The sequence below is a fragment of the Pseudonocardia humida genome (genome assembly GCF_023898865.1).
GTDB classification, from domain to species: domain Bacteria; phylum Actinomycetota; class Actinomycetes; order Mycobacteriales; family Pseudonocardiaceae; genus Pseudonocardia; species Pseudonocardia humida.
Genome location: NZ_JAGSOV010000067.1, coordinates 1 through 55,973 on the forward strand (window position 1 = coordinate 1; position 55,973 = coordinate 55,973).

The window sequence follows — 55,973 nt, forward strand, 5'->3', positions numbered from 1 at the left end:
TCCCGACCGGGATACGCGCTCACGACGTGCTCAGCGGTGCTGGACCGCCTGCTCGGCGGTGGCCAGCCACTCCCGCCAGGTGGCGGCCTGCGCCTCGGCCTGCTCGGCGCGCCTGCGGTCGCCCGCCGTGCGGGCCTTCTCGGCCTGCGCCTCGAACTGGGCGACCCGCTCGCGGAACTGGGCCACCCGGGCCTCGGCCTCCGGGTCGGTGCGCCGCCACTGGCGGTCGGCGGCCTCGCGCACCCGCTCCTCGACGGCGCGCAGCCGGGACTCCAGCGGGCGGATGTCGTCGCGCGGGACCTTGCCGATCTCCTCCCAGCGCTCCTGGACCATCCGCAGTGCCGCCCGGGCGGCCGTCGGGTCGGACACGTCGATCCTCTCCGCCTCGACCAGCAGCGCCTTCTTGGCCTCGGCGTTGGCCGCGAACTCGGCGTCGCGCTCGGCGAACACCTCGGAACGGCGGTGGAAGAACGTGTCCTGCGCGGTGCGGAACCGCTGCCACAGCGCGTCGTCGGCGTCCTTCTGGGCCCGCCCCGCCGCCTTCCACTCGGCCATCAGGTCGCGGAAGCGGGCCGCGGTGGGGCCCCAGTCGTCGGAGGAGACCAGCTTCTCGGCCTCGTCCACCAGCTCCTGCTTGTAGGCCTTGGCCCCGGCGCGCTGGCGGTCGAGGTCGGCGAAGTGCGAGCCGCGGCGGCGGTTGAACGCCTCGCGGGCCCGGGAGAACCGCTTCCACAGCTGCTCGTCGACCTTGCGGTCGATGCCGCGGATGGTGCGCCACTCCTCCAGGATCGCCTTGAACCGGTCGCCCGCCTGCTTCCACTGGGTGGCCTCGCCCGCCAGCTCCTCGGCCTCGGCGGCCAGCGCCTCCTTGCGGGCGACCGCGGCCGCGCGCTGGGCGTCGCGGGCGGAGCGGGCGGCCTCGACGGCCGCCTCCGCACCGGCCACGATCTCGTCGAGTCGGGCGCGCAGACCGGCGACGTCGCCGACGACGGCGGCCTCGTCCAGCCCGTCGCGCAGGGCCTTGGCGCTGCTCAGCGTCTGCTTCGGGTCGCCGCCGCCGGCGACGCGCGCGGCCAGCAGCTCGGCCTCGGCGCGCAGGTCGTCGAAGCGGCGGGCGAAGTGCGCCAACCCCTCGGCGGGCTCGCCGGCCTGCCAGGAGCCGACGGCCCGGTCGCCGTCGGGCGTGACCAGGTGGACGGTGCCGTCCTCGTCGACCCGGCCCCAGCGGCTCGGGTCGGACTCCGCCGCGGGCACGGGCGAGGGCAGCGGGGCGAGCGGCTCCGCCGCAGCGGCGGGCGCCGCGGCCGGGCGCGGGGGCCGACCCGGGCCACCCGGCCGGGGCGGCACACGGGGCCGGGCCGCGGGCCACCGCCCGGGCGGGAACCCGCCGGGGGCGGACCGGGCCGCGGCGGCGCGGGTCGGGGCGGGGCCGGGAGGGGCGCCCGGGCGGGCGCGGACGGCTGCTCGGCCGGGGTGGGGGCGCCGCTCGCGGCGGGCGACCCCATCGGCGAGCCGGGAGCGGCCGGGCCGGTCGGCTCGGCGGCCGCGGCGAGGTCCACCGGGTCGACGGCCGTGTCACCAGCCGTGTCACCAGCCGTGTCACCAGCCGTGTCACCAGCCGTGTCACCAGCCGTGTCGGCGGCTGTGTCCGCGGCCGTGGGGGCGGCTGTGTCCGCGGCCGCGTCGCCGGCTGTGTCCGCGGCTGTGTCGGCGGGCGTGTCGGCGGGCGTGTCGGCGGGCGTGTCGGTGGCCGGCTCAGCGGCCGGGTCGCCGGCTGTGTCCGCGGCATCGGTCGTGGCGGCCGTGGGGGTGGCCGGGTCGTCGGCCGGGTCGTCGGTCGGGTCGTCGGTCGGGGTGTCCGCGGCGCCGGTCGCGGCGACCGCGGCCGGCTCCTCGCGGGGGGTGACGTCCGCGTCGGCCCGCGGGATCGCGGGCGGCTCCGCGGCGGCGACGGCGGCGGGCGAACCCGCGACCGAGCCGGCGGCGGCCGGTGCCTCGGCGCCCGTCGGCGCGTCCTCGACGGCGGGGGCCCCGTCGCCGGCGCCCGCGCCGTCCGGCGGGGTGCTGCTGTCGGCGTTCCCGCCCGCCGCGGTGGTGTCCTGGCTGGCGTCCTGCCCCGTTGCGGGTTGCTCGGTGAGCCGCTGATCCGACACCGTTCGGTCCTTTCCGTTCGGCCCACCTGGGTGGGCGCCCCGGTCGGGAGGCCGGGGCCGTGCACGTCGGCTCCGCCGGTCGTCCGCGCCGGTGGCCGTGCAGGCGATTCAAGCAGGTGACACGGCCTCCGGGCACCCGCCTGACGGGGTCGACGCAGCCCAACGGCCGGTCCCGATCGGCGAGTCGCGGTGCGGGGTGCCCCACGGACGGCCACGCGGCGTCGAGGCGGCGGCACCCCGTTCCGGTGGCGGTGGGTGAGGGTGCTGTCACGATCGGGCGGTGGGTGATCACCGGGAGCGTCCGGACGGCCGTCGGGACGTGCCCAGCCGTGGATCGGGTGAAGGTCGGCGCCGGGCGGCCCGTCCCCGATCCGCTCGTCTAGCCTGCGGCGGTGCTGTCGATGGTCGCGGTGCTCCCGGAGCCGCCGCTGCTGGTGCCGGAGCTGGCCACCGGCGCCGCCGCGGAGACGGCCGAGCTGCGGGCGTCCTGCCTCGCGGCGGGCGCCCGGCTGGCCGCGGCCGCGCCGCGCTGGATCGCGGTCGGCGCCGATCCCGGCGGGCGCCGGACCGTGCCGCCGTCGGCGTGGGGCAGCTTCATCGGGTACGGCGTGGACGTCGTCGCCGGGTTGGACACCACCGGGGCGGGGCGGGACGGCCCGGTCGACCCGCGGCTGCCGCTGCCGCTGCTGGTGGCCGGCTGGGTGGCCGAGCGGGCCGGGGCGCGGGTGTCGATCCGGGGGGAGCTGGTCGCCCCCGACGAGCCGCGGGCGGCCTGCGCCGCGCTGGGCGCCGACCTGGCCCGGGAGTGCACCGCCGACCCGGGACCGGTCGGGCTGCTGGTGCTCGGCGACGGCGCCGCCGCGCACACCGAGCGCGCCCCCGGCCACTTCGACGCGCGGGCCGCGCCGTTCGACACCGCCGTGTCGGTCGCGCTGCGCGACGCGGACGGCCCGGCCCTCGCCGCGCTCGACGCGGACCTCGCCGCGGCGCTCGTGGTCGCTGGGCGGGCGCCCTGGCGCGTGCTGGCCGCGGCGGCCGCCGGCCGGGAGTGGCGCGGCGAGCTGCTGCACTCCTCGGCGCCGTTCGGGGTGGCCTACCACGTGGCCGTGTGGACGCCGCGATGACCGGGGCGGGGCCCGGCCTGGTGGCCGTCGTGGGCCCGACCGCCACCGGCAAGTCCGACCTGGCCGTGGCGCTGGCCCGCGAGCTGGGCGGCGAGGTCGTCAACGCCGACGCGATGCAGCTCTACCGCGGGCTCGACGTCGGCACGGCCAAGCTCACCGCCACCGAGCGGGCCGGGGTGCCCCACCACCTCCTCGACGTCCTCGACGTCACCGACACCGCCTCGGTGGCCGCCTACCAGCGCGACGCGCGCGCGATCGTCGAGGAGCTGATCGCCGCGGGGCGCACCCCGGTGCTGGCCGGCGGCTCGGGCCTGTACGTGCAGGCGGTGCTGGACGAGCTGGAGTTCCCCGGCACCGACCCGGGATTGCGCGCCGAGCTGGAGGCCGAGCTCGATCGGCTGGGCCCGCAGGCCCTGCACGCCCGCCTCGCCGAGGTCGACCCGGCCGCGGCCCGGGTCGTGCTGGCCTCGAACGGCCGCCGGATCGTCCGCGCGCTGGAGGTCGTGGCGCTGACCGGGCGGCCGTTCCCGGCCCGGCTGCGCACCGACGGCGTGCCGCGCTACGGCGCCGTGCTGCTGGGCGTCGACCGCGACACCGCCGAGCTGGACGCGCGGATCGGCAGGCGGGTGGCCCGGATGTTCGCCGCCGGGCTCGTCGACGAGACGAGAACGCTGCTGCCCGGGCTGCGCGCGGGCCCGACCGCCTCCCGCGCGCTGGGCTACCAGCAGGTGCTCGCCGCCCTCGGCGCCGGTACCGGGGCCGATGCGGGGACCGACCTGTGCGGGGCCGCCGCGGCGACGGTGCTGGCCACCCGCCGGTTCGTCCGCCGCCAGCGCTCGTGGTTCCGCCGCGACAAGCGCATCCACTGGCTCGACGGCGCGGCCCCCGACCTGGCGGAGCGGGCGCTGCGCCACCTGGGCGCCGCGGCGGGCCGCGAGCCGGTCCGTGCCGCCCCGTAGGCTCGTTGACGTGCGGTTCAGCAAGGGACACGGCACCGAGAACGACTTCGTGGTGCTCCCCGACCCCGATGGTGAGCTCGACCTGACCCCGGCCAGGGTGGTCGCCCTGTGCGATCGCCGACGTGGGCTGGGCGCCGACGGCGTGCTGCGGGTGGTGCGCTGGGCGAAGCTCGGCGACGGCCCCGCCGCCGACCCGGGCGTCGAGTGGTTCATGGACTACCGCAACGCCGACGGCAGCGCGGCGGAGATGTGCGGCAACGGCATGCGGGTGTTCGCCCGCTACCTCGCCCACGAGGGCTGGCTCGGCGGCGGCGCGGTGCCCATCGGCACCCGCGGCGGGGTGCGCAGCGTCGTGCTCGACGGCGCCGAGGTCTCGGTCGACATGGGGCCGGCCGTGGTCGGCGAGGCCGGCACGGCCAGCGTCGAGGGGGAGGCCTTCCCGGGCATCGCCGTCGACGTCGGCAACCCCCACCTGGCCTGCGTCACGGAGGCGGCCATCGACGCGCTCGACCTGAGCCGCCCGCCCGGCCACGACCCGTCGCTGTTCCCGCACGGGGTGAACGTCGAGTTCGTCTCCCCGGTCGAGGGGGGCGAGGTGGCCATGCGGGTGCACGAGCGCGGGGTGGGGGAGACGCGCTCGTGCGGGACCGGCACGGTGGCGGCGGTGGTGGCCGCGCTGCGCCACGCCGGCCGCGAGACCGGGACGCTGGCTGTGCGGACCCCCGGCGGACGGCTGCGGGTGACCGTCGAGGGGGGCACCACCGTCCTGCACGGCCCCGCGGTGCTGGTGGCGCACGGCGAGCTGGCCCCGGACTGGTGGGCGGCCGCCGGCTGAGGCGCCCGCTCAGGACGGGGTGGCGGCCCGGTCCGCGGTCGGCAGGTCGCGCAGCCGCCGCAGCGGCGAGAGCAGCAGCCACAGCGGGGCGAGCATGGTGCCGACGGCCGCGACCAGCAGCGTCGCCCGCAGCCCGAGCAGCTCACCCAGTGCGCCGCCGAGCAGCCCGCCCAGCGGGATGGTGCCCCAGACCAGGAACCGGATGCTGGCGTTCATCCGGCCCAGCAGCCGGTCGGGGCAGATCGACTGGCGGAAGCTGACCTGGGCGACGTTGTAGAGCACGGCGCCGTAGGACTCCGCGGCGAGCCCGACCGCGAACCACACCGGCGACCCGGTCGTCACCAGCAGCAGGAACGGCCCGGTGACCAGCAGCGCACCGACCACCACCCGGCCCTGCCCGAACCGGCGGATCCACCAGCCCGCGGTGACCGCCCCGGCCGCCCCGGCCACGCCCGCCGCGGACAGCACCAGCCCCACCGCCGCGGCCGGCAGCTCGAGCTCGATCGCCAGGTAGAGCACCTGCACGGACATCAGCGTGGCGGCGAAGAGGTTCGCCGTGCCGGTGCAGGCGGTGATGGCCCGTAGCAGCCGGTGGCCCAGCACGTAGCGCAGGCCCTCGCCGATCTCGGCGCGCAGCGACCGGCCCGAGCGCTCCGGCACCTCCTCGCGCCCGCGCATCCGGGCCAGCGCGGCCGCCGAGACCAGGAAGCTCACCGCGTCCAGCAGGACGGCGCCCGCCGCGCCCACCAGCTGGACCAGCCCGCCGCCCATCGCGGGCCCGGCCGCGGCGGCCGCGGCGCGCGTCGACTCCAGCTTGGTGTTGCCCTCCACGAGTCCCTCGCGCCCGACGACCGAGGGCAGCACCGACTGGTAGGCCACGTCGAAGAACACCGTGGCCACCCCGGCCAGCAGGCTGACCACCAGCAGCTGCCCGAAGCTGAGCAGGCCGAGCCACCAGGCCAGTGGGACCGATCCGAACAGCGCGAACCGGACCAGGTCGGCGGCGATCATCACCGGGCGCCTGCGCACTCGGTCGAGCAGCGCCCCGGCGTGCAGCCCGACCAGCAGGAACGCCGCCGTGCTGGCCGCGGTGAGCAGGCCCATCTCCCAGGGCGTCGCGCCCAGGGCCGTCGCGGCCAGTAGCGGCACGGCGAGCTGGCCGACCATCGTGCCGACGTGGCTGACCGTCTCCCCGGCCCACAGCTTGAGGAAGTCGTGGTGCCGCCACAGCGTCGTCCGCCCGGGTGCCATCGACCCATGGTGGGGGAAGTGATTGGAAACTGTCAATCACTTCGCCGTGGGCGAACAGCGCTGCACATCTACGCTGTCGCCATGTCCGCCGCACCGGGGCGCCGTCCCGCCACCGAGGCCGAGATCGCCGCGCTGGCCTCGTCGGTCCGGCTGCGGATCATCCGGATGACCCGGGCCGAGCCGCTGACCAACGCCCGCATCGCCGAGCTGCTCGGCCGCGACCCCGCGACCACCCTGCACCACGTGCGCAAGCTCGTCCGGCACGGCTTCCTCGAGCCGCTGCCCGCCCGCCGCGGCACCCGCGGGGCCAAGGAGATCCCCTATCGGTCCACCGGCCTGTCCTGGCGGCTCGAAGGTGCCGGGGCCGACCCGGTCCTGGCCGAGGCCGTGCTCCGGGCCTACCTGGACGAGGTCACCGAGGTCGGCGTCACCGCACTGGAGCAGACCCGGCTGGTCGTGCAGCTGCGCCCGACCGAGGTCCAGTCGCTGCGGGCCGAGCTCGACGCGGTGGTGCAGCGCTACGCCGCCCTGCCGGTCGACGCCGGGGCGGAGCCCGTCGCGATATACCTTTCGGTGTACCCCGGCGGAAACAGAACGGACAGCGACGGCGTTGACATGGGAGCATGACTTCCACGATGACTGAACCCGCCCTGTCCACCCCGAACCCGGCCTCCCGCGCGACGTCCCGCGAGACCCGGGGCGACTACGAGCTCGAGGAGCGCAGCTCGCTGCGCCGCGTGGCCGGACTGTCCACCGAGCTCACCGACGTCACCGAGGTCGAGTACCGGCAGCTGCGCCTGGAGCGCGTGGTCCTGGTCGGCGTCTGGACCGAGGGCAGCGCCGAGCAGGCCCGCGCCTCGCTGGCCGAGCTGGCCCGCCTCGCCGAGACGGCGGGCTCCCAGGTGCTCGACGGCCTGATCCAGCGCCGCCCGCGCCCCGACCCGGCCACCTACATCGGCACCGGCAAGGTCGACGAGCTGCGCGACGCCGTGCAGGATGCCGGCGCCGACACCGTCATCTGCGACGGCGAGCTCTCGCCCGGCCAGCTGCGCCAGCTGGAGGACAAGCTCAAGGTCAAGGTGATCGACCGGACCGCGCTGATCCTGGACATCTTCGCCCAGCACGCCCGCTCGCGGGACGGCAAGGCGCAGGTCGAGCTGGCCCAGCTGTCCTACCTGCTGCCCCGCCTGCGCGGCTGGGGCGAAGCGCTCTCGCGCCAGGTCGGTGGCCGGGCCGCGGGCGGCGTCGGCATCGGTGGTCGCGGCCCCGGTGAGACCAAGATCGAGCTCGACCGGCGGCGCATCCGCAGCCGGATGTCCAAGCTGCGCCGCGAGATCGCCGCCATGCGCCAGGTCCGCGAGACCCAGCGCGGCGAGCGGCGCCGCCACGACGTGCCGTCGGTGGCCATCGTCGGCTACACCAACGCCGGCAAGTCGAGCCTGCTCAACGCGCTGACCGGCGCCGGGGTCCTGGTCGAGGACGCGCTCTTCGCCACCCTCGATCCGACGACCCGCCGGGCCAACACCGTCGACGGGCGCACCTACACCCTCACCGACACCGTCGGCTTCGTCCGGCACCTGCCCCACCAGCTCGTCGAGGCGTTCCGCTCCACCCTGGAGGAGACCGCCGACGCCGACCTGCTGGTGCACGTGGTCGACGCCTCCGACGCGCTGCCCGAGGAGCAGATCAAGGCGGTCCGCCAGGTCCTGGTGGAGATCGGCGAGAACCGCGACGGCACCATGCCCCGCGAGCTGCTGGTGGTCAACAAGACCGACGCAGCGGGCGACCTGCAGCTCGCCCGGCTGCGCCACCTGCTGCCCGACGCGGTGTTCGTCTCCGCGCGGGGCGGCGAGGGCATCGACAAGCTCCGCGCCCGCATCGCCGAGCTGCTGCCGCGGCCCGAGGTCGACGTCGAGCTGCTGGTGCCCTACGCCGAGGGGTCGCTCGTGGCCCGCGTGCACTCCGAGGGCGAGGTGGTCTCCGAGGAGCACACCCCGGAAGGCACCCGCATGCACGTGCGCGTGGGCGCCGAGCTGGCCTCGGTCGTGCTGCCCTACGCGCTGGCCGGGGGGCCCGGGACCACCGGCCCGCGCTGACCGGGGCCGGAACTGATCGAACTCCTGCTGGCCGGTGCGGTGGCGCTCGCCACCCCACCGGTCGCGGTGGCCGCACCGGCTCCGCGGGCGCACTGCGCCGTGACCGACGACGACCTCGGCGAGCTGTCCGGGATGGTCGTCGACGGGGCCGGCGTCGTCGCCGTGGCCGACAGCGGTCGCCGGGTGGAGCTGCACCTCCTCGGTGACGCCCTCGCCGGCGACGACTGCGCCATCACCGACACGCGCACGGTCGACGTCGACCCCTACGACGCCGAGGACCTGGCCCGCGGTCCCGACGGCGCCGTCTGGGTGGCCGACACCGGCGACAACGCCCGCCGCCGCGACACCGTGGCGGTGATCGTCGTGCCGGCCGACGGCGAGGCGCGGCTGCACCGGCTCAGCTACCCCGACGGCCCGCACGACGCCGAGGCGCTGCTGGTCGACCCGCAGGGCCGACCGGTCGTGGTGACCAAGCAGGTCGGCTCGGCGGGCGTCTACCGCACCGCGGCGCCGCCCGACGGCGTCGGCCCGACCCCGCTGGAGCTGGTGGGGACCATCGCGCTGCCGCCGTCGTCGACGCAGGGCGGTCCGATCGGCGGCTTGGGCTCGCGCACCGTGACCGGGGCCGCCGCCAGCGCCGACGGCCGCGTGGTCGCGCTGCGCAGCTACACCGACGCCTGGCTCTACCCCGCCCCCGACGGCGACCCGGTGGCCGCACTGCTCGGGACCGGGGCGCCGGTGCAGGTCCCGCTGCCGGGCGAGCCGCAGGGCGAGGCCATCGCCTTCACCCCGGCGGGTGACCTCGTCTCCGGATCCGAGACCCGCGACGGGGAGCCCGGCGAGATCCGGGTGGTCGTGGGAGCGGCCGGGCTGGCGGCGGCCGTGCCGCCCCCACGCGGAACTGCGCCCGCGCCTGCGCCCACCCCCGACCCCGCTCCGGACGTCGTCGCGGAGGAGGACGACGGGGTGCCCTCGCCGGGCCTGCCGGCCGCGCTCGGGGGCGCCGTCGTGGTGGGCGTGCTGCTCGCGGGGATCGTCGCGATGAGCCTGCCCCGGCGCCGTCGCTGACGGGACCGGGGCAGGTCGAGCGCTGGGGTCGTGACCCGCCGGAACCGATCAGAGCCGGCGCAGCACCGCCACGACCCGCCCGAGGATGGTGGCGTCGTCGCCGGGGATCGGGTCGTAGGCGGGGTTGGCCGGCATCAGCCAGTTGTGCCCGTCGCGGCGCTTGAACGTCTTCACCGTGGCCTCGCCGTCGATCATCGCGGCCACGATCTCGCCGTTCTCGGCGACCGGCTGCTGGCGGACCACGACCCAGTCGCCGTCGGTGATCGCGGCCTCGACCATCGAGTCGCCGCGGACGTTGAGCAGGAACAGCTCGCCCTCGCCGACGATCTCCCTGGGCAGCGGGAAGACGTCCTGCACGGCCTGCTCGGCCAGGATCGGACCACCGGCGGCGATGTCGCCCAGCAGCGGCACGAACGCCGGGGCCGGACGGCCGTCGAGCGCGTCGGGCGCAGCGGCGGGGGCGCTGTCGTCCTCGGGGGCGCGCACGTCGACCGCACGGGTGCGGTTCGGGTCGCGGCGCAGGTAGCCCTTGCGCTCGAGGGTCCGCAGCTGGTGGTGCACCGATGAGGTGGAGGTCAGCCCGACGGCGTCGCCGATCTCGCGGACGCTCGGCGGGTAGCCGAAGCGGTCCACCCAGTCGCGGATGACGTCGAGCACCTTGCGCTGCCGCGGCGTCAGCCCGGCCGGTCCGACCTGCGGGTCGGGGAACGCGCTGACCTGCGCGGTGCGGGCGGGGGCCGGCTTCGCCGCCGGTGTGGGACCGGCGTCGTCGCCGGGACCCGGGCCGGGCTCGTCCCGTGCCATGTGTTCTGGCCTCCTCGTGTCGACCGGGACGGCTGTCCCGGAGGGGTCGTGCTGTCGTGCCGTGCTGTCCTGCTGTCCTGCTGTGCTGTGGCTGCGTCGCTGTCCTGCGGTGCTGTCGGTTGGGCTCCCGTCGTCACGGCGGGTGCCGGGACGTCGCCCCGACGGCGGCAGACGTGACCGTGTCGTGACCGTGTCGCTGCGCCGGCGTGGTCGTTGTCCCGGTGTGGCAGGTGTCGTCGGAGCCCGATGCGCGGCCGGGGAGTTCGGTCCACGGTGGACTCCGTGGCCGTCACCGCCGGTGTGCGGGTGCTACCGCCGTCGGTACGACGGTAGCCCCGATCGGCGCTGTCGCCAAACGCATGTTCGAACGACACGCCCGCGATTCTCGATTCTGTCGGTGCGCGGTGGTAGACATCGTCCGACGTTCATTCGAACACCTGTTTGGATCGCACGGTGAACGGGAGAGGCGGAGGCGGCCAGATGCGCGGTCACGACATCACCGAACAGCCATCGCGGATACGACGGTCCGGCCTGGGCGGGCGGCGGGTGCCCAGGGGGCCCTGGCCGGCGCGCCCCGGGGTCGTGCCCGTCGGGGTGCGCCCCGTGCAGCCGGCCCGACCCTCCTCGCCCCCGGTCGTGCGGAAGTCCTCGGCGCTGGCCCTGCTGGGCTCGTCGCTGCTGGGCGCGCCCCGTCGGGCCGAGCAGCGGGTCCTCGCCCGCCGGGCCCTCCCGCTGTCCCCGATCGTCCCGCGGGCACAGCGGCTCCTGGCCGCGCTCGCACTGGCCACCGCCACCGCCACCGTCGTGGTGCTGTTCGGGCTGCTGGCGGGCGCGGTCGCCGAGTCAAGGGGCGGGGCGCCCGCTCCGGCCACCGCCGCGCAGCAGTTCGCCGCCACCCCGCGGTCCGGGGCCCCGGCGGACATCACGGTCACCGTCGGCCCGGAGAAGACCGTCTGGGAGGTCGCGCAGGCCGTCCTCCCGTCGGCCACCGGCCCCGAGCTGGGCGCGCTCGCCGAGCGGATCATCGTCGACAACGAGCTGTCCTCGGTGCGGGTGCAGCCGGGTCAGGTGCTGCGCGTGACCGTCGGCTGACGGTCCGCGCGCGGCGCGCCGTTCGGCGCTGCACATCGCACAGATGGGGGCTCCGGCTTTCCCCACCCCTACATGTTGTGGTTAGACTCGCCTTGTTCGTCAGGCGCGGGTCCCCGTGGTCCACGCCCTGCTCCGGGGAGGGGTCGCTCGTGCGTTGCCCGTTCTGCCGCCACTCCGACTGCCGGGTCATCGACTCCCGCGAGGTCGAGGACGGCAAGGCCACCCGCCGTCGGCGCTCCTGCGCGGAGTGCGGGCGCCGGTTCACCACCGTCGAGGAGGCGGTCCTGGCCGTCCTCAAGCGCAGCGGGGTGACTGAGCCGTTCAGCCGCGACAAGGTCGTCAGCGGGGTGCGCCGGGCCTGCCAGGGGCGCCCGGTCGACGAGGACGCGCTGCAGAAGCTGGCGCACCGCGTGGAGGAGGCGGTGCGCACCAACGGCACGGCCGAGATCCCCAGCCACGAGGTCGGGCTGGCCATCCTCGGCCCGTTGCGCGAGCTCGACGAGGTGGCGTACCTGCGCTTCGCGAGCGTCTACCGGTCGTTCTCCTCGATAGAGGACTTCGAGAAGGAGATCGCCGACCTGCGCACCGCCGCCGCCCGCGGCTCCACCTGACGAACCTCGGCTCCACCGCACCACGCCACCCACCAGATCCGACCGCGGCCGCACCCCAGAGCGGCGGCGGTACCGGCGGGGCCCCAGCCCGCCGAGCAGGAAAAGAGGAACGTCCATGACCGAGACCGTCGAGCCCGCATCAGCAGCGACGGGACGCCGCAAAGCCGCCAAGGCCGCCAAGGCCGCGTCGGCGCCCGGCCTGACCGTCGAGCGGATCCACACCACGCCCGGCGTGCACCCCTACGACGAGGTCACCTGGGAACGGCGCGACGTCGTCATGACCAACTGGCGCGACGGCACGGTCAACTTCGAGCAGCGGGGCGTGGAGTTCCCGAGCTCCTGGTCGGTCAACGCCACCAACATCGTCACCAGCAAGTACTTCCGCGGGGCCGTCGGCTCCTCGACGCGCGAGTCCAGCCTGCGCCAGCTGATCGACCGGGTGGTGCGGGTCTACCGCCGCTCCGGGCAGGAGAACGGCTACTTCGCCACCGAGGCCGACGCCGAGGTGTTCGAGCACGAGCTCACCTGGATGCTGCTGCACCAGGTGTTCAGCTTCAACTCGCCCGTCTGGTTCAACGTCGGCACCTCTTCGCCGCAGCAGGTGAGCGCGTGCTTCATCCTTTCGGTGGATGACACGATGGAGTCGATCCTCAACTGGTACCGCGAGGAAGGGCTGATCTTCAAGGGCGGCTCCGGCGCCGGCCTGAACCTGTCGCGCATCCGCTCGTCGAAGGAGCTGCTGTCCTCCGGCGGCACGGCCTCCGGCCCGGTGTCGTTCATGCGCGGCGCCGACGCCAGCGCCGGGACCATCAAGTCCGGCGGGGCGACGCGGCGGGCGGCCAAGATGGTCGTGCTCGACGTCGACCACCCCGACATCGAGGAGTTCGTGGTCACCAAGGCCAAGGAGGAGGCCAAGGTCCGCGTGCTGCGCGACGCCGGGTTCGACATGGACCTGGGCGGCTCGGACATCACCTCCGTGCAGTACCAGAACGCCAACAACTCGGTCCGGGTCACCGACGATTTCATGCACGCGGTCGAGGAGGACACCGACTTCGGGCTGCGCGCCCGCATGACCGGCGAGGTCATCGAGAGGATCTCGGCCAGGAAGCTGTTCCGCACCATCGCGCAGGCCGCGTGGGAGTGCGCCGACCCCGGCATCCAGTACGACGGCACCATCAACGACTGGCACACCTGCCCGGAGTCCGGCCGCATCTCCGCGTCCAACCCGTGCTCGGAGTACATGCACCTGGACAACTCCAGCTGCAACCTGGCCTCGCTCAACCTGCTGACCTTCCTGGGCGCCGACGGCGCGTTCGACGGCGTGCGGTTCCAGAAGTCCGTCGAGCTGATCATCACCGCGATGGACATCTCGATCTGCTTCGCCGACTTCCCGACCGAGCCGATCGGCGACACCACCCGCAGGTTCCGCCAGCTCGGCATCGGCTACGCCAACCTGGGCGCCCTGCTGATGGCCAGCGGCCACGCCTACGACTCCGAGGGCGGGCGCGCGCTGGCCGCGGCGATCACCTCGCTGATGACCGGCGCGGCCTACAAGCGCTCCGCCGAGCTCGCCGGCGTGGTGGGCCCCTACGAGGGCTACGCCCGCAACGCCGAGTCCCACCAGCGGGTCATGCGCAAGCACGCCGCCGCCAACGACGCCATGCGCACCCTGCCGGCCAGCACCCCCATCAACCGGCTGGCCACCGCGGCCTGGCAGGAGGGCCTGGCCACCGGCACCCGCAACGGCTGGCGCAACGCGCAGGCCTCGGTGCTGGCCCCCACCGGCACCATCGGCCTGATGATGGACTGCGACACCACCGGCATCGAGCCCGACCTGGCCCTGGTCAAGTTCAAGAAGCTGGTCGGCGGCGGCTCCATGCAGATCGTCAACCAGACCGTGCCGCGCGCACTGGCCAAGCTGGGCTACCAGGCCGAGCAGATCGAGGCGATCGTCGAGTTCATCGGCGAGCACGGCCACGTGATCGACGCGCCCGGCCTGCGCCCCGAGCACTACGAGGTGTTCGACTGCGCCATGGGGGAGCGGTCCATCGCGCCGATGGGCCACGTCCGGATGATGGGCGCGGTGCAGCCGTTCCTGTCCGGGGCGATCTCCAAGACGGTCAACATGCCGGAGTCGGCCACCGTCGAGGACGTCGAGAAGGTCTACCTCGACGGCTGGCGGATGGGCCTCAAGGCGTTGGCGATCTACCGCGACAACTGCAAGGTCGGCCAGCCGCTGTCGGTGGGCAAGTCCGCCAAGCCCGCCGCGGAGACGGAGGCCGCGCCGGTCGTGGAGGCCCGTCCGGTGCGTCGCCGGCTGCCGAAGAAGCGCCCGAGCGAGACCGTCTCGTTCACCGTGGGCGGTGCCGAGGGCTACCTGACCGCGGGCTCCTACCCCGACGACGGCCTCGGCGAGATCTTCGTCAAGCTCGGCAAGCAGGGCTCCACGCTGGCCGGCGTGATGGACGCCTTCTCGATGTCGATCTCGGTGGGCCTGCAGTACGGCATCCCGCTGGAGTTCTACGTCTCGAAGTTCTCCAACCTGCGCTTCGAGCCGGCCGGCATGACCGACGACCCGGACGTGCGGATCGCCACCAGCGTGCTGGACTACCTGTTCCGCCGCCTCGCGCTCGACCACCTGCCCTACGACAAGCGCGTCCAGCTCGGCATCTTCTCCGCCGACGAGCGCACCGCGCAGGTCGCCGAGAACTACGGCGAGGTCGACATGGAGGCGCTGCGCGGCGGCGTCGACGCGGCGGTCCCGGCGGCGTCGAAGGCGGCCACGCCCGCCCCGGTGGAGGTGGGCAGCTCCACGGAACTGCTGGAGCTGCACCTGGGCAAGGTGGCCGATGCGCCGCTGTGCATGACCTGCGGCACCAAGATGCGGCCCGCAGGCTCCTGCTACGTCTGCGAGGGCTGCGGCTCCACCAGCGGCTGCAGCTGATACCGGGCCGTGTTGCACGCGATGCAACGTTGAGCACTGCATGCACAAGTGAGTGACCTGCACGTCGAGGTGGGCGTCGACCCTTGGTCGGCGCCCACCTCGTGTTCTCGACCAGGGACATCAAGACCCAGGCGAACGAAGCTCAACGATGTTGTTAGATGCAACGCACGGAGCGAGCGGTCGATCTTCCTGGTGCGGCGCAACTCGTGCTGGCCGAAGGGGTGGTTCACCTCGATCCAGCGCCGGCGGTGTTCGAGGTGACGGCGGCGAGGGCGCCAAGCACTGGCTGCACGTGCTCACCGAACTCAAGAACCGCGGCGTCAACGACGTGCTCATGCTCGTCTGCGACGGCCTGAGCGGGCTCCCGGACGCGGTCGAGGCGGTGTGGCCGCAGACCATCACCCAAACCTGTGTGGTGCACCTGCTGCGCAACAGCTTCCGCTACGCAGGCCGCCAGCACTGGGACCCCATCGCCAAGGCGCTGCGCCCGGTCTACACCGCGCCGACCGAGGCCGCGGCGATGGAGCGCTTCCCGGAGTTCGTCGAGGCCTGGGGCGCCGCTACCCGGCGATCGTGCGGTTGTGGGAGAACGCCTGGGCCGAGTTCGTGCCCTTCCTGGCCTTCGACCCCGAGATCCGCAAGGTGGTCTGCTCGACCAACGCCGTCGAGTCGGTCAACGCCCGGATCCGCCGCGCGGTCAAGGCCCGCGGGCACTTCCCCAACGAGCACGCCGCGCTGAAGTGCATCTACATGGCGATCATGAGCCTGGACCCCACCGGCCAAGGCCGCCGGCGCTGGATGATGCGCTGGAAACCCGCCCTGAACGCCTTCGACATCGCCTTCGACGGCCGCCTCAGCGCCGGCCGCAAGTAACCCTGTCAGCTGCCGTTACACCGTTCAGTCGACAGTCCCGTGGACCCCGCGCGAGCTCTCTTCAGACTGGTGGTTGTTGGTTGAGCAGCCCGACGGGGTCGGAGCTGTAGGCGACCATCCAGCTGGGGGTGATGCGATACCAGACGCTCTCGTCCCAGGACGGGTCGTCGCCGTCGCCGCCGTAGTGGTTGACGAGGTAGTCGCGGACAGTCGGCCAAGCCGGGTCGCTGCTGGACCCCTCGGGGTTCAGCGGAACAGCGTGTCCGTGCGTGAAGATGCCGAGCTGCTCGCCTCGCATATAGGTCGCGCTGATGCCGGGCCGCGCTGCGAGATGCTGGGCTTTCGCGGCCTGGCGGTGGGTGCCGATGATCCAACGGCCGTGTAGGAGGTGCCCGTCGGCGCCGCTGATGCGTGGCTCGCCGCGCCGGGTGACTGTGGCGATGGCCAGAGTGCACATGCCTCGGCAGACTCGGACGACCTGCTCGGCGTCCAGGGTCCTCTCACCGGGTAGGACGATCGACTTGAGGTGGCTGCTGGAGCGGGCCAAGGAGGTGTCGAGGAGGACTTGGAGCTCGTGGAGCTCTACGGCAGTCTCGAACATTCGGTCAGGTAATCAGGTCCCACCGACAGCGCTGGCTCAGTGCGCAGTCGCGGATCAGACCGTCACGGTGGGGCCAGCGCAGGTTGACATCTTCAAGCGGGTCGAGGACGGCCGGAACGGACATCGCGAAGACGAACAGAGCACCGTCGGAACAAGTCCGCTGCGCCAGCACGGTCCCCGGCGCGGGCCCCGCCCCCCCCCCCCCCGGGGGGGGGGGGGGGGGGGCCGCCCTGTCCGCCGACGATCAGTCGAACCAGTCGAACAGCAGGTCGCCCACCCGGTCCGGCCGGTGGTGGGCGACGTCGCGCCGTTCGTCGTCGCCGAGGGAGCGCAGGTGCTCGGCCACGAGCGGGCGGTCCAGGTCCGCGGGCGAGGCGACCCGTAACCGGGTCGAGGTGGGGCTGGGTCACCCCGGTGCGCGGGAGGTCCCCGACGTCCACGCCGCGATCATCCCGTACCCGGCCCGCGCGACCGGGGTCACAGCGCCGGACCCGTCACGTCCCCGGCCACCGCCCCGTCCCCACTGTGCGGCCACGGGGGTCGCGCGGGAGGGAGGTCGGCGATGAGCACGACGACGGTGGGGATGGGCACGGAGCGCGCGGTCCGGGTGCTGCTGTGGGCCGCGGTGGCGGTGGAGGCCGTGATCGGGGTGTGGGCGCAGTTCTTCCCGGTCGGCTTCTACGAGGACTTCCCGCTCGGGTGGGGGTGGGTGCAGCTGCTGCCGCCCTACAACGAGCACCTCGTGCGCGACGTGGGCGGGCTCAGCCTCGCGCTGGTCGTGGTGCTCGCGGCGGCGGCTCTGCGGCCCGACCGGTGGAGCGCGCGGGTGGCGGCGCTGGCGGGCGCGGTGTTCGTGGTGCCGCACACGATCTTCCACGCGACGCACATGGCGCACTTCCCGGCGTTCGACGCCGTCGCGCAGACCGTGGGCAACGTGGGACTGTGCGTGCTGGTCGCGGCGATCTGGGTGCTGGCGGGACGGCTGCCCGCGCGGACCGGGGGGAGCGGGCGGTGAGCGGCACGATCCTGGTGACGGGCGGGACGGGCACGTTGGGCCGCGCGGTCGTGGCCCGGTTGCGCGAGGCGGGAGCCGAGACGCGGGTGCTGAGCCGCAAGCCCGGCCCCGATCGCGTGGTCGGCGACCTGGACACCGGCGCGGGCCTGGACGAGGCCGTGCGCGGGGTCGCGGTCGTGGTGCACGCGGCCACCCGCCACGGCCACGACGTCGCCGGCACCGAGCGGCTGGTGGCCGCCCTGCGGCGGACCGCGCCGCGGGCGCACCTGCTCTACGTCTCGATCGTCGGGGTCGACCGGGTGCCGCTGCCGTACTACCGGGAGAAGCTCGCGGTCGAGGAGGTGGTGCGGGGCTCGGCGGCGCCGTGGACCATCCAGCGGATCACCCAGTTCCACACCCTGCTCGACGCGGTGTTCGCGGCGCTGGCCCGGCTGCCGCTGATGCCGGTGCTGGCCGGCACCGACGTGCAGCCGATCGACGTCGGCGACGCGGCCGCCCGGGTCGCGGCCCTGGCCCTGGACCCGCCCGGCGGCCGGGCACCCGACCTGGCCGGACCGCAGGTGCGCCCGATGGCCGACTTCGCCGCGGCTTGGCTGGCCGCGCGCGGGAAGCGCAGGCGGCTGCTGCCGGTGCGGCTGCCGGGCCGGATCGCCCGGGGCTACCGCGACGGCGGGCACCTCGCGCCCGAGCACGCGGACGGGACCGTCACGTTCGAGGACTTCCTGGCCGCGCGCCCCGATCGGACGCGACCCCGCTGACGCGCGCCGCCGCCACCGCCCCGAGGTGTCAGTGCGACGCGCAGCAGTCCGCTCCGGGCGGGGTCGCCGGCTTCGGGGAGGTGCCGCCCATCCGCTCGATGCCGCCTTCGACCTTGGCCAGCCACCGCTCGTCCGGCTCGGTGCCGGCGTCGGCGTACTCGTCGTGCCAGTTCCACCAGGCGTAGGGCGGCGACTGCGGGTAGCCCTGCGGCGAGTCCTCCCACTGCTCCTGCCGACCCAGCGCGGTGATGTCGAGGTAGTCCCAGGTGCCGCCCATGGCCTCGTCGCCGCGGTTGTCGACGAAGTAGGTGCGGAACACGCGCTCGCCGTCGCGGATGAACGCGTTCGTCCCGTGCCACTCGTCGACGCCGAAGTCGGCGTCGAAGCCGTCGGTGATCGTGTACCAGGGCATCGACCAGCCCATCCGCTCCTTGACCCGGGCGATGTCGGGCTGCCCGGCGCGTGAGGCGAAGACCAGCGTGGTGTCTCGCGCGTTCAGGTGCGCGACGTGGGCCACCTGGTCGGCCACCATGGAGCAGCCGCGGCACGCGTGCTCGGGCCAGCCGAACACCCCGGGCTCGAAGAAGGCCCGGTAGACGATCAGCTGGCGGCGGCCGTGGAACAGGTCGAGCAGGCGCACCCGACCCCGCGGCCCGTCGAACGCGTAGTCCCGCTCGACCTCCAGCCACGGCATCCGACGGCGGTTCGCGGCCAGCGCGTCCCGGGCCCGGGTGAGCTCCTTCTCCTGCACCAGCAGCGCCGCCCGCGCGGCGTCCCACTCGGCCGCGGAGACGATCGGGGGCGTTGTCGTCGGGAGTTCGGTGTTCGGGAGTGCGGTCATCGTCGTGCGTCCTTCCGGATCGGATCTGTCCGTACATCCCGCGCTCAGCCGTCGAGGTGGTCGCGCAGGGCGGCCAGGACGGTGCGTCGGGTCGGGTCGGGTCGGTCGGCGAGATCGTCGGTCCGTTCGAGGCGGTCGGGGAAACCCACGTGCATCTCCAAGTAGCAACCATCTGATTGCGACCTTATGGCAACCATGGAGTTGCGTCAACGTCGGACCCTGCGCCGGCGATGACGACCTGCGGCCCCGCGGGTCCTCGGCAGCACGCCGCGACGGAGCAGCTACGCCCGGCAGACCTCGTCGTCAGGAGAGGCGCCGCCCGGATGAGCGAGATGGACCTGGTGGACCTGATGCTGGAGGAGCGCGTCCCGGTCGGCTGCCGTGACGGCGGACCGGCCGGTGCCGGCTGGATGATGCATTGCTCACGACCTAGTCTCGGGGGGTGATCGAGGACGACGCACCGGACCGCGACTGGACCGAACCGGGGGTCTACCGGTGCGCGCCCGGGGTCCACCGCATCCCGCTGCCGCTCCCGCAGGACGGCCTGCGGGCGGTCAACGTGTACGCGATCGCCGACGAGTCCGGCTGGACGCTGGTCGACGCGGGCTGGGCGATCGCCGAGGCGCGCGAGCTGCTGGGGAAGGCGCTGGCCCGGCTGGACGCGGGGTTCGCCGACATCCGCCGCTTCCTGGTCACCCACATCCACCGCGACCACTACACCCAGGCCGTCGCCCTGCGCCGGGAGTTCGGCATGAAGGTGGCGCTCGGCCGCGGCGAGCAGCCGGGGCTGGAGGCCATCCACAGCCCGGCCAACGCCGGCCTCGTGCGCGACGACGTGCTGCACCGGGCGGGCGCCGCCGAGCTGGTCGCCCGGCGGACGGGGCCGCCGCCGCGGCACAGCCGCGACGAGTGGGAGTTCCCCGACGAGTGGATCGAGGACGGCGCCGAGATCCTGGTCGGCGACCCGGACGCCCCGCGCAGGCTGCGCGCCGTGCAGACCCCCGGCCACACCCAGGGCCACGTGGTGTTCGCCGACGAGGCGGGCGAGCTGCTGTTCGCCGGCGACCACGTGCTGCCCACGATCACCCCGTCGATCGGCCTGCAGCCGGTGCGCGCGGCCAGCCCGCTCGCCGACTTCCTGGCCTCCCTGGAGCTGGTGCGCTCCCGCCCGGACGCCCTGCTGCTCCCGGCCCACGGGGCCACCGGGATGCGGGTGCACCAGCGGGTCGACGAGCTGCTGGCCCACCACGCCAAGCGCCTGGACGCCACCCTGGCCGCCGTGCGGTCGGGCTGCTCGACCGCGTACGAGGTGGCCGCCGTGCTGCCCTGGACGCGCCGCGAGCGCCGCCTCGCCGACCTGGACGCGTTCAACACGATGCTGGCCACCACGGAGACCCTCGCGCACCTCGACGTGCTCGCCGAGCGCGGCCTGCTGACCGTCGCCGACGACGATCACGGCGTCGCCCGCTACACCGTCTGACCTCCGCCGCCGCGGCGCCGCTCCGATCGGTCGGCGACACCGTTGGAGGGGTGCTGCCCCACCGTTCGTCGATCCGCACCCGCGACCCGCCGCAGCGACACGCCCGGACGGCGATCCCGATTGGTGCTGCTCCGCGGCCCGGGGCAAACTGATCACCAGCACAGCACCAGCACAAGTGAGCCGGGCACCGGGCCCGGATGAACGCAGCAGTCCGCCACGGCATGAGGACGTAGGGGAAGACGATCCTCGTCGACGTTGGAGGTCTGCAGTGAACGCACGCGGCGTGGTCTTCGTCCACTCGTCGCCGACTGCGGTCTGCCCGCACGTCGAGTGGGCGATCTCGGGTGTCCTGGGGACCAAGGTGTCCCTGCAGTGGACGCCCCAACCTGCCGTGCACGGAGCGCTGCGCGCCGAGTGCACCTGGTCCGCGCCGGTGGGCACGGGCGGCGCGATCGCGGGTGCCCTGCGCGCCTGGACGATGCTGCGCTTCGAGGTGACCGAGGACCCCACGCCCGGGGCCGACGGCGAGCGCTTCTGCTACGTGCCCACCCTCGGGCTGTGGCGCGGGCAGACCGGCGCGAACGGCGACGTCGTGGTGGGGGAGAACCGGCTGCGCGCGGTGCTGGCCGAGACGCCGGCCGCGCAGGTGCCGGCCAAGATGCACGAGCTGCTGGGCACGGCGTGGGACGACGTCCTGGAGGACTTCCGCTACGCGGGCGACGGCGCCCCGGTCACCTGGCTGCACCAGGTCGGCTGAGCGGCCCGGGACGGCCCGGTCGCGGCGGCGCGGCCGGGAGCCGAGGTGCTCACCGGTCCTGCAGCAGCGCCTCGCCCTTGACCAGCCACGACAACCCGAACGCGAGCACCGCGGCCACTTCCAGCCAGAACACCGGCAGCACGGCGCCGCTGACCGCCTCGGGCAGGACGTTGTCGAGCAGGACGGCCAGGGCGATGGCCACCACCATGACGATCCCGCACACCCGGTAGAGGACGTTGCGCCGGAGCTTCTGCGCGGTCGGGGCCCCCGCGGTCCGGGTGAACCGGAAGTACGACAGGTAGGCCAGCGCCAGGAAGAAGGCGCCGGCCCCGACGTAGTGCACGACCCCGGCGACGGCTTCGGCGGTCGTGGGCGCCCTCGCCGGTGGCGTCGTGGGGCTCAGCGCGAGGGTGATCGCGCCCAGCCCGGCGACCGCGCTGGTCAGGTTGTCGCCCCGGTCGTACCCGGGGTAGTAGAGGAGGTAGACGCCGACCGCGCACATCGCGCCGACGAGCACGTTGCGCATGTCGGTGTAGTAGAACCCGCTGATCGTCGCGGGCAGCCCCGCCCGGAAGAACAGCACCTCGCCCAGCGGCAGCACGACCGGCAGGCCGACACCGATGACGCCGATCGCCCGCCGCAGTGCGGCCTGGCGGGTGCGCCGGTCGTCCGGCGCCGGTGCGGTTCCCATGCGCGCATCATTCCCCGGCGCACGGCCCGACGGTCCGGCGGTCGGGGTCGCCGGACGTGCCCGCGCACCCGCCGGCCTCCACGCCCACGTCAGGACGTGCGCGTGGAGGCGGACCGGGTGCGCGTCGCGCCTGGGCGCCGGTGGGTCGGAGCCGGGTCAGGCCCGGGTGAAGGCGACCGCCGCGTTGTGCCCGCCGAAGCCGAAGGAGTCGCAGACCGCGGCCTCCAGGTCGACCTTGCGGGGTTCTCCGGCCACCACGTCGAGCTCGACACCCGGGTCCATCTCGTCCAGGTTGAGCGTGGCCGGGATGACGCCCTCCTTGATGGAGAGCAGCGTGATGATGCTCTCCACCGCCCCGGCCGCCCCGACCATGTGGCCCAGCGCCGACTTCGGCGCGGTCAGGATCGGGTGCGTGCCCAGCGCCTTGACCACCGCCCGGCTCTCCCCGACGTCGCCGACGACGGTGGAGGTGGCATGGCAGTTGACGTGCCCGATGTCGGAGGGCTGCAGCCCGGCGCTGCTCACCGCCTTGAGGATGGCCCGGGACTGCCCGGTGCCCTCCGGCTCCGGGCCGGTGATGTGGTGGGCGTCGGAGGTGATCCCGGCGCCGGCCAGCCTGCCGTGCACGGTGGCCCCGCGCGCGGCGGCGAACTCGGCCCGCTCCAGGACCATGATCCCGGAGCCCTCGCCGAGCACGAAGCCGTCGCGACCGACGTCGAAGGGCCGCGAGGCCCGCTCCGGCTCGTCGTTGCGCTGCGATAGCGTCCGCGCCTGCACGAAGCCGGCCACCGTGATGCCGGTGATGCAGGCCTCCGCGCCGCCGGCGATGACGACGTCGACCTCGCCGCTGCGGATCAGCCGCAGCGCCCAGGCCAGCGCCTCGGCCCCGGACGCGCACGCCGAGACGGGCGCGTGCACGCCGCCGGTGGCGCCGAACTCGATGCCCACCCAGGCCGCGGGCCCGTTGGGCATGAGCATCGGCACGGTCAGCGGCGAGACCTTGCGCAGCCCGCCGCTCTCGAGCAGGTCGTCCTGGTCGAGCAGGGTGACCGCGCCGCCGATGCCGGTGCCGATGACCACGGCCAGCCGGTCCGGCTCGACCTCCGGCCGGCCGGCGTGCTCCCACGCCTCCTGGGCGGCGACCAGCGCCACCTGCTCGCAGCGGTCCATCCGGCGGGCCTTGACCCGCGGCAGGACCTCGGTCGGGGAGACCGCGAGCGGAGCGGCGATCTTGACCGGGAGCTGGTGGCGCTCCACCCACTCGTGGTCGGCGTCGTCGATGCGCCGGACGCCGGAGCGCCCGGCGAGCAGCGCTTCCCACGTCGCCGCGACGGTCCCGCCGAGGGGGGTGGTCGCGCCGAGGCCGGTGACGACGACGTCGGTGCTCTGGCGGCTCATCTCGTCCTTCCGAGGAGGTGCGGGGGGAGGGTGGCGCGCGGCCGGGCCCTTACTGGTGGCTGGAGATGTAGGAGACGGCGTCGCCGACGGTCTTGAGCTCGGCGAGCTGGTCGTCGGGGATCTTGACGCCGAACTTGTCCTCGGCCTGCACGGCGATCTCGACCATGGACAGCGAGTCGATGTCCAGGTCGTCGACGAAGGACTTCTCCGGGGTCACCTCGGCGGTGTCGATGCCGGCGACCTCCTCGACGATCTCGGCGAGGCCGCTGAGGATCTCCGCGTTGTCAGCCATGGTGCTTCTCCTTCAGGGGTGGGGGGTGGTGGAGCTCGTGGTGTAGCTCACGGACAGGTGACGACCTGGGCGGCGTAGGACAGGCCCGCGCCGAAGCCTACGAGCAGCACGGTGTCGCCGGAACGCACCCGCCCGTCCGTGCGCATGTGGTCGAGCGCCAGGGGGATCGACGCCGACGAGGTGTTGCCGGAGTGGACGATGTCGTCGGCGACGACCATGTCCTCCCGCGCGCCCTTGGCGCGCAGCTTGCGCGCCACGGCGTCGACGATGCGCAGGTTGGCCTGGTGGGGGATGAAGACGTCGATGTCGGCGGGGGTGAGACCGGCCAGCTCGACCGCGCGCAGCGCCACCGGGGCGATCTTCGTGGTGGCCCACCGGAACACCGCCTGGCCCTCCTGGGCCAGCGCGTTGTTCTCCAGCTTGATGTGGATGGTCTGGGCCATGTCGCCGGCGCTGCCCCAGGCCAGCGGCCCCACGCCGACCGACTCCGCGTCGGGGGCCGGGCCGAGCACCGCCGCGCCCGCGCCGTCGGCGAAGATGATCGCGGTGGACCGGTCGGTCCAGTCCAGCCAGTCCGACAGCTTCTCCGCGCCGATCACCAGCACGTGCCGCGAGCTGCCCGCGCGCACCAGGTCGGCCCCGGCGCCCACGCCGAAGCAGAAGCCCGCGCACGCGGCGTTGAGGTCGAACGCGCCCGGCGCCGGGATGCCGATCCGCTCGGCGGTCTGGGCCGCGGCGTTCGGGATCGGGGTGGGCATCGTGCAGGTGGCCACGATGACGGTGTCGATCTCGGCGGGGTCGAGCCCGGAGTCCTTGACCGCGCGGGCACCGGCGTCGGTGGCCATGTCGACCAGCAGCGTGCCCTCCTCGGCGATGCGCCGGCTCTGGATGCCGACCCGCTCCCGGATCCACTGGTCGTTGGTGTCCATGCGCTCGGCCAGGTCGTCGTTGGTGACGACGTTGTCCGGCTGGGCGCTGCCCAGGCCGAGCAGCCGGGCGCCCGGCGCCGTGGCGGCCAGGCGCAGGGGCGTGCGGGGTCGCGTGGTCATGAGTCCTCCCCCGAGTGCTGCGTGATCAGGTCGATCGCGGCGTCCAGGTCGTCCGGTGTCTTGAGGGCCAGGCGCTCGACGCCCTTCATCTCGCGCTTGGCGATGCCCACCAGCGTGCCGGCGGGCGGCAGTTCGATCACCGCGGTGATCCCGCGCTCGAGCAGGGTGGCGGTGCAGGAGTCCCAGCGGACCGGGCGGGTGACCTGGGCGACCAGCCTGCGCACCGCGTCGGCGCCGTCGGTGACGACGGCCCCGTCGGCGTTGGACAGCAGCGGGCGGACCGGGTCGCCCGGCGCGAGCTGCGCGGCCCGGTCGCGCAGGGCCTGCTCGGCGGGCGCCATGAACCGGGTGTGGAACGCGCCGGCCACCGGCAGCCGCTTGACCCGGGCGCGGTTCGGCGGGTCCTTCTCCAGCGCCTCCAGGGCGGAGATCTGGCCGGCCGCGACCACCTGACCGGTGGCGTTGCGGTTGGCCGGGTCCAGCCCCAGCGCGGCCAGCGCGGCCAGCACCTCGTCGGCGTCGCCGCCGAGCACGGCCGACATCCCGGTCGGCTCCAGGTCGCAGGCGGCGGCCATCTCCCGCCCGCGGACGGCGGCGAGCTCGACGGCGGCGTCCGCGTCGAGCACCCCGGCCAGGGCGGCCGCGGCCAGCTCGCCCACCGAGTGGCCGGCGACGGGCGCCGCGGCCGGCAGCGCCGCCGCGGCGGTGAGCCGGGCGGCGGCCAGCAGCGCCGTCGCCACGACCAGCGGCTGGGTCACCGCAGTGTCCACGATCTCGTCGGCCCCGGCGTCGACGCCGAGGCGGCGCAGGTCGAGGCCGGTGGCGGCGGACCAGCGGGCGATGGTCTCGGCGGCTGCGGGCTCGTCGAGCCAGGGGGCCAGCATGCCGGGGGTCTGGGACCCCTGGCCGGGCGCGAGCAGGGCGATCACGGGCACAACACAACACCTCCGGGGCGCAGCGGCGGGATGCCGCCGGGCACCAACTCCGGGGCCGGCATTTGGAGGTTCCCGCCAACGACGCGTGGCGTGCCGGTACCGCGGCCCACGTCACGAGGATCGGTCATTGTAGGAACTCCGCAGCTCATGCCGGTCGGTCCGGCCGGCGCGTGGCGTCCATCCTGGCCGCCATCAGCGCGATCCGCAGGACGAGGGCGTCCCGCGGGTCGGTCGGGGCGCGGCCGGTGAGTTCGCTCACCCGGCGCAGCCGGTAGCGGACCGTGTTCGGGTGCACGAACAGCGCCCGGGCGCACGCCTCCAGCGCCCCACCGCCTTCCAGGTACACCTCGGCGGTGCGCAGCAGGTCGCCGCCCGCCGCCGCCAGCGGGGCGACCAGCAGGTCGACCATCCGGCGGTGGGCGACGGGGTCCCCGGCCACCGCGCGCTCGGGCAGCAGCTCGTCGGCGTCGACCGGGCGCGGCGCGTCGGGCCACCCGGGGGCCGCGCGCAGCCCGCTGAGCGCCTCCCGGGCGCTGAAGTGGGCCCGGCCCAGGTCGGGGGCGGGGGCGCCGATCACCACCGGCCCCGGGGCGAACGCGGCGGTCAGCGTGTCGTGCAGGGCGTCGCCGTCGGCGCGGGGCGCCGGCTCGTCGGCGCGGCCGTTGGCGCGCGGCGCCTCGGACACCAGCATGACCAGCCGGGCGCCCTGCAGCCCGACCAGCAGCGAGCGCCCGGCCCGGGCGGCCTCGTTGCGCAGGTCGAGCAGCTGGCGCCGCGGCGGGTCGGGCAGCGGGCTGCCCACCATCACCCGCACCGCGGCGCCCGCGTCCCAGCCCAGCGCGGCGGCCCGGGACACCAGCGCGTCGTCGTCGCCGCCCGCGCCGGCCCCGTCGCCGTCGAGGTCCGGGCCGCGCACCACGGCGTCGACGATCAGCGCCTCCAGCCGGGCGTCCCACGCGCCGCGGGTCTCCGCGGCGGCGGCGTAGGCGGTGGCCGCGGCGAAGGCGATCTCGCGACCGAACCGCAGCACGCTCTCGACCAGGGCGTGGCGCTCGGCCTCGTCGGCGGCCAGCGGGGGCAGGTGGCGCTCGAACACGTCGGTGGCGATGCGGACCAGGTCGACGGTCTGGCTGAGGGTGAGCCTGCGGGTCAGGTCGCGCGGGGCGATCCGGAAGGCCTCGGCGGTGAGCCGGATCGTCTCGCCGCGCTCGCCGAGCCAGGCCACGAAGTTGGCGACCCCGGTCTGGGTGACGAGCATGACGCCGGCGCGCTGGTCGGCGCTCAGCCGGGCGAACCACGGCTGGCGGCGCTGCATCGCGGTCAGGCTGGCGGTGGCCAGCTCGCCCGCGGCCAGCTCCACCCGGCGCAGCGTGGCCGGCGAGATCGCCGAGGCCCGCGCCGGGCCGGATCCGGGATCGGTGCCCGGGCCGGGGGAGGGCCCGGTCGTCCCCGGTCGTGGGTCCGCGCCCACGACCCGACCAGCCCCGGCCGCCGTCACGTCGGGCAGCATGGCACGGATGGACGCAGCGGACGCGGGGACGGGCGCGCGGGTGCGGCGGGCGGCCGACCGCCCGCGCACGACGACCGGCTGGTCGGATTCGCGGCACAGCTTCTCGTTCGGGGCCCACTACGACCCGCTCAACACGCACTTCGCGCTGCTCGTGGCCCACAACGACGACGTCGTCAGCGCCGGGACCGGCTACGACACCCACCCGCACCGCGACATGGAGATCGTCACCTGGGTGCTGGAGGGGGCGCTGGTGCACCGGGACTCGGCGGGCAACTCCGGCGTGATCGGTCCCGGACTGGCCCAGCGCCTGAGCGCGGGCTCGGGCGTACTGCACTCCGAGCACGCCGACGGCCCGCGGCACGACCCCGGATCGGGGCCGCCGCGCGCCACGCGCTTCGTGCAGATGTGGGTGCTGCCCGACACGACGGGCGGGACGCCGGACTACGAGCAGCGCGACGTCACCGGGGCCCTCGGCGCCGGCGACCTGGTGGTGGTCGCCTCCGGCATGCCCCGGTACGCCGACCGGCGCGCGACCTCGATCCGGCAGCGGCACGCCGCCCTGCACGCGGCGCGACAGCGCCCCGGCGGTAGGGTTGCGCTACCGCAGGCGCCGAGCGCGCACCTCTACGTCGCCCGCGGCTCGGTCGACCTCGAGGGCGTGGGAACGCTCTCGACGGGCGACGCCGCACGGGTCACCGGTGCCGACGGGCAACGGGTCGTCGCGGGCGCGGACGGAGCCGAGGTGCTCGTGTGGGAGATGCACGCGACCCTGGCCGATCTCGGGCCGTCCTGACGGGGACGGACCGGTGCTCGGGTCGGGGACGAGCGGGATCGACGTCCCGATCGGTGCGGGCACCGCATCAGGCCGGATGACGCGCCGGTCTCCGACCGGCGCGGGGCGACCGCCGTCGGGGCGGTCAGCCGAGCGGGGTGACCTTGCTGGCCTGCGGTCCCTTCTGGCCCTGCTCGATGTCGAACGACACGCGCTGGCCTTCGTCAAGGGTCTTGTAGCCGTTGGCCTGGATCGCGGAGTAGTGCACGAACACGTCCGCGCCACCACCGTCGGGAGCGAGGAAGCCGTAGCCCTTCTCGCTGTTGAACCACTTGACGGTGCCCTCTGCCATTCTTGCTCTCCTCGTACGTGGTGCCGGGGCACGGCCCCCGGCCTCGCGCCGCCGGGAGCCGGCTAAGCCCCCGGTCGGGACCCCTCCCACGATCGATCTCCACGATCGATCGTGGTCGGCGTCGGCCGGAGCGTATCGTGTTCGGGCCACTCTGCCGAGAGCCAATGACCTGTGCGTTTCCGTTGGTCGGCGCGCAGGCGGCCGTCCACGAGCGCCGACCGGTCGGTGCCGGGGCCATCCGGCACCGACCGGCGCGACGAACGGGCGAGCGTTCGAACTCACCCTCCGTCATCGGGTCCGCACGCGTGCGGGGGAGGCTCAGGCCACCCCGCTGTCGCTGGTCTGCGGTCCGGCCGCCTGCGGGTCGTCGATGCGGTACTTCGCCGCGGCCTCGGCCACGACCCCGCGGTCGAGCTCGCCCCGCGCGGCCAGGCTCTCCAGCGCCGCCACCGTGATCGACTCGGCGTCGACGTTGAAGTGCCTGCGCACGGCGGGCCGGGTGTCGGACAGGCCGAACCCGTCGGTGCCCAGCGAGGTGAACGGGGCCGGTACGTACTGCCGGACGAGGTCGGGCAGCGCGCGCATCCAGTCCGACACCGCGACGATCGGGGCGCCCTCGCCGAGAGCCTCGGTCAGGTAGGGCACGCGGCGGTCCCCCTCGGGGTGCAGCAGGTTGTGCTGCTCGCACTCCACGCCGTCGCGGCGCAGCTCGTTCCAGGAGGTCACCGACCACACCTCGGCGCCGACGCCCCACTGCTCCTGCAGCATGTCCCGGGCCTGCAGCGCCCACGGCACGCTCACCCCGGAGGCCAGCAGGCGCACCTGCGGGCCGTCCTCGCGCGGGCTGGCCTGGTAGCGGTAGATGCCCCGGAGCAGGCCCTGGACGTCGAGCCCCTCGGGCTCGGCCGGCTGCGGGTAGGGGTCGTTGTAGACGGTGAGGTAGTAGATGACGTTCTCGCCGCCGAGCGTCTCGTCGCCGTCGTCGCCGGCCGACTCGCCGTACATCCGGCGCAGGCCGTCGCGGACGATGTGGGCGATCTCGAAGGAGAACGCCGGGTCGTAGGACACCACCGCCGGGTTGGTCGCGGCGAGCAGCAGCGAGTGCCCGTCGTTGTGCTGCAGGCCCTCGCCGGTCAGCGTCGTCCGCCCGGCGGTGGCCCCGATCAGGAACCCGCGCGCCATCTGGTCGGCCGCGGCCCAGATCGAGTCGCCGGTGCGCTGGAAGCCGAACATCGAGTAGAAGACGTAGACCGGGATCATCGGCTGGCCGTGCGTGGCGTAGGACGTGCCCGCCGCGGTGAACGACCCGACCGAACCGGCCTCGTTGATGCCCTCGTGCAGCAGCTGGCCCTGCTCGGACTCCCGGTAGGCCAGCATCAGCGAGGCGTCGACCGAGGTGTACTGCTGCCCGTTCGGGTTGTAGATCTTCTGCGTCGGGAACATCGAGTCCATCCCGAACGTGCGCGCCTCGTCCGGGATGATCGGCACGAACCGCCCGCCGATCTCCTTGTCCTTGATCAGCTCGCGGAGCAGCCGGACGAAGGCCATGGTCGTGGCCACCTCCTGCTTGCCGGAACCCTTGCGGACGGCCTCGTAGGCCTTGTCGCCGGGCAGCACCAGCGCCTTGGACCGCACCCGGCGCTCGGGCACCGCCCCGCCCAGCGCGCGCCGCCGCTCGCGCATGTACTGGATCTCCGGGGCGTCGTCGCCGGGGTGGTAGTACGGCGGCAGGTAGGGGTCGCGCTCGAGGTCGGCGTCGGAGATCGGGATGCGCTGGGAGTCGCGGAACTCCTTGAGGTCGGCCAGCGAGAGCTTCTTCATCTGGTGGGTGGCGTTGCGCCCGGCGAAGTGCGAGCCCAGGCCGTAGCCCTTGATGGTCTTGGCCAGGATCACCGTGGGCTGGCCGTTGTGCTCCATCGCCGCGGCGTAGGCCGCGTAGACCTTGCGGTAGTCGTGCCCGCCGCGCTTGAGGTTCCAGATGTCGGCGTCGCTCATCGGCTCCACGAGCGCCTTCGTGCGCGGGTCGCGGGCGAAGAAGTGCTCGCGGACGTAGCCGCCGTCGTTGGCCTTGTAGGTCTGGTAGTCGCCGTCCGGCGTGGTGTTCATCAGGTTGATCAGCGCGCCGTCGCGGTCGGCGTGCAGCAGGGTGTCCCACTCCCGGCCCCAGATCACCTTGATGACGTTCCAGCCCGCGCCGCGGAAGAACGACTCCAGCTCCTGGATGATCTTGCCGTTGCCGCGCACGGGGCCGTCCAGGCGCTGCAGGTTGCAGTTGATGACGAAGGTGAGGTTGTCCAGCCCCTCGGTGGCCCCGATGTGGATCAGACCGCGGGACTCCGGCTCGTCCATCTCGCCGTCGCCCAGGAACGCCCAGACGTGTGGTTCGGCCCCGGGCGTGTCCCGCCCCGGGGTCAGGCCGCGGTCGCCAAGGTACCGGTTGAACCGGGCCTGCATGATCGCGTTCATCGGGCCGAGGCCCATCGAGACGGTCGGGAACTCCCAGAAGTCGGGCATCAGCCGCGGGTGCGGGTAGCTGGGCAGTCCGTGGCCCGGGCCGCCGTGCGAGAGCTCCTGGCGGAAGCCGTCGAGCCGGTCCTCCGACAGCCTGCCCTCCAGGTAGGCGCGGGCGTAGATGCCGGGGGAGGCGTGGCCCTGGATGTAGACCTGGTCACCCCCGCTGGGGTGGTCCTTGCCGCGGAAGAAGTGGTTGAAGCCGACCTCGTAGAGCGTCGCCGAGGAGGCGTAGGACGAGATGTGCCCGCCCACGCCGATGCCCGGGCGCTGGGCGCGGTGCACCGTCATCGCCGCGTTCCAGCGCACCCAGCGCCGGTAGGCCCGCTCGGCCTCCTCGTCGCCGGGGAACCACGGCTCCCGGTCGGTGGGGATGGTGTTGACGTAGTCGGTGCTGGTCAGCGAAGGCACGCCGACATGGCGCTCGCGAGCGCGCTGCAGCATGCGCAGCATCAGGTACCGGGCGCGCTGCTGGCCCGCCGCGTCCAGGACCGCGTCGAAGGAGTCCATCCACTCGGCGGTCTCCTCCGGGTCGATGTCGGGGAGGTGGGCGGCGAGGCCGTCGCGGATGACGTGAACACGTCGCGGTGCGGCGCCGGATTCGCGCGTTCCGGCGTCGCTGCCGTCGTGGGTCTGGCCGGTCAAGGGGTCTCCCTGCGTGGCTCGGGCTCGGTCGTCTGGCTCATCCCCTATCGTGCCTTTCCACGGGCAGTCTCGTAACGAGTGGTTGCGTCCCGGCGAGCAACGTGTTCGGATTCCGCATCCGGGTGCGGCCGGCGGTCGTGACCGTCGGCCGGGATGCCGGAGGACTACGACGAAAAGAGGTACAGGGGTGGTCGCCGCGGAGGATGCCGGACGCACGTCCGACATCGCGGGCAGGCTCGGCGTGGAGCCGGGCATGGTCGTCCAGGAGATCGGGTGGGACGACGACGTCGACGAGGTCGTGCGCGACGCGATCGAGGAACGCACGGGTGACGAGATGCTCGACGAGGACTCCGACGATGTCGTCGACGTGGTCCTGATGTGGTGGCGCGACACCGACGGCGACCTGTTCGACGCGCTGGTCGAGTGCATCGGGCAGCTGGCCGACAACGGCGTGGTCTGGGTGCTGACCCCGAAGACCGGACGTCCCGGGCACGTCGAACCGAGCGAGATCGCCGAGGTCGCTCCGACGGCCGGGCTGTCGCAGACCTCGAACGTCACGGTCAGCGACGGGTGGGCCGGTTCCCGGCTCGTCGCCCCGAAGGCGGCCACCAAGTCGCGGCGCTGACCCCGCCGCCAGGCGCACCACCGCCGTGCGTCACCGAGAGGGTGACGCACGGCTATCGTGGCGTGCGCCGCCTTCCGACGCCGCCCGCGAACCGAGGAGAACCGTGTCCCCCGAGGTGGGAACCGAAGCCCCCGACTTCACCCTGAAGAACCAGAACCGCGAGGACGTCACCCTGTCGTCGTTCCGCGGTGAGCGCAGCGTGCTGCTGGTCTTCTACCCGTTCGCGTTCTCCGGGATCTGCACGGGCGAGCTGAGCGCCGTGCGCGACGACCTCGGCTCGTTCCAGAACGACGAGGTGCAGGTGCTGGCCGTCTCCTGCGACCACCCGTTCGCGCTGAAGGCCTGGGCCGACGCCCAGGGCTACGAGTTCCCGCTGCTGTCGGACTTCTGGCCGCACGGCCGGGTGGCCCAGGACTACGGCGTGCTCAACAGCGGCGCCGGGTTCGCCCTGCGCGGTACCTTCCTGGTGGACAGGGAGGGCGTCGTGCGGTTCGCCGAGGTGAACGCCGTCGGCGAGGCGCGCGACCAGAACGGCTGGCGGCGAGCGGTGGCGGCGCTGGCCGGCGTCTGACCCGTCCACGGCGAGCAACCCGGGCCCCGGCCCGGTCCCGGGCGCGTAGCTCAGCGGGAGAGCACTCGGCTTACACCCGAGCGGTCGCAGGTTCGAACCCTGCCGCGCCCACCGCGGTCGACATGTGGGCGGGCCCTCCGCCCGTGGGAGCATCGCCGGCATGGTCGAGCTCCGGGACGCGACGCCGGCCGACGCCCACGCCATCGCCGTCCTGCTCGTGCGGTCGTGGCGCGTCGCCTACCGCGGTCTGCTCCCCGACCACGTGCTGGCCGGCCTGTCCGTCGCCGACCGGGAGCGGTTCTGGTCGGCAGCCCTCACCACCAGCGCGCCGCGCACCGGCGCCGTCGTCGCGACGATCGCGGGCGCCGTCGTCGGTTTCGCGGCGACCGGTCCGCCGCTGGTTCCCGTCGACCGCGCCGACCCCGCGCTCGGCGACCTCTACGCGCTGTACCTCGACCCCGACGTCTGGCGCCGCGGCATCGGCACCGGGTTGCACGCCGCCGCCCTCGACCGCCTCCGGTCCTCCGGCTTCACCCGCGCCGGCCTGTGGGTCCTCGACACCAACGAACGCGCCCTGCGCTTCTACCACCGCCACGGCTGGACCGACACCGGACGTTCCCAGCTCGACCGCGGCCCCGGGGGCACCGAGCTGCACGAACGACGGCTCCACCGCGACCTGGGCGACGGAGGCCCGTGACTGGAGCGTCGTGCGCACCCGGCCCGACCACGTCACCGACGGGGACGCCGGCCGCTGACGGGCGGCCGGGGCGCTACGACCCGAACGCGGTCAGGAACCGGTCGCGGAAGTCGTCCATCCGCCACACCGGCGCCCCCGGCCCGGGGTTGAGACCGTTGTCCCAGTCCCACCCGGCGACGCGGTCGAGGACGGCGGGGTCCTTGGCGACGATCGTGATCGGGACGTCGCGCCCGGCGTCCTCCCCGGTGACGATCGGGGCGGGCTGGTGGTCGCCGAGGAAGACCAGCACCAGGTCGTCGTCGCCGTAGGTCTCGACGTAGGAGATGAGGCTGGTCAGCGAGTACTCGATCGACTCGGCGTACTGGGCGCGGATCTTGACCGGGTCGCTCCAGACGGCCTCCATGGACTCGTCGGTGACCGGCATCGAGTCGTAGACCGTGCCGTCGTCGACGGCGTTCCAGGAGATGAACGGGGGCACCGGCACCCACGGGAAGTGGCTGGTGACCAGCGGGATCTCGGCCATCAGCGGGGCGTTGCCCGGCCGGGAGTGCTCCAGGCGCTGGAAGGCCGAGAGCGTGTACTGGTCGGGGGTGTGGAAGCCGGAGAAGCGCTCCCCCCGGTAGCCGAGGTTGCGGAAGTCGTAGAGCCGGTCGATGCCGTAGAAGGTCTCCTCGGGCCAGGCGGAGGTCAGGCCGGGCATGACGCCGACGGTGTCCCAGTCGGCGCGCTGGAAGGCGCCGGTGAGGGTGAGCCGGTCGCCCTCGACGAGGCTGCGGTAGCTCTGCTGGTTGGTGACCCACAGTCCGGACAGCAGGGTGGCGTGGGCCAGCCAGCTGCCCCCGCCGGAGGTGGGGGAGGTCAGGAACGCGCTGCGGGAGGCGAAGCCCGCGGCCTCCAACCGGCGGGTGCCGTCGTCGAGGAGGGCGTCGATCTGCGGGGCGATCTCCGGGCCCTCGACGGCGCTGCGCCCGTAGCTCTCGACGAACGAGAGCACGACGTCCTTGCCGGCCAGCCCGCCCAGCAGCTCGGTGCCGGGGGCGGCGAACGGGTCGGGGGCGGCGGCCTGGTCGAGGAACGCCTGGTACTGCTGCAGGGTCCAGGGCACCTGGGCGGCGGTGCGGTAGCCCATCGACGCGGTGCTCCAGGCGGCCACCGGCACCGGCACGACGATCTGCGCGCCGAGGGCGAAGCAGGCCAGCCAGACCGCGCCCAGCACCGGCACGGCGCGGACCGCGGTCCGCCGGTGCCGGACGGCCACGCTGCTGAGCCGGAGCACCGCCAGCGCCGTCCCGACGACCAGCCCGACGCCCAGCAGCGCGCCGCCCACGGCGGTGGCGATCGCGCCGAGATCGCCGGAGGAGCTGCCGACGAAGGTCAGCGCGTTGCCCAGCTGGGTCCAGTCGAAGACCGGGTCGAAGTGCCGGGCCAGGATCCGCATGAAGCCCATGTCGAGGGCGCGCACGACGGTCAGGAAGCCCAGCAGCCCACCGGCGAGCAGGGCCAGCACCACGCGCGCCCGGTGCGGCAGCACCAGCACCAGCGCGACGCCCACCAGTGCCTCCAGCGGGATGCGCACCATCGCGGCCGGCGAGAGCTGGGTGAACTCGTTCGGCGCCACCAGCGCCGCGTAGACCAGCAGGAAGGCCAGCACCGTGAGCACCCGCCCGACAGCGCGTCCGCGGGGCGCTGGCGGGGTGGGTGGGGCACCGTCGAGCCCGTCGTCCCGCGCCGCGGGCCGGTCGTCGGCCGTCAGCAAGGGGGAGCTCGTCGGGATCGTCACGGGGCAGTCCTTCCGCTGGGCCCGGGGGTCCGGGCTCGTCGACGGCTGCGACGCGCCGCGGTGGCGGGGGAACGCCACCCGGGGTGCGGCGGGTCGTGGCCGAGGCGGTCACGCGTCGTGGCGAGGCGCGGACGGCGTCACCGCCGGCCTCTCAGTAGGTGTCACGCACGCCTGCGCCCGGAGGTTCACCCCGACCGGGTCGGTCGGGCCCGGCCGAGGGGAGCCGATCCGCAGGTGACGGGCGGATCCGGTGAACCGGCTCGACGCAACCGAGATGCTGGCCCGCTACCGGCGCCTGCGCGACGAGCAGGGCTTCGGCTGGGGCGAGCCCGCGATCCCGGACATGTTCGGCTGGGCCCGGTTCTCCCGGCTCGGGCCGGTGTTCGACGAGGTCGCGGCCTCCGGCGACTGGGCCGGTGCCGTGCGCGCCGCCGTCGGCGACGAGGTGCCGCCCGGGCTGGTGCTGGTGGCGGTGGCCGCCGACGGGGCGCTCGACGTCCGCACCGGGGCGCCCCGCCCGGCGGTGGCCGGGTCGCCCGTCCAGGTCGACGTGGTCCTCGACTCGACCGCCGATCCGAGCGCGGGCCCGGAGCTGGTGGTCCGGGTCGGCGCCGGCGGTCGGGTCGCGGGCGTCCCGATCGCCGCCGGCGGCGCCGGGCTGCGCACGCTGGACGTGGACGGCGCGGCCCCGGTGATCACCATCGGCTGCGCCGGGCACCACCGCGCGATCGCCGACGCCGTCGAGGCGGTGCCGGCGGCCGCGCTGCGGCTGACGAGCGAGCACGGCGCGCGCTGGTCGGTGACCGACGCGACCGGCGGGGCCTGGTTCGCCCCCGGCGCGCCGCGCAAGTGGGACGCCGCCGACCGCCCGTTCTTCCACACCGACCCGGGCACCACCGAGCTGGCCGTGCGCGCCGGGCCGCTGCGGGTGGTCGCCGCGCGGGGCCTGGAGTTCGAGCGGCTGGAGCTGGTCGTCGAGCCGGGCCCCGATGAGCGGGTGGACGTCGACTACCGGCCCCCGCGCCGGTTCGACCCGGCCGCCGCCGGCTGGTGCGGCGCCGACCTGCACGTGCACCTCAACTACAGCGGCGACCAGGTGCTGCACCCGCGCGACGCGGCCCGCATGCAGCGCGGCGAGGGCCTGCACCTGATGCAGCTCACCGCGGGCAACTTCACCGGCCCGAGCCGCGCCACACCGGGCACGAGGGCACCGACCACCCGTGGGACTGGCCGCCCACAGCGAGGCCTGCCGGTCGATTCGCGACCTCGGCGCGACCACCACCTACGCGCACCCTGCCTTCTCCCCGCTGGCGGACCCGGCCGACCTGGTGGCGCCGGTGCGGTCGGTGGAGGCGCGCGAGCTGGTCGCCGACGCCGCGCTGGGCCTGGTGGACGCCGTGGAGCTGGTGTCCTGCTTCGACGACCGCGGCGCCCTGGTGCTGTACCACCACCTGCTCTCGTGCGGGCTGCGGTTGGCCGCGACCGCGGGCACCGACACGTTCCTGTCCTTCGCGCACGGTCCCGCCCCGGCGTCCGACCCACCGGCTGGGGTCGCGTGTACGCGCAGCTGGAGGGGGCGCCGCTCTCGGTCGAGGCGTTCACCGACGCGATCCGGGCCGGCCGGACGGTCGTCACCAACGGCCCGTGGCTCGAGGTCGACGTCGACGGCAGCGGCCCGGGCGCCGTGCTCGGCGCCGCGCCGGGCGACCGGCTCGCGGTCCGGGCCCGGGTGCGCGGGTCCGGCGTCGACCGGCTCGTCCTCCACGGGCCCGGCGGGGAGCTGGCCGCGTCCGGGACCGACGCCCTGGAGCACGTGGTGACCGTCGGTGGGGAAGGGCTCTGGCTCGCGGCGGCCGCGCACGGCGGCGAGGGCGACCCGCACACGGTCGGTGCGCCGGTGTTCGCGCACACGTCGCCGGTCTACGTCGACGTCGGCGGGCGCCGCCCGGCGCGGGCGGAGTCGGCCCGGTGGTGCCTGGCGGTGCTCGACGGCCTGCGGGGCCTGGTCGAGGAGCACGGCCGGTTCGACCCCGGGCGCCGCGCCGAGCAGCTCGGCGACCTGCTCGACGTGCTCGACCGCGCCCGGGCGTTCTACCTGGGCGCGGAGGCGACGGCCGAGGGCCCGCGGAGCGGGTCGGGCCACGACGGCGGGTGACCGGTCCCTCGCCGCGACGCTCGGTCGGAGCGAGCGGACCCTGGACCGGGGACGCCTGCCGGGGTTAGCGTCACCTCAGCACAGGCGAGGGAGGCCTTGGTGGCGCTTCGGTTGGCGGTCGGCGAGGTGACGGTCCTGCTCGGCCCGGCCCCGGCGCGCCGCGATGTGATGGCCCGGCTCGACGACGGCACCGGGCGGGCGTCCGAGGGCGGCGGCGCGGTGCGCGTCGTGCGTCTCGCGGCCCACCGCAGGACGGAGCTGGAACGGCGGATCGCGGCGGTGCGCGCCGCCTGCTCGGCGGGCGCGTCGATCGTGCTGGTCGACCGGCTGACCGACGGCCTCGACGCCGACGGCCGCCGCGCGGTGCTCGTCGAGCTGCGGAGGATGGCCGGGGGTGGCGCCGCCGTGCTGGTGGACGACGCCGACCCCGTCGCCGCGCTCGCCGTGGCCGACGGTGCGGTGCGCACCGACGCCGACGGCGGGCTGGCTCCCGTTCCCGGCCTCGACGGGAGTCTGGACTACCTGGCCTCGTAGGTGAGGCAGTCGGCCACGTCGGTGCCCGCGCCCACCTGCACGGAGGCGGCCGTGCACTCCAGCTTGTCGTTGAAGCGGCACTCGGCGCGGTGGCAGGCGCCGACGAGGCCGTTGCGGTCGCCGCCGCCGCGGAACGAGATCTCCACGAAGGTGCCGCAGTGCGCGTGGTCACCGGCGATCGTGATGGCGCCGGCGTGGCAGCTGGAGCTCTCGTTGTAGGAACAGCTGCTCACCGAGCAGCTCTGAACCTGGGTCATCTCCTGGGTCGAGGTCATGCCGCGGAGCATGGCGCTTCCGCAGGCCTCCTGCCAGGCAATACAGGCTTGCCTTGGCACCCGGTTAGGGTCGTCTACGCCGCCGGGACGACCTGGGCAGACACCCGGAGAAACGGACATACACCCCGAGCCCTGGTGGTGTGGATCACCGCGAGGTTCGACCGTCCGGGTGACCTCGGGGAGGGGTCGCGTGCGGGTCAGCCGTCCCCGGTGGAGGCCACGGCCTCGTCGGCCTGGGGTGCGGGCTCGTCCTCCAGCGACGGGCGCGCCTGCAGGTCGACCGCGCGGAACAGCACGGCGTGCTCGACGCCCATCGCCCGACCGCTGCGGGCGGCGAACTCGGCGAGCATGTCGCGCGGCTCGGGGTGGCCGGACAGGCCGGCGAGGTACTCGGCGTGCGCCTCGAGCGCGGCGATCCCGCGCTCCAAGGGCGTCCCGGTCACGTCCACGCCGTGCGTGGGCGCCGGGTCACCGCTGATCAGCAGCCAGCGCGCCTGCCACGGTTCGAGGCCGTCGGCCAGCTGGTCGGTGAACACCCACCGGTTGGCCGCGTCGCGCACGGCGTCGAGCGTGGCGAGCCCGGCGACCCGGTGGTCGGCCTGGTTGAAACCCCAGGGCGTCTCCACCTCCCAGCCGCCGGTCACCACGACGTCCGGGCGGAACCGCCGGATCGCCAGCGCGATGTCGCGGCGCAGGTCGAGCCCGTAGACCAGCACGCCGTCGCGGTGGTCCAGGAAGTCGACGCGACTCACGCCGACGGCGGCCGAGGCCGCGATCTGCTCCCGCTCGCGCAGCGGTCCGGTGCGCTCGGGCGGGCTGGAGTCCATGCCGGCCTCGCCCCGGGTGAGCAGGAGGTAGGCGACCTCGACGCCGCGGTCGGTCCACGCGGCGACCGCCGCCGACGTGCCGTACTCGATGTCGTCCGGGTGCGCCACGACGCACAGCACCCGGTCGAACTCGGCGGGCAGTGCGGGCAGGGGCTTCGGGGCCATGGCCGCAAGGTACTGCGGCGACCGCGACACGCCGAGACCCCGCCACCCATCGGAGCCATCGCGATCAGGCGCGCGAGGAGTCCAGGTACTGCAGCAGGTCGTGCGCGGCCAGCTCGATCTCCTTGTGGCCCCACTCGGCCGCGCGGTAGTGGCAGGCGATGAGGCCCATCCGGTGCAGCCGGCGGAAGTCGCCGTAGACGAACCCGTAGCGCGCCTTGGTCTCCTCGTTCGCGCCCTCGGTGAGCCCGAGGTGCCAGGCGCCGTACTCCTGCCAGGAGTGCTTGTCCAGGTAGGCGGTGCCGTCGGCGGCGCTGGGCTGCACGTCGCCCCACTGGCTGCGCAGCACGTAGCGGCGAGCATCGATCAGCTCCCGGGCGTGCGCGACCGCGGCGTCGTTCACGAGGTACTTGGCCACGGATCCATCCTGTCCCGTCGGCTTCGTGCTCGCCGGTTCAGGAAAGCCACGATGCTGCCCGCTGCGTTCGGGAACGTGGCTTTCCCGAACCGGGGCCGGCTAGCGCGACCGGCGGTCCTTGAGCCGCTGCAGCTTGCCCACCGAGCGCTCCAGGGTCTCCGGGTCGACGACCTCGCAGCGCACCGAGACGCCGACCCGGTCCTTGACCGCGGTGACCAGCTCCGCGGCCGCGGCGGCCCGCCGGTCGCCGGGCGTCTCCGGGCGGGACTCGACGCGCACGGTAAGCGCGTCCATGCGGCCCTCGGTCGAGAGCTCCAGCTGGAAGTGCGGGGCCAGCCCGGCCGTGCGCAGGACGATCTCCTCGATCTGGGTCGGGAAGACGTTCACGCCGCGCAGGATGATCATGTCGTCGCTGCGGCCGGTGATCTTCTGCATCCGGCGCATGCCCGGGCGGGCGGTGCCGGGCAGCAGTCGGGTGAGGTCGCGCGTGCGGTAGCGGATGATCGGCAGGGCCTGCTTGGTGAGCGAGGTGAACAGCAGCTCGCCCTCCTCGCCGTCGGCGACCGGCGTGCCGTCGAGCGGATCGACGACCTCGGGCAGGAAGTGGTCCTCCCACACGTGCAGGCCGTCCTTGGCCTCCACGCACTCCTGGGCCACCCCGGGGCCCATGACCTCGGATATGCCGTAGATGTCCACGGCGTGCATGTCCATCCGGTCCTCGATCTCGCGGCGCATCTGCTCGGTCCACGGCTCGGCGCCGAAGATCCCGACGCGCAGCGAGGTGGTCGCCGGGTCGATGCCCTGCTTCTCGAACTCGTCGATCACGGTGAGCATGTAGGACGGGGTGACCATGATGATCTCGGGCCGGAAGTCGGTGATCAGCTGGACCTGGCGCGGGGTCATCCCGCCGGAGACCGGGATCGCCGTGGCGCCGAGCTTCTCGATGCCGTAGTGCGCGCCGAGGCCGCCGGTGAACAGGCCGTAGCCGTAGGCGTTGTGCACCTTGTGGCCGGGGCGCCCGCCCGCGGCCCGGATGGAGCGCGCCATCACCGTGGCCCAGTTGTCGATGTCCTGCGCGGTGTAGCCGACGACCGTGGGCTTGCCGGTCGTGCCCGACGAGGCGTGCACGCGCCGCACCTGCTCCTGGGGCACCGCGAACATCCCGAACGGGTAGTTGTCGCGCAGGTCGGCCTTGCTGGTGGTGGGGAACTTCGCGAGGTCGGCGAGGTCGCGGCAGTCGTCGGGGTGCACGCCGGCGGCGTCGAAGGCGCGTCGGTAGTGCGGGACGTTGTCGTAGGCGTGGCGCAGCGACCACCGCAGCCGCTCGAGCTGCAGGGCGCGCAGCTCGTCGACGGACATGCGCTCGGCCGGGTCGAGCAGGTCGGCGGGCGGTGGGTCGCCGAGGCGGCGGGCGGTCGCGGTGGTCTGCTCGGTCACTTGCCGGCCTCCTGCTTCGCCACGAGGGTGAGCACGTCGTAGCGGGCCACCGACTCGCCGTCCTGGCGGGTGACGTCGGTGTCCCAGCGGACCTCGCCGTACCCGGCGGAGTCGCGCGGGGTGATCTGCTTGCAGGTCAGGGTCACGGTGAGCTCGTCGTCGAACTTCACCGGCGTCAGGAAGCGCAGGTTGTCGACGCCGAAGTTGGCCAGCACGGGGCCCGGGTCGGGGTCGACGAACAGCCCCGCGGCCAGCGAGACGATCAGGTAGCCGTGCGCCACCCGCTCGCCGAACAGCGGGTTGGCCGCCGCGGCCGCGGCGTCCATGTGGGCGTAGAAGGTGTCGCCGGTGAACTCGGCGAAGTGCTCCACGTCCTGCTGGGTGACCCGGCGCGGCCCGGCCACGAGCGTGTCGCCCGGGCGCAGCTCCTCCAGGTGCAGCCGGAACGGGTGCCGGTCGGTCCGCCGGCGCTCGGCGCCGGTGACCCAGCGGCCGGTTATCGCGCTCAGCGTGTCCGGGTCGGCCTGCACGGCGGTGCGCTGCATGTGGTGCAGCACGCCGCGGATGCCGCCCATCTCCTCTCCGCCGCCCGCGCGTCCGGGGCCGCCGTGCACCAGCTGGGGCAGCGGCGAGCCGTGCCCGGTGGACTCCTTCGCGTCGCGCTCGTTGAGCACCAGCAGCCTGCCGTGCCACGGGGCGACGCCGAGCACGACGTCGCGGGCGAACGCCGTGTCGGCGGTGACGACCGAGCCGGCCAGGCTGCCGCGCCCGCGCGCGGCCAGCGCGATCACCTGCTCGGTGCTCGTGTAGGGCATGACGGTGGCGACCGGGCCGAACGCCTCGACCTCGTGCGGCTCGGCGCGCTCGGGGTCGGCGACCAGCAGGATCGGTGAGACGAACGCCCCGCGCTCGGCGTCGGCGCCGACGACGTCGACCTCCTCCGGGTCGCCGAACGCGATCCGCCCGGCGTCGACGAGCGCCTTGACGCTGCGCCGGACCTCCTCGCGCTGCTCCAGGCCGGCCAGCGCCCCCATCCGCACGCCCTCGGCGTCCGGGGCGCCGACCACGGTCTTCGCCAGCCGGGCCGAGATGGCCTCGACGGCCGCGTCGACGTGCTGCTCGGGCACGAAGGCGCGGCGGATGGCCGTGCACTTCTGCCCGGCCTTGACCGTCATCTCGGTGACGACGCCCTTGACGAACAGGTCGAACTCCGCCGAGCCGGGGGCGGCGTCGGGACCGAGGATCGACAGGTTCAGCGAGTCGGCCTCGGCGGTGAACCGCACCCCGCGGTTGACGATGACCGGGTGGGTGCGCAGCTTGGCCGCGGTGGACGCCGACCCGGTGAAGGAGACGGTGTCCTGCTCGGTGAGGTGGTCGAACAGGTCGCCCACCCCGCCGGCGACGAACTGCAGGGCGCCCTCGGGCAGCAGTCCCGAGTCGACGATCAGCTCGACCAGCTCCGCGGTCAGGAACGCCGTCGGGCTGGCCGGCTTCACCAGGCTGGGCACGCCGGCCAGGAACGCGGGGGCCAGCTTCTCCAGCGGCCCCCACACCGGGAAGTTGAACGCGTTGACCTGCACCGCGACCCCGCGCAGCGACGTGGCGACGTGCTGGCCGACGAACGTGCCGCCGCGCCCGAGCGGCTCCAGCGCGCCCTCGACGAACACCGTGTCGTTGGGCAGCTCGCGACGTCCCCTGCTCGCGTAGGCGGCCAGCACGCCGATGCCGCCGTCGACGTCGAACCTGGAGTCGCCGAGGGTCGCACCGGTGCGCGCGGAGACCGCGTAGAGCTGCTCGCGGTGCTCGCGCAGGTGCCCGGCCAGCGCCTTGAGCAGCGCGGCCCGCTGGTGGAAGGTCAGCTCGCGCAGCGCGGGCCCGCCGACGCGGCGGCCGTGCTCCAGCGCCGCGGCGAAGTCGACGCCGGTCGAGGACAGGCGCGCGACCTCCTCGCCGGTCACCGCGTCGTGCAGGGGGCGGCCCTCGTCGGGGGCGGTGTGCCAGCCCCCTCCGACGTAGCTGCGCAGCAGGGTCATCGGTGACGCCTCCGGTTCCGAACCGACCGTTCGTTCGGTTGGCGAGGCTAGCACCCGCCGGGCCGGGGAGACAGGGGTTCGTCGACGATCATCGGCAGCGGTGGGGGCGGCGGCCGGCCACGCTACCGGCCGCCGCTCTCACGACGGGGTGCGCCGGCCGCTAATCCTCGGCCTTCTTGGCCTTCTTCACGGCCTTCTCGGCGCGCTTCTCCTTGAGGGTCTTGGTCTTCTTGCTGGCGGACTGGCGGGGCGACTTGTCGGACATGGCACTTCCCATCGGGCGCGGCCGCGGCCGCAGCCTTCGTCACGTGGATCGGGCCCGCGTGGCGCTGGAGCCCGCCGAACCGTGCACCCCGACGCCGACCGGCTCGCGGTGGCGTGTCCTGTCCGGGCTGGTGCCGGGGACGAGGTGGGCACTGCGCCCAGCTGCGAGAAGCTCCCGGCACCGGGACCCTACGCGCCGCGGCGGCCGGCGTCGATGGGCCGGACGCGCGTGCCGCCGATCGGCGGTCGCGCTCCGACGATGATCGATGACAGGGTGCGGCCGTGCGGGAGGAGGACGGCAGCGGGCCCCGGCGGCGGAGGCCTGCCGTCCGCTCCGTGGTCACCCTGGTCCTGCTCATGCCCGCGCTGGTCGCGGGGCCTCGGCGCTCCACCCTGACCTGGGACGAGGTGCGCAGCTTCTTCCCCATCTCGGCGGGCATCGCGATCGCCTCCGGGGCCACCGGCATCGGCCGGGGGAACCCGCCCGTGCTGGGGCTCGGCGGGCTGCTGGCCGCGGTTCCGGTGCTCGTGGCCGCAGGCGCCCACCGCCGGAAGCGGTGGTTCCCGGTCGCTACCGGGCGCGACGACGACCACGACCGGCCGGACGGCCGCGGTGCGGGGACGGGTGACGGCCGTGGATGACGACGGCGTCCGGCCCCCGCCCGACTGGTGGATCGTCACCGTCCTGGTCGTCTACGCGCTGATGGTCGTGGGGGTCACCGTCATGCGGGGCACCCTCGAGCCGGGCTGGCCCGGCACGTCCCCCATCCTGGCGATCTCCGTCGCCCTGCTCGCCGTCCTCGTCGTCGCCCACCACCGGGTCACGGGCCTGCCCTGGCGGGACCCCCTCGGCCGGCGGGCCGGCCGGAACGTCCGCTTCGAACCGCTCGACTTCGCCGTCACCGCGTGCGCCTCCGGTGGGCTCATCGCGGGGGGGAGCATCGTCGGCATCGGCGCCCGGGGGGACGTGCCCGCGCTCGTGCTCGGGGCGCTCGTCTGCGCGGCGCCGTTCCTCGTCCTGGCCTCGGTGCGGCGGTGGGGACGGGCCGGGCGCGCCGCGCGCCGCCGCAGCGACGGCCGGGGGGAGCGGAGGCCCGGCTGAGGCCGTCGAGTCGACCGATCGTTCGGTCGATGGCCTACGATGCCGGGCGTGAGCGAAGCCGATCCCGGTCCCGCGGTCCTGGTCGAGCGCGACGCGGAGGACCCGGCGGTCGCCGTCCTGACGCTCAACCGCCCGGCCCGCTACAACGCCCTGACCCTGGAGCTGAAGACCGCGCTGGTCGAGGCGGTCCGCGAGCTCGGCGCGGCCACGGGCGTGCGGGCGCTGGTGCTGACCGGGGCGGGCAAGGCGTTCTGCGTCGGGCAGGACCTCGGCGAGCACGCCGCGGCGCTGCGCGCCGACGCGGGCAGCTCGTTCGACACCGTCACCGAGCACTACAACCCGGTCGTGCTCGGGCTGGTCGACCTGCCGTTCCCGGTCGTCGCGGCGATCAACGGGCCGTGCGTGGGCGCCGGGCTCGGCTTCGCGCTGGCCTGCGACCTGCGGGTGGCCGCGGCCGGGCTGAAGTTCTCCACCGCGTTCACCGGCATCGGGCTCACCGCCGACTCCGGGCTCTCGGCCAGCCTCGCGCACGCCGTGGGCACCGCCCGGGCCACCGAGCTGCTGCTGCTCAACGAGCCGTTCACCGCCGAGCAGGCCCGCGACTGGGGCCTCGTGCGCGAGGTCGTGGCACCCGCGGAGGTGCTGCCGACCGCGCTGGCCCTGGCCCGGCGGCTGGCGACCGGGCCGACGAAGGCGTACGCCGAGGTCAAGCGGGCGGTGCGGTTCGGCGCGGTGCACGAGCTGCCCGACGTGCTGGCCGCCGAGGCCGCGGCCCAGGCCCGGCTGTCCACGACCAAGGACCACGCGGGCGCGGTCGAGGACTTCCTGGCCAAGCGCCGCCCCGGGTTCACCGGCGAGTGAGCGCAGCGGGAGGAGGACGGTGACCACCGACACCACCGGTCGGCGGGCCCGGCGCCCGGCGCAGGGGCCCGGGTCGCTGCTGGAGGTCGCGGTCGGGGAGTTCATCACCCGCGGCTACGACGCGACCTCGATGGAGGACCTCTCGCGCGCCGCCGGGATCACCAAGTCGTCGTTCTACCACCACTTCTCCGGCAAGGAGGCGCTGCTGCGGGCGGCGCTGGAGCGGGCCATCGACGGGCTGTTCGCCATCCTCGACGAGCCCGCCGCGGCCGGCGGCACCCCGGTTGAGCGGCTACGCCACATCGTCCGCGGGCAGGTCGCGGTGCTCTGCGCGGAGCTGCCGTACGTGACGCTGCTGCTGCGGGTGCGCGGCAACACCGACACCGAGCGGTGGGCTCTGGAGCAGCGGCGGGCCTTCGACGGCCGGGTCGCGGCGATCGTGCGGGAGGCCGTGGAGCAGGGCCAGCTGCGCGCCGACGTCGACCCGGCGCTGGCCGCCCGGCTGCTGTCCGGGCTGGTCAACTCGGTGGCCGAGTGGTACCGGCCGGACCGTCCCGGGGCCGCCGAGCTGCCCGCGGCGGTGGCCCGGGCGGCGTTCGAGGGCATCCTGCCGGTCGCCTGACCCGCCGCCGGCCTTGCGCCGGCCGCGGACCTGCGTCACCATGGAAACCGAACGAACATTCGGTTGAGGAGGCGCACGGTGACCGCGACGCTCGACGAGCAGGACCTGCAGCAGGGCTTCGAGGACGTCATCGCGGCCGACCAGCGCATCGAGCCGCGCGACTGGATGCCCGAGGCCTACCGGAAGACGCTGGTGCGCCAGATCGCCCAGCACGCCCACTCCGAGATCATCGGCATGCAGCCGGAGGGGAACTGGATCCTGCGCGCGCCCAGCCTGCGCCGCAAGGCGATCCTGCTGGCCAAGGTCCAGGACGAGGCCGGGCACGGCATGTACCTCTACGCCGCGGCGGAGACACTCGGCGTCGATCGCGAGGAGCTCACCGAGAAGCTGATCAGCGGCCGGCAGAAGTACTCGTCGATCTTCAACTACCCGACGCTGTCCTACGCCGACGTCGGCGTCATCGGCTGGCTGGTCGACGGCGCGGCGATCTGCAACCAGGTGCCGCTGTGCCGCTGCTCCTACGGCCCCTACGCCCGGGCGATGATCCGCATCTGCAAGGAGGAGTCGTTCCACCAGCGGCAGGGCTACGAGCTGCTGCTGGCCATGGTCAACGGCACCGACGCGCAGCGGGAGATGGTCCAGGAGTCGACGAACCGGTTCTGGTGGCCGTCGCTGATGATGTTCGGCCCGCCCGACGCCGACTCGCCCAACACCTCCCAGTCGATGGGCTGGGGCATCAAGCGCCACACCAACGACGAGCTGCGCCAGCGGTTCGTGGACATGACCGTGCCGCAGGCCGAGGCGCTCGGCATCACGCTGCCCGACCCGGACCTGCGGTGGAACGCCGAGCGCGGCCACTACGACTTCTCCGAGCCCGACTGGTCCGAGCTCAAGGCCGTGATCTCCGGATCGGGCCCGTGCAACGCGCAGCGGCTGGCCCACCGCCGCCGGGCCCACGAGGACGGCGCCTGGGTCCGCGACGCCGCCGCGGCGTACGCGGCCAAGCACGGGGGTTCCCGATGAGCGAGCTTGCGAGCGAATCATCGACACAGCGCCTGCGCGCAGCGCTGACCGAGTGCAGCGAGGGAAGGCGATGAGCGACTACACGGCCGAGGGCGGCCACGGCGCGGTCCCCACCGAGGGCGTGCCCACCGGCTCGGGCACCACCAAGGGCAGCTGGCCGCTGTACGAGGTGTTCGTGCGCGGCAAGCGCGGGCTCAACCACGTGCACGTCGGCTCGATCCACGCCGCGGACGCCGAGATGGCCCTGCACAACGCCCGCGACCTCTACACCCGCCGCAACGAGGGCGTCTCGATCTGGGTGGTCAGGGCCGAGGACATCACCGCGTCCAGCCCGGCGGAGAAGGACCCGTTCTTCGCCCCGGCCGGCGACAAGGTCTACCGGCACCCGACCTTCTACGCGATCCCGGAGGAGGTGCCGCACCTGTGAGTGGACACGCCACCCAAGGGGATCACGACGCCACCAACGCCTACCGGTCGCTGGCCGACTCGATCTCCCACGACGACCCGGGCTGGGCGTTCGGCACCGGCGTCGAGGACGTCCAGGCCGAGATCACCTCCCCGGTGCCCGACGGCGTCGACCCCGCCGAGCTGGCCGAGTACTGCCTGATGCTGGGCGACGACGCGCTGATCTGCTCCCAGCGGCTGGCCGAGTGGGTCAGCAACGCCCCCGAGCTGGAGGAGGAGGTCGCGCTGGCCAACATCGCGCTCGACCTGCTCGGCCAGGCCCGGGTGCTGCTCGCCCGCGCCGGGCACGTCGAGGGCGCGGGCCGCGACGAGGACGCGCTGGCCTACCTGCGCCCCGAGCCGGGGTTCCGCAACGTCGCGCTGGCCGAGCTGCCCGACGGGCTCGACTTCGGGCGGGCGATCGCCCGGCTGCTGGTGTTCTCCGCCTGGCGGCTGGCGCTGCTGAACCGGCTGCTCGACTCGCGCGACCCGGTGGTCGCCGCGGTCGCCGCCAAGGGCGTCAAGGAGCTGGCCTACCACCGCGACTACGCCGCGCGCTGGACGCTGCGCCTCGGCGACGGCACCGCGGAGTCGCACCGGCGGGTGCAGGCCGCGCTGGACGCGGTGTGGCCGCACGTCGGCGAGCTGTTCCGCACCTCCGACGTCGAGCGCGCGCTGGTCGAGGCCGGGGTGGCGGTCGACCCGGCCGAGCTGCGCGGCGAGGTGGACGAGGTGCTCGACGAGGTGCTCGCCCGGGCCACGCTGACCCGCCCGACGGCGCCGCCCGCGGGCACGATCGGCGGCCGCGGCGGGCGCGAGGGCCTGCACACCGAGCACCTCGGGCACGTGCTGGCCGAGCTGCAGAGCCTGGCCCGCCAGCACCCGGGGGCGACGTGGTGACCGGGGTGACCGGGCCGGTGGGCGGCGCGCTCGCCGCCCGCGAGGTCGTGGCCACGGTCGTCGACCCGGAGATGCCCATGCTCACCCTGGACGACCTCGGCGTCGTGCGGTCGGTGGACGTCGAGGGCGGGGCGGTCACCGTCACCATCACCCCCACCTACTCCGGCTGCCCGGCCATCGAGGCCATGCGCGACGACATCCGCGCCCGGCTGAGCGAGGCCGGCTACCCGCGCGTCGAGGTCCGCACGGTGCTCTCCCCGGCGTGGAGCACCGACTGGATCTCCGCGACCGGCCTGCGCAAGCTCGCCGAGCACGGCATCGCGCCGCCCGACCGGGTCGGGCCGCGCCCCACCGGCCCCGTGCCGCTCACGCTGACCGCGCCGAGCACCGTCGTGCGCTGCCCGCGCTGCGGCTCACCGGCGACCGAGGAGCTGTCCCGCTTCGGCCCCACCGCGTGCACCGCGCTGCGCCGCTGCACGGCCTGCCGCGAGCCGTTCGAGCACGTCAAGGGGATCTGATGTCGGCTCCCGCGACCGAGCTGGTCACCCGGGCCCGCACCGGCTTCCACCGGCTGCGCGTCGCCGACGTCGAGCGGCTCTGCGACGACGCCGTGGCGGTCACCTTCGACGTGCCCGACGAGCTGGCCGAGACCTTCGCCTTCGGCCCCGGCCAGTACCTCACGCTGCGCCTGGACCACGACGGCGTCGAGGAACGCCGGTCGTACTCGATCTGCGCCCCGGCCGGCGCGCCGCCGCGGATCGGGGTGCGCCGGGTCGACACCGGGCTGTTCTCCGAGTGGCTGGTCGACCGGCTGGAGGCCGGCGACGAGGTGGAGGTGGCGCCGCCCGCGGGCTCGTTCACCCCGCAGATCGCCCCGGGCAGCCACCACGGCCTGGTCGCCGCGGGCTCGGGGATCACGCCGGTGCTGTCGATCGCCGCGTCCGTGCTCGCCGCGCACCCGGACACCCGGGTCACCCTGCTCTACGGCAACCGGCGCACCGACACGGTGATGTTCACCGAGGAGCTGGCGGACCTCAAGAACGCGCACGGCCCGCGGCTGCACCTGCTGCACGTGCTGTCCCGCGAGCCGATGGAGGCCGAGATCTTCTCCGGCCGCCTCGACGCCGACAAGCTGCGCACCCTGCTGGGCGCGCTCGTCGACGTCGGCGACGTCGACCACTGGTGGCTGTGCGGCCCGCTGGGCATGACCGAGGCCGCCGTCGAGGTGCTGACCGGGTTCGGCGTCGACCGCAAGCGGGTGCACCGGGAGCTGTTCTACGTCGACGAACCGCCCCCGGAGCTGGTCCGCCCCGACGAGGTCGTCGAGGGGGAGACCAGCGAGGTCACCGTCGTGCTCAACGGCCGCTCGACGACCCTCACCCTGCCCCGCGCCGAGAGCGTGCTCGACGCCGCCCAGAAGGTGCGCGGTGACCTGCCCTTCGCCTGCAAGGGCGGGGTCTGCGGCACCTGCCGGGCCAAGGTCACCGACGGTGAGGTGACCATGCGGCGCAACTTCGCGCTGGAGGACGACGAGGTCGCCGCCGGGTTCGTGCTCACCTGCCAGACCCGGCCCGAGTCGGCCGCGGTGACGGTGGACTTCGACTCCTGACAGGCTGCCGGGCATGGCCCCGTCGGACCTCCTGCACGCCCACCCGGCCGCCCGCTTCTGGCGCTGCCCCCCGGCGCCGTCGGAGGTGCGCGCCTTCCACGCCGGGCTGCCCGGCTACGCGCCGACCCCGCTGACCGAGATCGCGGCGCTGGCCGTCGAGCTCGGGGTCGGACGGGTGTTCGTCAAGGACGAGTCGGCCCGCCTCGGCCTGCCCGCCTTCAAGGTCCTGGGCGCCTCCTGGGCCGTCGACCGGATCCTCGCCGGGCGCCCGGACGGCGAGCCGGTGCGCCTGGTCGCCGCCACCGACGGCAACCACGGCCGCGCCGTCGCCCGCACGGCCCGGCTGCGCGGGCAGCGGGCCCACGTCGTCGTGCCCGACTGGGTGCACCCCGTGGCGGTGGCCGCCATCGCCGACGAGGGCGCCGAGGTCACCGAGTCGACCGGCGACTACGACGCCGCCGTGCGCCGCGCCGCGCAGCTGGCCACCGAGCCGGGGTCGGTGCTGGTCCAGGACACCGCCTGGCCCGGCTACGAGCAGATCCCCGGCTGGGTCGTGGAGGGTTACTCGACGCTGTTCGGCGAGGTCGACGAGCAGCTGGCCGCGGCCGGGGCGGCGCCTGCCGGGCTGGTCGTCGTGCCGGTCGGGGTGGGGTCGCTGGCCCAGGCCGCCGTGGCGCACCAGCGCTCCGGCGGGGGAGCGGCGGTGCTCGGGGTGGAGCCCACCACCGCGGCGTGCCTGCTCGCGGCGCTGGCGGCCGGGCACCCGGTGACCGTGGCGACCACCACCACGATCATGGCCGGGCTCAACTGTCCCACGGTGTCCGAGCTGGCCTGGCCGGTCCTGCGCGACGGGCTCGACGCCGCCGTCGCGGTGACCGACGACGAGACCGGCGCCGCGGCCGCCGACCTGCACGACCTGGGCGTGCCCGCCGGGCCGTGCGGGGCGGCGTCGCTGGCCGGGGCCCGCTCCGCGCTGGCCGCGCACCCGCGGCGCCGGGACGCCCTCGCCGAGGTCGGTGTCGACGACGGGGCCACCGTCGTGCTGCTGAGCACCGAGGGCTCCGCGGCCAACCCGGTGCTGGTGTCCGGCCCGTCCTGACCGGTCCCCGCCCAGGTCGACGACGCTCGCGGGCTTCCAGCCCAGGTCGGCGAGCAGGCCGCGGACGGTCCGCTTGGCCTGTCCGCCGGACGACCCCCGGCGACGTCGAACCCGCGCGGGCAGCCACAGGCGCCGCCTGTGGCCGGCGTCGACCGGGCCGCCCCGACGGGCCTCAGCAGCCGGGGACGCGGCGGTAGACCACCAGGTGGTGCTCCTCGGAGGCGGGCACCTCGAGGGCCTCGTAGCCCAGGTGCACCTCGCCGCGCTCCGGGTGCGCCCACAGCTCGCGGCCCGACCAGCGCGGCACGCGGGTCGCCGCGGCGAAGCGGGCGGCGAAGCCCGTGCCCGGGGTGAGCGCCAGCTCCGCGGCCAGGCAGGCCGCCCGCGCGTCGCCCAGGTCGGCGGCGGCCCGCAGCCGCACCGCCCACTCGTCGGCGACGGCGTCCCAGCGAGGGAACGCGGCGCGGGCCCGCGGATCGGTGAGCACGTAGCGGGCGATGCAGTCGGCGTCGAGCAGGCCGAGCGGTCCGGCCAGCTCGCGGAAGCCCCCGGTGCAGGCCAGCACCGTGCCGACCCGGTCGATGAGCAGGGCGGGGTCGGGGTCGAGCCGGTCGAGCAGCGCCCGCAGCCCCGGGCGCACCGGCCGGGCCGGGCCCACCGCGCAGGCGCCACCGCCGTCGACCGCCTTGACCAGCCGGATCAGGTGCACGTGCTCGTCCTCGCCCAGCCGCAGCGCGGCGGCCAGCGCCGCGAGCACCTGCGGCGAGGGCCTGCGGTCGCGGCCGCGCTCCAGCCGCGTCAGGTACTCGACGCTGACCCCGGCCAGCTCGGCCAGCTCCCCGCGGCGCAACCCCGGCGTGCGCCGGCGCGGTCCGGCGGGCAGCCCGGCCGCGGCGGGGGTCGTCGCCTCGCGGCGGGCGCGCAGGAAGGCGCCGAGGGCGTTCCCCGCGACGGGGTCGGTGGTGGGCGCGGTCACGGCCCCAGTCTAGGAAGGGGTCCCCACCGGGGACTCCCTCCGCGGCCGCCCGCCCGGCACTGTCGGGCACATGACCATGCGCTACCGACTGCTCGGCCGGACCGGGCTGCGGGTCTCCGAGGTCTTCCTCGGGACGATGACGTTCGGCGGGCCCTCCACCGGGGCCGAGGAGGCCCGGCGGATCGTCGACGCCTACGCCGACGCGGGCGGCAACGTCGTCGACACCGCCTCGGCCTACGGCGACAGCGAGGCCCTGCTGGGCGAGGTGCTGACCCGCCGCGACCGGTTCGTGCTGGCCACCAAGTTCACCCTCAGCCGCGACCGGTCCGACCCGAACGGCGCAGGCGGCCACCGCAAGAACCTGCGGCTGTCGCTGGAGCGCAGCCTGCGCCGGCTGCGCACCGACCACGTCGACCTGCTGTGGGTGCACACCTGGGACCGGCACACCCCGATGGAGGAGACCCTGCGCGCCCTCGACGACGCCGTGCGCGCCGGCCAGGTCCTCTACGTCGGCATCTCCGACGCACCGGCCTGGGTGGTCTCCCGGGCGGACGCGCTCGCCGAGTGGCGCGCGTGGACGCCCTTCGCCGCCGTGCAGGTGCCCTACAACCTCGTCGACCGCGACGTCGAGCGCGAGGTGCTGCCGATGGCCGAGGCGCTCGGGCTCAGCGTGGCGGCCTTCGGGACACTCGGGCACGGCGTGCTGGCCGGCTCCACCGGCCGGGTGCCCCAGCCCACCGCGCGGCAGCGGGCGGCCGCCGCGGCCGTGCGCGCCGTCGCCGACGAGCTGGGCACCACCCCGACGGGCGTCGCCATCGCCTGGACGCGGGCCCGGTCGGCGGCGGTGCACCCGCTCGTCGGGGTGCGCACCGCCGACCAGGTCGCCGACGTCGTCGCCGCGGCCGACCTGGTGCTGCCCGACGAGCTGCGCGCCCGGTTGGAGGCGGCCGCGCCGTTCGAGCCCGGGCCGCTGGCCGACTTCATGGCCGAGTCGGCGGCCAGCCCGTTCGTCTTCGGCGACGCCGAGGTGCTCGGGCGCCGCTGAGCGGGCTCAGCCGTCCACGGTCGCCAGCTCCCGCCGCCCGAGCAGCACCAGCGTGTCCTCGGGGTTCAGCGGGTGGAACGGCCCGCCGCGCACGTCGCGGTAGGCGCGCTCCAGGGGCGAGGTGCGGTAGAACGCCCGGCCGCCGGCGACCTCCAGGGCCGTGTCGACGACCGCTCGCGCCTCCAGCACGGCGTGCCGCTTGGCGGTCATCAGGGTGGCGAGCGTGGTCTCGTCGACGGCCAGGTGGTCGCCCGCCTCGTCGACCGCGGCCAGCAGCGCCCACCGGGCCACCCGCAGCCGGGCGGTCATCTCGCCGACCCGGCGCAGCGTCGCGGGCTCGGCGGAGCCCGCCTTGAGCCGCAGCACCTCGTCGCAGGCGCCGCGGGCGACGCCGAGGTAGGCCGCGGCGGCGACCGGCGCGAAGTGCACGGCCGCGGCCAGCAGCGGGCCGGCCAGCACCCCGTACGGGCGCCTGCCCATGATCTTCTCGGCGGGCACGAAGACGCCGTCGAGCACGACGTCCTGGCTCGCGGTGCCGCGCATCCCGAGGGTGTCCCAGGTCTGCTCGATCCGCACGCCCGGTGCGCTGAACGGCACCCCGGCGTGCAGCACGACGGCGTCGGGGCCCGGTTCGCCCAGCACCGCGGAGGTGGACAGCACCCCGGCGACCGGGGCCTGGGTGCAGAAGCCCTTGCGGCCGTCGAACCGGTAGCCGCCCTCGACCTCGGTGGCGGTCGTGGTCGGGCACACCCAGTCCGAGCCGCCGCTGGTCGCCATCACCAGGCCCTCCCGCGCCACTCGGCCCAGCACCGCCCCGGCGTCGGCGGCGCCGTTGCGCAACCGCCAGCGCTGCACCAGCGTCAGGTACTGGTGCATGGCCGCGGCCAGCGCGGCGGCCCCGGAGTGCCGGCCCAGCTCCAGCTCGGCCAGCACGACCTGGCGCAGGGTCGCGCCCAGCCCGCCGAGCTCGGTCGGGACGGCCAGCCGGAGGTAGCCGAGGTCGGCCATGGCGGCGTAGGCCTCGGTCACGAAGGTGGCCTCGCGGTCGTGGTCGGCCTCGAAGGGCGCGGCCGCCCGGCCGACCTCGCCGGCGAGGGCCACGACCTCGGCGTCGGTGACGGCGGGTATCACGGGGGTCCCCGGAACGCTCGTGGGGTGGTCGGTGACGGTCATGCTCGAACCGTGCGCCGATTCCGGTGGCGCGGATAGTTCCCGAACTGAACCACCGGGGAGGACGATCCCACCATGTCGCGCTACGGCCAGTACTGCCCGGTCACCCGGGCCCTCGAGGTGCTCGGCGACCGCTGGACGCTGTTGGTGATGCGCGACCTCCTGGTCGGCGCCACCCGCTTCAACGAGCTCGCCCGCGGCCTGCCCGGCATGTCGCGCGGGCTGCTGTCCAAGCGGCTGGGCCAGCTCGAGCGCGACGGGCTGGTCGAGCGCGACGGTACCGGCTACCGGCCGACGCCGGCCGGCGCGGAGCTGCACCCGATCATCTTCGGGCTCGCCGAGTGGGGCGCGCGCTGGGCGTTCGGCGAGCCGCGCCCCGACGAGCTCGACCCGACGGTGCTCATGTGGTGGATCCGCGGCGGCATCGACCCGGCGCCGTTCGGCGGCCGGCGGGTCGTGCTGCACGTCGAGGTGCCCGACGCGCGGCGCACGCGGTTCTGGTTCGTGGTGGCCCCGGGCGACGTCTCGCTGTGCTTCACCGACCCCGGCTACGACGTCGACGCCACGGTGCAGTCGTCGCTGGGGGTGCTCTACCAGGTGTGGGAGGGCGTCATCGAGCTGCCCGTCGCGGTGCGCGACGGGCTGGTCTCGCTGACCGGGCGGCGCGAGGTGCTGGTGCGCCTGCCCGAGGCGCTGCAGCTCAGCCCGGTGGCCCCGTACGTCCGGCGGGCCCGGGCCACGGCACCGGCGGGCTGAGGGGCGTCGCACTGGGCCGGGCGCGTGACGGGGGACCGGTACACCATCTGAACCACTCGCCGGAGCCGACCCGACGGAGCAAGACGCGCACGGCGTGTCGTCGAACTCACACACGATCGAGTGACGAGAGCGGGTTTTGCCGCCGTTCGTCCGGTAGCCAGGGCCGGGAGACCCGGTTTGTATGGGGGGACGGGCGCCGCGGCACGACGTCAGATCCCCGCGCGGACGGGCGTCCCGGGGCGCGGGGACGGTGGGCGAGAGGATGCTGATGGTTGTTCCGGGCGAGGACGTGACGACGCTCGTCGACACCGGCCGCTACCCGCTGGCCGACCCGTCCGACCCCGCCCGGGCCGAGGTCGTGGCCCGCGTCCGGGCCGACCTGCGCGCCGACGGGTGCAGCGTGCTGGCCGACTTCGTCCGCCCCGAGCGCCGCGAGGAGCTGCGGCGCGAGTGCGCGGCGGTGGCGCCCTCGGCGCACACGGAGATCACCACGGTCAACGTCTACAACACCGCGCCCGACCCGGCGCTGCCCGCCGGCCACCCCGCCCGCACCACGATGCGCCGGGAGAACGCCTTCGTCGCCCGCGACCTCATCCCGGCCACCGCCGCGGTGCAGCGGCTGTACTCCAGCCGGCTGTTCCGCCGCTTCGTGGCCGACTGCTTCGACCTGCCCGAGGTGCACGAGCTGGCCGACCCGCTGTCCGCGCTCTGCCTCAACGTCCTCGAACCCGGGCGCGGCCACCCGTGGCACTTCGACACCAACGAGTTCACCGTCAGCCTGCTGACCCAGCGGCCGGAGTCGGGCGGGGAGTTCGAGTACAGCGCGAACATCCGCTCCGCGGACGCGGAGAACCTCGACGGCGTGCGGGCGGTGCTGGAGGGCCGCGCCGCGCCGCCCCCGCGGCTGCTGTCGCTGCGACCCGGCGACCTGCAGCTGTTCCGCGGCCGCTACTCGCTGCACCGCGTGCGCCCCGTCGTCGGCTCGACCGCGCGGCACAGCGCGATCCTCGCCTACAGCACGCACCCGGGGGTGCTCGGCACGGCCGAGCGGACCCGGCAGCTGTTCGGCCGCCTGGCGCCCGCGCACGAGGCGCCCCGACCCGCTGTGCGGGTCGACAGCCTCCTGGACTGACCGGCCCCGATCCCGCCCGCCGCCCGGCAGGCGCCCCGA

Annotated in this window: 54 protein-coding genes, 1 tRNA gene and 1 pseudogene; 35 read left to right on the forward strand and 21 right to left on the reverse strand. The window is 74.7% G+C overall.

All coding sequences use genetic code 11. The features are described 5' to 3' along the window. Positions 1-30: 30 nt before the first annotated feature. Complete coding sequence (locus KDL28_RS31210) at positions 31-1,347, reverse strand: DUF349 domain-containing protein (RefSeq protein WP_252444324.1); 1,317 nt, start codon at positions 1,345-1,347, stop codon at positions 31-33. A gap of 429 nt (positions 1,348-1,776) precedes the next feature. Between KDL28_RS31210 and KDL28_RS31215 the strand changes: the two genes are divergently transcribed. The 4 genes from KDL28_RS31215 (at position 1,777) to dapF (ending at position 5,071) form a co-directional block, all read left to right on the forward strand. Beyond that, on the forward strand, positions 1,777-2,145 hold the full coding sequence (locus tag KDL28_RS31215) for a hypothetical protein (protein ID WP_252444325.1): 369 nt from the start codon (positions 1,777-1,779) through the stop codon (positions 2,143-2,145). Between the two features lie 409 nt (positions 2,146-2,554). Then, the gene (locus tag KDL28_RS31220; RefSeq protein ID WP_256503106.1) at positions 2,555-3,277 is read left to right on the forward strand and encodes a class III extradiol ring-cleavage dioxygenase family protein; all 723 of its coding nucleotides are present in this window, start codon (positions 2,555-2,557) and stop codon (positions 3,275-3,277) included. Further along, positions 3,274-4,236, forward strand: a complete 963-nt coding sequence (miaA, locus tag KDL28_RS31225; protein WP_252444327.1) for a tRNA (adenosine(37)-N6)-dimethylallyltransferase MiaA — start codon at positions 3,274-3,276, stop codon at positions 4,234-4,236. The genes KDL28_RS31220 and miaA overlap by 4 nt, the downstream gene beginning before the upstream one ends. Before the next feature lie 10 nt (positions 4,237-4,246). Then, positions 4,247-5,071, forward strand: coding sequence for a diaminopimelate epimerase (gene dapF, locus KDL28_RS31230; protein WP_252444328.1), 825 nt, complete (start codon positions 4,247-4,249; stop codon positions 5,069-5,071). Between the two features lie 9 nt (positions 5,072-5,080). On the opposite strand, the gene KDL28_RS31235 is transcribed toward dapF, so the two are convergent. Further along, positions 5,081-6,322, reverse strand: coding sequence for an MFS transporter (locus tag KDL28_RS31235; protein ID WP_252444329.1), 1,242 nt, complete (start codon positions 6,320-6,322; stop codon positions 5,081-5,083). Positions 6,323-6,403: 81 nt separating this feature from the next. On the opposite strand from KDL28_RS31235, the gene KDL28_RS31240 reads away from it, so the two are divergent. The 3 genes from KDL28_RS31240 (at position 6,404) to KDL28_RS31250 (ending at position 9,486) form a co-directional block, all read left to right on the forward strand. Next, positions 6,404-6,949: an ArsR/SmtB family transcription factor gene (locus KDL28_RS31240; RefSeq protein ID WP_252444330.1), complete on the forward strand. Its 546-nt coding sequence runs from the start codon at positions 6,404-6,406 to the stop codon at positions 6,947-6,949. Between the two features lie 8 nt (positions 6,950-6,957). Next, on the forward strand, positions 6,958-8,418 hold the full coding sequence (gene hflX, locus KDL28_RS31245; RefSeq protein ID WP_252444331.1) for a GTPase HflX: 1,461 nt from the start codon (positions 6,958-6,960) through the stop codon (positions 8,416-8,418). A gap of 99 nt (positions 8,419-8,517) precedes the next feature. Then, positions 8,518-9,486 (forward strand): WD40 repeat domain-containing protein, encoded by a 969-nt coding sequence (locus tag KDL28_RS31250; protein ID WP_252444332.1) that lies wholly within the window; start codon positions 8,518-8,520, stop codon positions 9,484-9,486. Between the two features lie 48 nt (positions 9,487-9,534). Here the strand turns inward: KDL28_RS31250 and lexA are convergent, their stop codons facing one another. Then, the gene (gene lexA, locus KDL28_RS31255; RefSeq protein ID WP_252444333.1) at positions 9,535-10,290 is read right to left on the reverse strand and encodes a transcriptional repressor LexA; all 756 of its coding nucleotides are present in this window, start codon (positions 10,288-10,290) and stop codon (positions 9,535-9,537) included. Positions 10,291-10,893: 603 nt separating this feature from the next. Here lexA and KDL28_RS31260 point away from each other — a divergent pair. The 4 genes and pseudogenes from KDL28_RS31260 to KDL28_RS31275 all read left to right on the forward strand — a co-directional run bounded on the left by KDL28_RS31260 (position 10,894) and on the right by KDL28_RS31275 (position 15,810). Continuing rightward, positions 10,894-11,382, forward strand: coding sequence for a hypothetical protein (locus KDL28_RS31260; protein ID WP_252444334.1), 489 nt, complete (start codon positions 10,894-10,896; stop codon positions 11,380-11,382). A gap of 149 nt (positions 11,383-11,531) precedes the next feature. Next, the gene (gene nrdR / locus KDL28_RS31265; RefSeq protein ID WP_252444335.1) at positions 11,532-11,993 is read left to right on the forward strand and encodes a transcriptional regulator NrdR; all 462 of its coding nucleotides are present in this window, start codon (positions 11,532-11,534) and stop codon (positions 11,991-11,993) included. Between the two features lie 115 nt (positions 11,994-12,108). After that, a complete protein-coding gene (locus KDL28_RS31270; RefSeq protein WP_252444336.1) occupies positions 12,109-14,937 on the forward strand; it encodes a vitamin B12-dependent ribonucleotide reductase in 2,829 nt (942 codons plus the stop codon). A gap of 148 nt (positions 14,938-15,085) precedes the next feature. Next, positions 15,086-15,810: pseudogene (locus KDL28_RS31275) on the forward strand (IS256 family transposase). A gap of 61 nt (positions 15,811-15,871) precedes the next feature. On the opposite strand, the gene KDL28_RS31280 reads toward KDL28_RS31275, so the two are convergent. Continuing rightward, positions 15,872-16,411, reverse strand: a complete 540-nt coding sequence (locus KDL28_RS31280) for a pyridoxamine 5'-phosphate oxidase family protein (protein WP_252444337.1) — start codon at positions 16,409-16,411, stop codon at positions 15,872-15,874. A gap of 562 nt (positions 16,412-16,973) precedes the next feature. Here KDL28_RS31280 and KDL28_RS31285 point away from each other — a divergent pair. Together KDL28_RS31285 and KDL28_RS31290 are read left to right on the forward strand one after the other, a co-directional pair. Further along, positions 16,974-17,426, forward strand: coding sequence for a hypothetical protein (locus KDL28_RS31285; protein WP_252444338.1), 453 nt, complete (start codon positions 16,974-16,976; stop codon positions 17,424-17,426). Then, positions 17,423-18,184: an SDR family oxidoreductase gene (locus KDL28_RS31290; protein ID WP_252444339.1), complete on the forward strand. Its 762-nt coding sequence runs from the start codon at positions 17,423-17,425 to the stop codon at positions 18,182-18,184. Before KDL28_RS31285 ends, KDL28_RS31290 begins: the two co-directional genes overlap by 4 nt. Positions 18,185-18,212: 28 nt before the next feature. On the opposite strand, the gene KDL28_RS31295 is transcribed toward KDL28_RS31290, so the two are convergent. Then, a complete protein-coding gene (locus KDL28_RS31295; RefSeq protein ID WP_252444340.1) occupies positions 18,213-19,025 on the reverse strand; it encodes a DUF899 domain-containing protein in 813 nt (270 codons plus the stop codon). Between the two features lie 442 nt (positions 19,026-19,467). On the opposite strand from KDL28_RS31295, the gene KDL28_RS31300 reads away from it, so the two are divergent. Then, positions 19,468-20,505 carry an MBL fold metallo-hydrolase gene (locus tag KDL28_RS31300; RefSeq protein WP_252444341.1) on the forward strand — a complete coding sequence of 346 codons (1,038 nt, stop codon included), beginning with the start codon at positions 19,468-19,470 and terminating at the stop codon, positions 20,503-20,505. 268 nt (positions 20,506-20,773) lie between these two features. Beyond that, positions 20,774-21,262, forward strand: coding sequence for a DUF3145 domain-containing protein (locus tag KDL28_RS31305; RefSeq protein ID WP_252444342.1), 489 nt, complete (start codon positions 20,774-20,776; stop codon positions 21,260-21,262). Between the two features lie 49 nt (positions 21,263-21,311). Here the strand turns inward: KDL28_RS31305 and KDL28_RS31310 are convergent, their stop codons facing one another. The 6 genes from KDL28_RS31310 to KDL28_RS31335 form a co-directional block, all read right to left on the reverse strand. Continuing rightward, positions 21,312-21,953, reverse strand: coding sequence for a DUF1129 domain-containing protein (locus KDL28_RS31310; RefSeq protein ID WP_252444343.1), 642 nt, complete (start codon positions 21,951-21,953; stop codon positions 21,312-21,314). Positions 21,954-22,109: 156 nt separating this feature from the next. Then, the gene (locus KDL28_RS31315; protein ID WP_252444344.1) at positions 22,110-23,351 is read right to left on the reverse strand and encodes a beta-ketoacyl-[acyl-carrier-protein] synthase family protein; all 1,242 of its coding nucleotides are present in this window, start codon (positions 23,349-23,351) and stop codon (positions 22,110-22,112) included. A gap of 49 nt (positions 23,352-23,400) precedes the next feature. After that, complete coding sequence (locus KDL28_RS31320) at positions 23,401-23,643, reverse strand: acyl carrier protein (protein WP_252444345.1); 243 nt, start codon at positions 23,641-23,643, stop codon at positions 23,401-23,403. A 47-nt stretch (positions 23,644-23,690) separates the two neighbouring features. Beyond that, entirely contained in the window at positions 23,691-24,692 is a 1,002-nt protein-coding gene (locus tag KDL28_RS31325; protein ID WP_252444346.1) for a beta-ketoacyl-ACP synthase III, read from the reverse strand. After that, positions 24,689-25,621 (reverse strand): ACP S-malonyltransferase, encoded by a 933-nt coding sequence (locus tag KDL28_RS31330; protein WP_252444385.1) that lies wholly within the window; start codon positions 25,619-25,621, stop codon positions 24,689-24,691. The genes KDL28_RS31325 and KDL28_RS31330 overlap by 4 nt, the downstream gene beginning before the upstream one ends. A gap of 151 nt (positions 25,622-25,772) precedes the next feature. Next, entirely contained in the window at positions 25,773-27,137 is a 1,365-nt protein-coding gene (locus tag KDL28_RS31335; protein ID WP_252444347.1) for a PucR family transcriptional regulator, read from the reverse strand. A 7-nt stretch (positions 27,138-27,144) separates the two neighbouring features. On the opposite strand from KDL28_RS31335, the gene KDL28_RS31340 reads away from it, so the two are divergent. Beyond that, complete coding sequence (locus tag KDL28_RS31340; protein ID WP_252444348.1) at positions 27,145-27,930, forward strand: pirin family protein; 786 nt, start codon at positions 27,145-27,147, stop codon at positions 27,928-27,930. Between the two features lie 124 nt (positions 27,931-28,054). Here the strand turns inward: KDL28_RS31340 and KDL28_RS31345 are convergent, their stop codons facing one another. Together KDL28_RS31345 and aceE are read right to left on the reverse strand one after the other, a co-directional pair. Then, positions 28,055-28,261 carry a cold-shock protein gene (locus tag KDL28_RS31345; protein WP_214405164.1) on the reverse strand — a complete coding sequence of 69 codons (207 nt, stop codon included), beginning with the start codon at positions 28,259-28,261 and terminating at the stop codon, positions 28,055-28,057. A gap of 318 nt (positions 28,262-28,579) precedes the next feature. After that, a complete protein-coding gene (aceE, locus tag KDL28_RS31350) occupies positions 28,580-31,417 on the reverse strand; it encodes a pyruvate dehydrogenase (acetyl-transferring), homodimeric type (protein ID WP_252444349.1) in 2,838 nt (945 codons plus the stop codon). Positions 31,418-31,604: 187 nt separating this feature from the next. On the opposite strand from aceE, the gene KDL28_RS31355 reads away from it, so the two are divergent. The 4 genes from KDL28_RS31355 to KDL28_RS31370 all read left to right on the forward strand — a co-directional run bounded on the left by KDL28_RS31355 (position 31,605) and on the right by KDL28_RS31370 (position 33,310). Continuing rightward, entirely contained in the window at positions 31,605-32,042 is a 438-nt protein-coding gene (locus KDL28_RS31355; protein ID WP_252444350.1) for a DUF3052 domain-containing protein, read from the forward strand. A 103-nt stretch (positions 32,043-32,145) separates the two neighbouring features. Further along, positions 32,146-32,613 (forward strand): peroxiredoxin, encoded by a 468-nt coding sequence (locus tag KDL28_RS31360; RefSeq protein ID WP_252444351.1) that lies wholly within the window; start codon positions 32,146-32,148, stop codon positions 32,611-32,613. A 39-nt stretch (positions 32,614-32,652) separates the two neighbouring features. Beyond that, a tRNA-Val gene (locus tag KDL28_RS31365) sits at positions 32,653-32,724 on the forward strand. A gap of 49 nt (positions 32,725-32,773) precedes the next feature. Continuing rightward, complete coding sequence (locus KDL28_RS31370) at positions 32,774-33,310, forward strand: GNAT family N-acetyltransferase (RefSeq protein ID WP_252444352.1); 537 nt, start codon at positions 32,774-32,776, stop codon at positions 33,308-33,310. 73 nt (positions 33,311-33,383) lie between these two features. Here the strand turns inward: KDL28_RS31370 and KDL28_RS31375 are convergent, their stop codons facing one another. Next, the gene (locus KDL28_RS31375) at positions 33,384-35,090 is read right to left on the reverse strand and encodes an alkaline phosphatase family protein (protein ID WP_252444353.1); all 1,707 of its coding nucleotides are present in this window, start codon (positions 35,088-35,090) and stop codon (positions 33,384-33,386) included. Positions 35,091-35,340: 250 nt separating this feature from the next. On the opposite strand from KDL28_RS31375, the gene KDL28_RS31380 reads away from it, so the two are divergent. Continuing rightward, positions 35,341-37,245, forward strand: coding sequence for a CehA/McbA family metallohydrolase domain-containing protein (locus KDL28_RS31380; protein WP_252444354.1), 1,905 nt, complete (start codon positions 35,341-35,343; stop codon positions 37,243-37,245). Positions 37,246-37,344: 99 nt separating this feature from the next. Next, the gene (locus KDL28_RS31385; protein ID WP_252444355.1) at positions 37,345-37,779 is read left to right on the forward strand and encodes a hypothetical protein; all 435 of its coding nucleotides are present in this window, start codon (positions 37,345-37,347) and stop codon (positions 37,777-37,779) included. Here KDL28_RS31385 and KDL28_RS31390 read toward each other — a convergent pair. The 5 genes from KDL28_RS31390 to paaZ all read right to left on the reverse strand — a co-directional run bounded on the left by KDL28_RS31390 (position 37,764) and on the right by paaZ (position 42,931). Beyond that, positions 37,764-38,054, reverse strand: coding sequence for a DUF1540 domain-containing protein (locus KDL28_RS31390; RefSeq protein ID WP_252444356.1), 291 nt, complete (start codon positions 38,052-38,054; stop codon positions 37,764-37,766). The two genes, KDL28_RS31385 and KDL28_RS31390, sit on opposite strands and share 16 nt — an antisense overlap. 197 nt (positions 38,055-38,251) lie before the next feature. Further along, positions 38,252-39,046 (reverse strand): PIG-L deacetylase family protein, encoded by a 795-nt coding sequence (locus KDL28_RS31395; protein WP_252444357.1) that lies wholly within the window; start codon positions 39,044-39,046, stop codon positions 38,252-38,254. A gap of 64 nt (positions 39,047-39,110) precedes the next feature. Then, positions 39,111-39,461 carry a hypothetical protein gene (locus KDL28_RS31400; protein ID WP_252444358.1) on the reverse strand — a complete coding sequence of 117 codons (351 nt, stop codon included), beginning with the start codon at positions 39,459-39,461 and terminating at the stop codon, positions 39,111-39,113. Between the two features lie 99 nt (positions 39,462-39,560). Continuing rightward, positions 39,561-40,820, reverse strand: a complete 1,260-nt coding sequence (gene paaK, locus KDL28_RS31405; RefSeq protein ID WP_252444386.1) for a phenylacetate--CoA ligase PaaK — start codon at positions 40,818-40,820, stop codon at positions 39,561-39,563. A gap of 74 nt (positions 40,821-40,894) precedes the next feature. Then, complete coding sequence (gene paaZ / locus KDL28_RS31410; protein ID WP_252444359.1) at positions 40,895-42,931, reverse strand: phenylacetic acid degradation bifunctional protein PaaZ; 2,037 nt, start codon at positions 42,929-42,931, stop codon at positions 40,895-40,897. Between the two features lie 600 nt (positions 42,932-43,531). On the opposite strand from paaZ, the gene KDL28_RS31415 reads away from it, so the two are divergent. The 10 genes from KDL28_RS31415 (at position 43,532) to KDL28_RS31460 (ending at position 50,855) form a co-directional block, all read left to right on the forward strand. Continuing rightward, complete coding sequence (locus KDL28_RS31415; protein ID WP_252444360.1) at positions 43,532-43,837, forward strand: hypothetical protein; 306 nt, start codon at positions 43,532-43,534, stop codon at positions 43,835-43,837. After that, positions 43,821-44,297: a hypothetical protein gene (locus KDL28_RS31420; protein WP_252444361.1), complete on the forward strand. Its 477-nt coding sequence runs from the start codon at positions 43,821-43,823 to the stop codon at positions 44,295-44,297. Before KDL28_RS31415 ends, KDL28_RS31420 begins: the two co-directional genes overlap by 17 nt. A gap of 39 nt (positions 44,298-44,336) precedes the next feature. After that, a complete protein-coding gene (locus KDL28_RS31425) occupies positions 44,337-45,158 on the forward strand; it encodes an enoyl-CoA hydratase/isomerase family protein (RefSeq protein ID WP_372497128.1) in 822 nt (273 codons plus the stop codon). A gap of 19 nt (positions 45,159-45,177) precedes the next feature. Then, the gene (locus KDL28_RS31430; protein ID WP_252444363.1) at positions 45,178-45,780 is read left to right on the forward strand and encodes a TetR/AcrR family transcriptional regulator; all 603 of its coding nucleotides are present in this window, start codon (positions 45,178-45,180) and stop codon (positions 45,778-45,780) included. Between the two features lie 78 nt (positions 45,781-45,858). Beyond that, positions 45,859-46,803, forward strand: a complete 945-nt coding sequence (paaA, locus tag KDL28_RS31435; protein ID WP_252444364.1) for a 1,2-phenylacetyl-CoA epoxidase subunit PaaA — start codon at positions 45,859-45,861, stop codon at positions 46,801-46,803. 70 nt (positions 46,804-46,873) lie between these two features. Then, complete coding sequence (gene paaB, locus KDL28_RS31440) at positions 46,874-47,230, forward strand: 1,2-phenylacetyl-CoA epoxidase subunit PaaB (RefSeq protein WP_252444365.1); 357 nt, start codon at positions 46,874-46,876, stop codon at positions 47,228-47,230. After that, on the forward strand, positions 47,227-48,147 hold the full coding sequence (gene paaC / locus KDL28_RS31445; RefSeq protein ID WP_252444366.1) for a 1,2-phenylacetyl-CoA epoxidase subunit PaaC: 921 nt from the start codon (positions 47,227-47,229) through the stop codon (positions 48,145-48,147). Before paaB ends, paaC begins: the two co-directional genes overlap by 4 nt. A 5-nt stretch (positions 48,148-48,152) precedes the next feature. Next, positions 48,153-48,665 carry a 1,2-phenylacetyl-CoA epoxidase subunit PaaD gene (paaD, locus tag KDL28_RS31450; RefSeq protein WP_308216086.1) on the forward strand — a complete coding sequence of 171 codons (513 nt, stop codon included), beginning with the start codon at positions 48,153-48,155 and terminating at the stop codon, positions 48,663-48,665. Continuing rightward, positions 48,665-49,756 carry a 1,2-phenylacetyl-CoA epoxidase subunit PaaE gene (gene paaE / locus KDL28_RS31455; protein WP_252444367.1) on the forward strand — a complete coding sequence of 364 codons (1,092 nt, stop codon included), beginning with the start codon at positions 48,665-48,667 and terminating at the stop codon, positions 49,754-49,756. Before paaD ends, paaE begins: the two co-directional genes overlap by 1 nt. Before the next feature lie 13 nt (positions 49,757-49,769). Further along, complete coding sequence (locus KDL28_RS31460; protein WP_252444368.1) at positions 49,770-50,855, forward strand: pyridoxal-phosphate dependent enzyme; 1,086 nt, start codon at positions 49,770-49,772, stop codon at positions 50,853-50,855. A gap of 172 nt (positions 50,856-51,027) precedes the next feature. Here KDL28_RS31460 and KDL28_RS31465 read toward each other — a convergent pair whose 3' ends face one another. Beyond that, positions 51,028-51,831 (reverse strand): helix-turn-helix transcriptional regulator, encoded by an 804-nt coding sequence (locus KDL28_RS31465; protein WP_252444369.1) that lies wholly within the window; start codon positions 51,829-51,831, stop codon positions 51,028-51,030. 70 nt (positions 51,832-51,901) lie between these two features. On the opposite strand from KDL28_RS31465, the gene KDL28_RS31470 reads away from it, so the two are divergent. Next, positions 51,902-52,876, forward strand: coding sequence for an aldo/keto reductase (locus tag KDL28_RS31470; RefSeq protein WP_252444370.1), 975 nt, complete (start codon positions 51,902-51,904; stop codon positions 52,874-52,876). 6 nt (positions 52,877-52,882) lie between these two features. Here the strand turns inward: KDL28_RS31470 and KDL28_RS31475 are convergent, their stop codons facing one another. Then, positions 52,883-54,049 carry an acyl-CoA dehydrogenase family protein gene (locus KDL28_RS31475; RefSeq protein WP_252444371.1) on the reverse strand — a complete coding sequence of 389 codons (1,167 nt, stop codon included), beginning with the start codon at positions 54,047-54,049 and terminating at the stop codon, positions 52,883-52,885. A 72-nt stretch (positions 54,050-54,121) separates the two neighbouring features. On the opposite strand from KDL28_RS31475, the gene KDL28_RS31480 reads away from it, so the two are divergent. Both KDL28_RS31480 and KDL28_RS31485 read left to right on the forward strand, forming a co-directional pair. Then, a complete protein-coding gene (locus KDL28_RS31480; RefSeq protein WP_252444372.1) occupies positions 54,122-54,802 on the forward strand; it encodes a winged helix-turn-helix transcriptional regulator in 681 nt (226 codons plus the stop codon). Positions 54,803-55,070: 268 nt separating this feature from the next. Continuing rightward, positions 55,071-55,934 (forward strand): HalD/BesD family halogenase, encoded by an 864-nt coding sequence (locus KDL28_RS31485; RefSeq protein ID WP_252444373.1) that lies wholly within the window; start codon positions 55,071-55,073, stop codon positions 55,932-55,934. Positions 55,935-55,973: the final 39 nt, after the last annotated feature.

Coding starts and splice junctions, on each gene's coding strand:
- KDL28_RS31315 (WP_252444344.1), bottom strand. CDS start 23,351: ATGAGCCGCCAGAGCACCGACGTCGTCGTCACCGGCCTCGGCGCGACC.
- KDL28_RS31345 (WP_214405164.1), bottom strand. CDS start 28,261: ATGGCAGAGGGCACCGTCAAGTGGTTCAACAGCGAGAAGGGCTACGGC.
- KDL28_RS31235 (WP_252444329.1), bottom strand. CDS start 6,322: ATGGCACCCGGGCGGACGACGCTGTGGCGGCACCACGACTTCCTCAAG.
- KDL28_RS31485 (WP_252444373.1), top strand. CDS start 55,071: ATGGTTGTTCCGGGCGAGGACGTGACGACGCTCGTCGACACCGGCCGC.
- KDL28_RS31285 (WP_252444338.1), top strand. CDS start 16,974: ATGAGCACGACGACGGTGGGGATGGGCACGGAGCGCGCGGTCCGGGTG.
- KDL28_RS31395 (WP_252444357.1), bottom strand. CDS start 39,046: ATGGCCCCGAAGCCCCTGCCCGCACTGCCCGCCGAGTTCGACCGGGTG.
- KDL28_RS31370 (WP_252444352.1), top strand. CDS start 32,774: ATGGTCGAGCTCCGGGACGCGACGCCGGCCGACGCCCACGCCATCGCC.
- KDL28_RS31325 (WP_252444346.1), bottom strand. CDS start 24,692: ATGACCACGCGACCCCGCACGCCCCTGCGCCTGGCCGCCACGGCGCCG.
- KDL28_RS31310 (WP_252444343.1), bottom strand. CDS start 21,953: ATGGGAACCGCACCGGCGCCGGACGACCGGCGCACCCGCCAGGCCGCA.
- miaA (WP_252444327.1), top strand. CDS start 3,274: ATGACCGGGGCGGGGCCCGGCCTGGTGGCCGTCGTGGGCCCGACCGCC.
- hflX (WP_252444331.1), top strand. CDS start 6,958: ATGACTGAACCCGCCCTGTCCACCCCGAACCCGGCCTCCCGCGCGACG.
- KDL28_RS31425 (WP_372497128.1), top strand. CDS start 44,337: ATGCCGGGCGTGAGCGAAGCCGATCCCGGTCCCGCGGTCCTGGTCGAG.
- KDL28_RS31475 (WP_252444371.1), bottom strand. CDS start 54,049: ATGACCGTCACCGACCACCCCACGAGCGTTCCGGGGACCCCCGTGATA.
- KDL28_RS31280 (WP_252444337.1), bottom strand. CDS start 16,411: ATGTTCGAGACTGCCGTAGAGCTCCACGAGCTCCAAGTCCTCCTCGAC.
- KDL28_RS31470 (WP_252444370.1), top strand. CDS start 51,902: ATGACCATGCGCTACCGACTGCTCGGCCGGACCGGGCTGCGGGTCTCC.
- lexA (WP_252444333.1), bottom strand. CDS start 10,290: ATGGCACGGGACGAGCCCGGCCCGGGTCCCGGCGACGACGCCGGTCCC.
- KDL28_RS31320 (WP_252444345.1), bottom strand. CDS start 23,643: ATGGCTGACAACGCGGAGATCCTCAGCGGCCTCGCCGAGATCGTCGAG.
- paaK (WP_252444386.1), bottom strand. CDS start 40,820: ATGTCCGTCGACGAGCTGCGCGCCCTGCAGCTCGAGCGGCTGCGGTGG.
- paaB (WP_252444365.1), top strand. CDS start 46,874: ATGAGCGACTACACGGCCGAGGGCGGCCACGGCGCGGTCCCCACCGAG.
- KDL28_RS31270 (WP_252444336.1), top strand. CDS start 12,109: ATGACCGAGACCGTCGAGCCCGCATCAGCAGCGACGGGACGCCGCAAA.
- KDL28_RS31220 (WP_256503106.1), top strand. CDS start 2,555: ATGGTCGCGGTGCTCCCGGAGCCGCCGCTGCTGGTGCCGGAGCTGGCC.
- KDL28_RS31240 (WP_252444330.1), top strand. CDS start 6,404: ATGTCCGCCGCACCGGGGCGCCGTCCCGCCACCGAGGCCGAGATCGCC.
- paaE (WP_252444367.1), top strand. CDS start 48,665: ATGTCGGCTCCCGCGACCGAGCTGGTCACCCGGGCCCGCACCGGCTTC.
- KDL28_RS31335 (WP_252444347.1), bottom strand. CDS start 27,137: ATGCTGCCCGACGTGACGGCGGCCGGGGCTGGTCGGGTCGTGGGCGCG.
- KDL28_RS31460 (WP_252444368.1), top strand. CDS start 49,770: ATGGCCCCGTCGGACCTCCTGCACGCCCACCCGGCCGCCCGCTTCTGG.
- KDL28_RS31480 (WP_252444372.1), top strand. CDS start 54,122: ATGTCGCGCTACGGCCAGTACTGCCCGGTCACCCGGGCCCTCGAGGTG.
- KDL28_RS31295 (WP_252444340.1), bottom strand. CDS start 19,025: ATGACCGCACTCCCGAACACCGAACTCCCGACGACAACGCCCCCGATC.
- KDL28_RS31390 (WP_252444356.1), bottom strand. CDS start 38,054: ATGACCTCGACCCAGGAGATGACCCAGGTTCAGAGCTGCTCGGTGAGC.
- paaZ (WP_252444359.1), bottom strand. CDS start 42,931: ATGACCCTGCTGCGCAGCTACGTCGGAGGGGGCTGGCACACCGCCCCC.
- KDL28_RS31340 (WP_252444348.1), top strand. CDS start 27,145: ATGGACGCAGCGGACGCGGGGACGGGCGCGCGGGTGCGGCGGGCGGCC.